Source organism: Vibrio sp. OPT41, from assembly GCF_015163595.1.
In the GTDB taxonomy this organism is placed as follows: Bacteria; Pseudomonadota; Gammaproteobacteria; order Enterobacterales; family Vibrionaceae; genus Vibrio; species Vibrio alginolyticus.
Genome location: NZ_JADDYH010000010.1, coordinates 60,645 through 118,315 on the forward strand (window position 1 = coordinate 60,645; position 57,671 = coordinate 118,315).

Genomic DNA, 57,671 nt, shown 5'->3' on the forward strand with positions numbered 1-57,671 from the left:
ATCGAAAGGGTTTTCTCGAACGTCTCAATATGAATATCCGACGCACCTTCTTTGATCGCTTCGCCCAACATGGCGTTGATCAATTTGATGATTGGCGCATCGTCTTCCGATTCTAATAAGTCTTCATCGTGCGGCAGTTCTTCAGCCAAAGAGAAGAAATCATCGCTATCAGCACCAATATCTTCCATCAACTGACGCGCTTCAGACGAGTCGCGTTGATATGCTTCGGTCAGCTTTTTATCAAAGGCTTCTTTATCGATAGGTTGCGGTACGAAGCTTTTCTTTAATACACGACGGACTTCAACCAGAGCCGCAGGGTTAAGCGGCTCGACATAGTAAAGAATAGGTGGACGCTCAGGATGCTCTGTCTCCAGCACCAGTTTAAAGCGGTTGGCAAAACTGAATGGCAGACGACGCATACTTGGCGCTGTGTCTAACATATCAACCATTAGTTGTTTTCCATTTGATCAATAAACGCTTGAATCTCTGTTGGGTGCTGACGCTCCTGGCCAAAGGCAGGCATAACCGGGATCTTCTCGTCTGCCATCAACTTCAACCCTTGATCCGCTTTGTAAAGCTGTTCTGCGCGAATAAAGTTGTATTTACGCTGCGTAATACCGTCGGCCGTCACACCATCGCGAATAATCGTCGGCTTGATGAACACCATCAAGTTACGTTTTTCTGTTTGCGTGCTAGTTGACTTGAACAGATGGCCAAGTACCGGAATGTCACCCAATAGCGGCACTTTAGACTCACTTTCAAGTGCGCGTTCATCGACCAAACCACCAAGAACCAACATCTGACCATCTTGGATCATGACAGAGGTGTTTAACTGTCGTTTAGCAAAGCGAACGTCAACCGCACCGTTTGCGCCTAATACGTTGGAAACTTCTTGTTCAATGTTTAACTGTACAGAGTCACCTTCGTTAATTTGTGGCACTACTTTGAGTTTGATACCGACTTCTTTACGGTCAACCGTTTGGAATGGGTTGTCGTTGTTTGAGCCAGCCGTAGAGCCCGTAATAACCGGAACCTCTTCACCCACAATAAATGATGCTTCGCCATTATCCATTACGGTAATACTCGGAGAAGATAGAATGTTTGAGTTGGAGTCAGAAGCAACAGCACTAATTAGCGCTGTCCAGTCACCCATGACAATACTCATTGCCGCACCATTTACTCCGCTAAGTGCTGAAGCTAGCGTAGAGTAGTCACCTGATTCAGTAACATCATATGGCGTTCGTTCGCCATTAGAGTTGGTATAGTATTCAGTTCGGGTTTGATCTTTTGCTTCTTCTAGACCAACCATTACCTGACCAATCGGGGCTCCTGAGTTACCGTACTGAATTACAGCACCCGTTTCTAATGAACCCCACTGAACACCTAGGTTAATACCATCACCTTCAGACATTTCGACAATTAACGCTTCAATAAGAACCTGAGCACGACGAATATCGAGTTGAGAAATGACGTCTTGTAATGCCATCATAATATCTGGTGGCGCTGTTAAAACTAACGAGTTAGTTGCAGCGTGAGCAGCAATGACGACCTCACCACGCGATGCACCTGATGTTTTCTGACCGGCTTGTTTTTCAGCTTGCAGGTTATCGGAAACACCTTTCAATACATCCACCAAATCTTCAGCTTTCGCATTTTTCAGGTACACAACTCGGTTGTTACCTTTTGTCGCCATTTCAACATCAAGTTGACGAATCAAACGTTTCAAGCGGGCTCTTACTTTTGGATCACCAGAAATTAAAATCGCGTTAGTACGTTCATCGGCCACAATTTTAGGTTCAAGGAACTCTGGCGTGCTTTTCTGATTCGCACTTTTATTCAGTGCTTCAACAATGCGTACCATTTCAGCAGCAGATGCATTACGCAGCTCTACCAATTCAATTTCTTTATCACCGGCTTGGTCAACTCGCTTGATGATCTCTGCTAAGCGATTCACTACTGCCGCACGACCTGTGATCAAGATAATATTCGCTGGATCATAATGAACCACGTTACCGGCACCGGCGTTATCAATCAGCTGACGAAGTAGAGGAGACAACTCTCGAACCGACACATTACGCACCGCGACAACTCGAGTGATAACACTATCGCCTTGCGCGCTGCCATCACCTAACACAGGGATTGCTGAGGTTTTTGAGTCTTTTGCTTTGATAACCTTAAGTACCCCATTGTCCATCTCTACGACTGCGTAACCGTATACTTCAAGGACATTAAGGAAAAAGCTGTAGTATTGCTCTTCGTTAAGAACGTCATAGCTGCGGACATCGATTTTACCGCGTACTGAAGGATCAACAATGATGGTCTTTTCGAGGTTACGACCCACTATGTTGATGAATTCTTGAATATCAGTGCCTTTAAAGCTCGCACTAAATTCGTTTGCCATTGCACCTGGTACGCAGAGTAAACTTCCTGCTAGTAGCCAAGCACTTTTGCTGAACCAATGTTTCACGTATGTCTCCCTGAACTTACGCCGGTTGCCTAAGTCTTACAATTGGATATAGATATCGTACTGTTGGCCGTCTCGCTCAACAGTTAAATTTAATTCTTGCGGATCGCTCATCACTTGCATCAGTTGTACTGAAGAAGACGGGTCACTTAAATCGATCCCGTTCAGTTGAACCGCAATATCGCCAGGTTGTAGTCCTACATCATTAAATAATGCGGCATCACGACCAGGTGATACTCGATAACCAACAATGTCTCCGTCTTTTTTGACGGGTGAAATGGTGATGTATTTAAAAACGCTTTGTGGATCTTTCGCAATTTCCTCGCGGATTTGCTCTAATTTCTCTCCAACGTCAGACGTCGCTGCTTCTGCTCGCTGAGCTTGCGCCCTGGCTACCTGCGGCGATTCAGATAGCTTCTTATATTCTATACCTTCCATCATTAAGGTCTCGTCTCGACCTTGGTTATCAATGATGACGCGATCCACCAATACCGCTTTTAGTGTCGCACGTGTCCCTTCGATTTCTTCACCCAAACCGTACGTAGCTTGCTTACCTCGGTTAGCAATAACAGCAAGGCTGGTGTTGGCATCACTACTTGCAACCGCACCGACCAGCGTAAGGTTAAGGCGCGTCTTAGGGGCGTCTTTAACAATGGGCTGTTCTACAACTGCCGCTTTTTGCTCAGTGTATTTACCGAATAGGTTGGCATTCTGAAGGGCATTAAAATCTATCGCGTCGCCTTTATTGCTCGCGACAACGCCACTCGCCGATGGACGCCATTGCGGCACTTCCGACGATTGAGGTATGGCTAACCACACAATTTTGCCAAGTATCCATCCGGTTATCGCAATAAACAGACAGGTAAGCAACAAGCTAAGTTTGGCTTGAATGGTATAATGATTGGACTTGATCTGAGCCAGTAGCGGTCTGCTTGATAATCCTGCACTTAGCTCTAAACGTTTCACTGAATGGATTCCTTTATTCTAACGTCCGTCATTTAAGCTATAACGATAGCTATCGACTTTAAATTGCTAAATTTGCAATAAAATTATTACTCAACAAAGAGCAGTGAACTATATCACAAGTTGTCTTTCATACCTTTTTCTTATGCAGTTTTTGCCAACTCCCTTGAAAAAAATACGCCTTGACTCCATCTGTAGGTGAATAATCCATCACTCATTGCCGTATTCGGGCAGTGATTAGATAGCGTAGTGTTCTATGAGTTCCCTAAATGAAGCCGTTAGGCTAGATAAATGGCTATGGGCCGCAAGATTTTACAAAACCCGCTCCATCGCGCGTAACATGGTCGATGGCGGTAAAGTCCACTATAATGGCCAACGAAGCAAGCCGAGTAAAATCGTTGAAGTGGGCGCTGAAGTCAGACTTCGTCAAGGCAACGAAGAAAAAATCGTGATCATCGAACAAATCTCAGATCAACGCCGAGGCGCTCCCATCGCACAAACCTTATATCGCGAAACCAATGAGAGTATCGCGAAACGTGAGGAACACGCGACTCAACGTAAGCTTAATGCCCACAACCCAAGTCCGGAACGCCGCCCAGATAAAAAGCAGCGCCGAGACATCATTAAGTTCAAACACCAATAAAAGCCGGAATTACCAACGAGGAAAGCACTCCATGGCAAATAATGTTTTAAACCGCTACCTATTCGAAGATCTTTCAGTACGTGGCGAGTTGGTACAATTAGATGAAGCGTACCAACGTGTTATCTCCAGCAAGGAATATCCGGCAGCAATAGAGAAACTGCTGGGTGAGCTACTCGTTTCAACTACTCTTTTAACTGCCACTCTTAAGTTCGAAGGTTCGATCACCATCCAGCTACAAGGCGACGGTCCTGTGTCTCTTGCCGTTATCAACGGTGACCATAACCAACGTGTTCGTGGCGTAGCTCGCTGGGAAGGCGATGTTGCCGATGACGCAAATATTCACGATCTAATGGGTAAGGGCTACCTTGTGATCACCATCGAACCGAAAAACGGCGAGCGTTACCAAGGCGTCGTTGGACTAGAAGGTGACACTTTAGCAGAAGTGCTAGAAGGCTACTTTGCAAACTCAGAGCAGTTAAAAACGCGCCTATGGATCCGCACTGGTGAGCATGAAGGCAAAGCACACGCAGCAGGTATGTTGATTCAAGTGATCCCTGACGGCACTGGCTCTCCAGATGATTTCGAACATCTAGAGCAGCTCACTGACACAGTAAAAGATGAAGAATTGTTTGGTTTAGAAGCGAACGAGTTATTGTATCGACTATATAACCAAGACAAAGTACGTCTGTACGAGCCGCAACCTGTCGAGTTCCATTGTGGCTGTTCTCGTGAGCGTAGCGGTGCAGCAATCATCACCGTTGAGAAAGCTGAAATTTATGACATTTTGGCAGAAGTTGGATCAGTTTCTTTACATTGTGATTACTGTGGCACAACTTATACGTTCGACGAATCTGAAGTCACTGAACTGTATGCACAAGCTTCTACAGACAAGAAAACCCTGCATTAATTTACATAGCTTATCAAGCACGTAATTTACCCTACAAAAGGCCAGCTTAATGCTGGCCTTTTTGTGATCAACCCCTCGTAATAACTAGCCTCAAGCGTAATAAAACAACTGCTTAATTTTAAACAATTAATAATGATTTTGCCCTAGCGCAAAGGATTGCGTGCACGATAGACTATTCCCACCAATATGTGACGGGTTACCTAAAACCTTATTGAAATCATGGGTAAATTTTGAGCTATCTCCCTGTTTTCTCCCCGCCCCGTTGCTAGCATGGTGAGCAGATTAAAATTAAAACATTCTTACAAAATCCCTACAAAATCCTTATAAGGAGCACCTATGACCGTTATGGAACATACTAAGGCTGCAACACTTGATCTAACCAAGCACGGACTGCATAACGTAAAAGAGGTTATTCGCAACCCAAGCTACGAAATGTTGTTTGAGGAAGAAACGCGTGAAGACCTAACCGGTTATGAGCGCGGCGTGGTTACTGAACTAGGTGCGGTTGCCGTTGACACTGGCATCTTTACTGGTCGCTCACCAAAAGATAAATACATCGTCAAAGACGCTACGACAGAAGAACATATGTGGTGGACGTCTGATCAAGTGAAAAATGATAACAAGCCAATCACTCCTGAAGTGTGGGACGAGCTAAAAGAACTGGTCACAAACCAGCTTTCTAACAAACGCTTGTTTGTTGTTGACGGTTACTGTGGTGCAAACCCAGATACACGTTTGAGCATTCGTGTTATCACAGAAGTCGCATGGCAAGCGCACTTCGTTAAAAACATGTTTATTCGCCCGACGGAAGAAGAGTTAGCGACATTTGAACCAGACTTCGTAGTAATGAATGGCGCAAAATGCACTAATCCAAAATGGGAAGAGCAAGGCCTGAACTCAGAAAACTTCACCGTATTTAACCTAACTGAGCGCATGCAACTTATCGGTGGTACTTGGTACGGTGGTGAAATGAAGAAAGGTATGTTCGCGATGATGAACTACTTCCTTCCACTAAAAGACATCGCATCAATGCACTGTAGCGCTAACATGGGCAAAGATGGCGATGTAGCGGTATTCTTCGGTCTATCTGGTACGGGTAAAACGACCCTGTCGACTGATCCTAAACGTGCGCTAATTGGTGATGATGAGCACGGCTGGGATGATGACGGTGTCTTCAACTTCGAAGGTGGTTGTTACGCAAAAACCATCAAACTTTCGAAAGAAGCGGAGCCGGACATCTACAACGCAATTCGTCGTGATGCACTGCTAGAAAACGTAACAGTACGTGGCGATGGTTCTATCGACTTTGATGATGGTTCGAAAACAGAAAACACACGTGTTTCTTACCCTATCTACCATATCGATAATATCGTTAAGCCAGTATCAAAAGGCGGTCACGCGAATAAAGTGATCTTCCTATCAGCCGATGCATTTGGCGTACTGCCTCCAGTATCTAAATTGACACCCGAGCAAACTAAGTACCACTTCCTGTCTGGCTTTACCGCCAAACTAGCGGGAACAGAGCGCGGTATTACTGAGCCAACACCAACTTTCTCTGCTTGTTTCGGCGCGGCGTTCCTAACGCTTCACCCAACTAAATACGCAGAAGTACTGGTTAAACGCATGGAAGCAGCAGGCGCTGAGGCTTACCTAGTGAATACTGGTTGGAACGGCACTGGCAAACGTATCTCTATTCAAGATACACGCGGAATTATTGATGCCATTCTTGATGGTTCGATTGAAGAAGCACCAACTAAGCACATTCCAATCTTCAACCTTGAAGTACCAACGTCACTACCAGGTGTGGATCCTAGCATTCTAGACCCTCGCGACACGTACGTTGACCCACTTCAGTGGGAAAGCAAAGCGAAAGATTTAGCAGCGCGCTTTATCAATAACTTTGATAAGTACACAGACAACGCTGAAGGTAAATCTCTGGTTGCGGCTGGTCCTCAGATTGATTAAATCGAGTAACAGCGACGTCGCGTAAACGCAGTGAAAAGTTGGCATTAACTTATCACCTTTACGTAGGCCAAGTTACAAAAATTGCTTCAAGCCCCTCTTTTGAGGGGCTTTTTATTGAATACCACAGAATATTGATACAAGCTAAAGCCTATCTAGTTTTATTTCATAACACACGTAGGTTCTAGCAAAGATGAAAACAGCGCGTCGAGTTCTACTTCTGTTACTGGTTATCTTAGTTGCCATTCCAGCCGCTACGATTGCGCTGCTAACAACATCTTACGCGGACGCAACCTGGCGCTTGCTGTCAAACACCTTTTCTCTTCCCTTCCGGGCCGGAAGCGTGCGTTATGACTTTCCCTATCACCTAACTTTACAACGCGTGAACACCAGCGGAGACGATGCGTCTTACATCGAGCAAGTCGATTTATGGATGAATCCCGATGTTTATCGCGATGGTAAATGGATCGTTGATAGTTTATTGATTGATGGTATGAGCTTGCAGTATGGCGCACCAAAGCTCCCAGCTTTAGAGAACGTATTATTCCATCAAATCGCGCTCAAAAATATTGATTACGCCGACGAGCATTTCTCTGCCAATGGCATTGATCTTCAAATTCAATCACCACAATGGAGTGATCAATTAATACCATATGGCGAAGTTCAATTTGCGGCCGACCAACTCTATTGGAATGGCGAAGCCTTTAATCAAGTTTTAGTCGATATAGACTACAAACCGCAAGACAGTACGCTTTATGGCACCTCTTTTAACTGGCGTAACAGTCAAATATCTGGGCAAGGGGAGCAGTATCCTCAAGGTTGGTCTTTAGTAAATGTGACCATCAACAAGCTGAAACTGAGTAATACGCAGCGCCAATCACTGCTTGCAAAACCTTGGCACGATCTACCATTTAACATTAATCATATTAATAGCTTAGATTTGCTTAACGCCGATATTGAATGGGGCGACTGGCACTGGCAGAACTTGGATCTTTCTGTGGAAAACGCCACACTGCCACTGTCTCTCTGGAAGACAAAAGCTCAAGTGTCATTGCAGGCGGATAGCGTTCGATTCCAGCAGCAAACCGCAATAGAGCCACGTTTGAGTGCCGCTATCGAGCCAGGAGTAATCCAGCTCAACGAGCTCAGCTTAGATTGGCAGCAAGGTCGAGTGCAAGTTTCTGGATTGTTCACGCCAACACAATGGAAGCTCAAAGAAGCCTCTATTCAAGGTCTCAAGTGGGCAACACAGCCAGAAGACAACCTAAATTGGTGGCACGCCGCCACCAGCGAGTTAGAGCATGTTGCAATCGAACGACTCGACATTGAGCGCAGCCAAATTATCCAGCTATCTCACGAACCTTATTGGCAACTTTCCGGTTTAAATATCGAAGGGCAACAGCTTGATATTAAACAGTCGGCTCAACGTTGGGGCCTTTGGCAAGGCGAATTGGAAGTCAGCGTTGTCAACGCTAGCTATGACCAAATACTCACGTCTCACGCAGCACTTGCCATGCAAAGCAAAGATGGCTTTTGGCAATTGACTCGCCTTTTTGCGCCACTCGAGCAAGGCTACGTAGAAGGCATCGGACAAATAGATTTGAGTACCCCGAGCCAACCTTGGGCGCTCAACGTCAATGCTGATGGTATTCCCTTATCGCTCTTCCACGATTATTTTTTACCCGACACACTGGCTATTGATGGTTTTTCCGATCTCAGCCTCGATCTACAAGGGTTATCAGGTGATCGCAACATGCTGGCCTACAGCTTATCGGGTGAAGTGGAAGCCAATCTCCGAGATACCCGCTTGAAGTCCCAAGCGGATCATTCGCTCAAAGCCATTACCTTAAGTCCACTGCGTTTAAGCGCGCAACGAGGGGAAGTTGCCATAAAGCCGGTCACCATCTCAGGAAAAGCCATAAGTGGTAAGGTTTGGGGAACATTTGATATGGCCAACAACCCGCTAAGTGGCATTACTTATCAATTGGAAGAGTCGTGCGGAAACATTGAAGGCGATCTACTAAGTGGCGAAACCCACCGTAATGAGTGCGTGAACGCATCAAAACTGGCCGAGCCTACTGATATTGAGACTCCACAGAAAAATGAACCTTCCATCGAGCAGCCAATCGTAATTGATAACATCAATTTGGAGACTCAAGAGGAAGAGCTTTACGAAGAAGTTATCTAAGAAGATGAAGTACCCGACACGAATTCCGCAGCAGAACAAACCCTCTCACCGACAGAGCAAGAAGGTGAAACAGATAAGCGCCCAGCAGATCAGTCGGCGCTTACCCCATCAGCAACTGAGTAACTGCGAGTAGTTCGGTATCAGCATATAGGTACCGACAAAATCAACAGCTGGCGTGTCACCACTATAAATCACTACGTGAATAACGATGCGTGCTTTGCGTCCCGACTCCAATCGGTCTAGGTCACCACTGATCCCATCCAACGAAGTACTCGCCACGGGGTTTTGTTCGACTGGTTGACGATAGCGAATCGAGCTGTCGGCCAACACAATATCACCGTGCAACCCACGCTCTTTAAGCAGCAGCCACGTCATCCCCCACCCTGTCAGGGTTGCTAAGGTAAAAGCTGACCCGGCGAACATGGTGTTATGCGGATTAAGGTTAGGATTAAGCTGCGCACAGCATTCAAACTGGTAACCCGTGTACTGGTTAATTTTGATCCCCATTTTGTCGCTAATTGGGATTTGTTGCTCCCAGCGCTGTTGAAGCTCAGTACACCATTCAGGGCGACGTAACACATTGGCCATCGGATCCAGTTGCTTCACCATTTGCTGATGGCGCACAGGGCCACGCTCATCGGTCAGCTCGCCTCGACGCTCAAAGCCATTTTTTTCATAAAAGGCGATGGCATCTTCACGGGCATTACACACCAAGCGTTTCGCTCCTTCTTGGCGCGCTAACGACTCTAGTGCAACCAAAACCAGCGAACCCATCCCTTTGCTACGGCGATTATTTTTAACCGCCATATAGCGGATCTGGCCATCATTGTCCGGCGTAATGTATAAACGGCCAATCGCCATAGGACGACCTCGACCATCAACAATCATGCGGTGATGGCTCATTTCGTCGTATTCATCGCGCTCAGAGCCGATCGGCATACGCCATGGCTCACGAAGCAGTTGCCAGCGAAACTGATAATACTTGTTTATCTGATTATCGGTTTTGGGAGTAATGAGTTTGAACATATCAATCCTTTGAAAGCACAACACTAATCAGTGTCGGAAAAATTACTCCAAGCCAATTCCATGAGCTTGGAGTTAAAGCTTAGACTATGGCGCCTGTGTTACCAGATTAGACCTGCAACCAAAACGTCACTGGACCGTCATTCACCAAAGACACTTTCATATCGGCAGCGAAGCGGCCACGCTGTGTGGGTAAGACTTCTTCACACAAGTCAGAAAAGTAATCATACAAGCGCTCTGCATCAACAGGATGCGCACCGCGAGAAAAGCCAGCTCGCGTGCCTTTTTTTGTATCCGCAGGCAGCGTAAATTGAGAAACCACCAGCACTTTACCTTCCACCTGTTTAACGTTTAGGTTCATCTTGCCTTCGTCATCTTCGAACACACGGTAGGTTGTAACACGCTCCATTAAACGCTTTGCTTTAGCTTCATCGTCGTCCTTCTCTACGCCCAATAAGACCAGCAGACCACGATCAATTTCTCCTACGACTTCACCATCCACACGGACGGCTGCTTCACTGACTCGTTGAATTAGCGCTATCACTACTCTCGCTTCCTTCATCTGTTAACTGAGATTCAGCGGTCGAGTGTATCATGTCTAAATCTTCACTCCAGTGCTCTCGCTCACCAAGCGCAGCCGTAACTTCCGCCCCCAATAACACGATCATCCAGCATAAATACACCCAAACAAATAAGATAGGAATCGCCGCTAACGCGCCGTAGATGAGCTGATAAGACGGAAACTGAGTGATGTAGAGTGCAAAGCCTTTTTTACTCAACTCGAACAGTATCGCGGCGACTGCTGCCCCCATGGCACCATGAGCGAGGTGTACTTTTTTATTCGGCACTAGAATATACAAGCCAAGAAAAGCAAAAAAGGACAGCAACAACGGTAGCCAACGCAGAAATAGATTAAACGCACCAGATAATGTCTCATTCTCTAAAATTTGCAGCGAAGTCACGTACGACGTCGCCGCAATACTCGCACCGACCATGATCGGCCCTAACGTGAGTACCATCCAATACATAGAGAATGAAAAGACTAAACGGCGCTTGTCTTTAACTCGCCAAATGTAGTTTAAGTTCTTATCAATGTTGGAAATCAGCATGACCGCTGCGATGAATAAAAACCCACCGCCAACCGCGCTCATTTTGCCCGTATTCGCCACAAATTCCTGTAATGCCGTATGTACAGCTTCTCCAGAAGCTGGCACAAAATTCTCAATAATGTAGCCTTGCAGCACCTCACCAACGTTCGCAAAAACGGGAAATTTCGACAATATTGATAACAATACCGTCAGCATTGGCACGATGGATAACAAGGTAATGTAGGCAAGATAGCCCGCGTTCACATTCACACGGTCATGCGTTAATCGCTTAAGAAGATACTTAAAAAACGCGACGCAACTTGGCAGTAGATTGATTAATCTCGCCTTGTAACTCTCTGATAACTGGTTCATAGTTCATCCCATAATTAGCGCCGAGGACATAAGAATGCCTTATTTATTAGCAATTGTACTATCAATTTTCACTTTAACAGGGTGTCAATCTGCTTATTACTCAGCAATGGAGCAGGTTGGGTATCATAAACGAGATATTATGGTCGACCGCGTCGAAGATGCCAAAGAATCTCAACAAGATGCACAAGAAGAATTCACCAGTGCACTTGAAGCCTTGTCTGCGATCACCAACTTTGATGGTGGTGAGCTAGAAAATGTCTACAACAACATCAATGACAAATACGAAGATAGCGAAAAAGCGGCTCAAGACGTACGTGACCGTATTGCTGCGATTGAAGACGTATCCGGCGCACTGTTTGATGAGTGGCAAGATGAGCTAGAGCTGTACTCGAGTGCGAAACTGCGTCGTTCAAGCGAGCAAAAACTACGTGAAACCAAAGCCTCGTACAAAACCATGCTTAGCGCTATGAAGCGTGCAGAGAAAAAGATGACACCGGTACTGGATACGCTACGTGACAACACGTTGTACTTAAAACACAACCTTAACGCCAGTGCGATTGGTTCTTTGCAAGGTGAGTTCTCTAGCTTAGAGAAAGACATTCAGTTTGCGATCAAACAAATGAACGAAGCGATTGCAGAGTCCGATAAATTCCTACAAAAGCTCAATCAAAAGTAAATGATTTAGACCTCCTCCTAGTGAGGAGGTTTTAGTCGGCGACCTTACCGAGTAAACCGATGACTCTTCGAACAAAGCCTACTCTCTCTGGCACAGTTCCCCATGGTACTTCTATCACTTCATAACCCAACTCAGTATAGACACTCACTAACGACTGATGAATCTCCAATGCTTCTTCAAAGCTGTGCGGACGCACTTCATCTTGTACGTAAATGGATGCTTCAGGTCGACAAGTAAACACCTGACTATGGTACCCAGCGCTTTCGGTTAAGAAAGCTTGGTCAACCTTACAGCCGCCCACTTGTAGGTATGCAATGATGTCGGGGATGGCGCGATCAACAAACGCAACATCATGACAACGCGCATCACTCTTTTGTTTGTCCATCAACCCAAGGCATAACTTGGCAAACTCAGGTAAATTCGTCCACGGCAAAATACCATTTTCTAACTGGCTTTGCTGCTCAATCAAGTCGCGAGACCCTTCAGGAAACGTGGCGTAACCACACGCGTCTAGCGCATTCAGCAGTGTTGTTTTTCCCGCACCAGGCCCACCGGTGATAATAATCGGGTTCATATTCAACTCCAGAAAACAAAAAGCCCCGAGCATAACTCGAGGCTTCTTCTTAATTGAATCGCTTAACGAAAATTATTTCGCGCCACGAGAAGCACGCTTACGGTCGCTTTCCGTTAGGAACTTCTTACGGATACGGATGCTTTCAGGCGTTACTTCTACTAGCTCGTCGTCATCGATGAATTCTAGTGCTTGCTCAAGAGTCATCTTGATTGGCGGAGTAAGAACCTGTGCGTCATCTGTACCTGATGCACGAACGTTGGTTAGCTGCTTACCTTTCAGTGCGTTTACCGTTAGGTCGTTGTCACGGCTGTGAATACCGATAACCATACCTTCGTAAACTTCAACACCGTGACCGATAAATAGACGACCACGCTCTTGAAGGTTGAACAGTGCGTTAGTTAGCGCTTTACCCATCGCGTTCGCGATTAGTACACCGTTTACACGTTGACCGATGTTACCGCCTTTGTGAGGGCCGTAGTGATCAAACGTATGGTAAAGAAGACCTGAACCTGAAGTCAGTGTCATGAATTCCGTTTGGAAACCGATCAGACCACGTGATGGCATAACGAAGTCCATACGCACACGACCTTTACCGTCTGGAGACATGTCTTTCAGCTCACCTTTACGTAGGCCGATGTTCTCCATGATGCCGCCTTGGTGCTCTTCCATTACGTCGATAGTTACCGTTTCGAACGGTTCCATCAACTGACCATCTTCTTCTTTGATGATTACTTCTGGACGAGATACCGCAAGCTCAAAGCCTTCACGACGCATGTTTTCGATCAGGATAGAAAGGTGAAGTTCACCACGACCTGATACGCGGAATTTATCTGGATCGTCTGTTTGCTCAACGCGTAGTGCAACGTTGTGTACCAATTCCTTCTCAAGACGCTCAAGGATGTTACGTGACGTTACGAACTTACCTTCTTTACCCGCGAATGGAGACGTGTTTACTTGGAACGTCATTGTTACTGTTGGTTCATCAACAGACAATGGTGGTAATGCTTCTACTGCGTTTTGTGCACAGATAGTGTCAGAAATTTTCAGCTCGCCAAGACCAGTGATTGCGATGATATCACCCGCGTTAGCTTGTTCCACTTCGTGACGCTCTAGGCCAAGGTAGCCCATTACTGTACCCACTTTACCGTTGCGAGTTTTACCGTCAGCACCAATAATGGTTACCTGCTGGTTTGGTTTAACGCTACCACGAGTTACGCGAGCCACGCCGATAACACCAACGTAAGAGCTGTAGTCTAGCTGAGAAACTTGCATCTGTAGTGGACCATCAAGGTCAACATTTGGCGCGTCAACAACATCAACGATAGTTTGGAATAATGGTTCCATGTTCTCGCCAGTTTCGCCTTCTTCTAGAGAAGCCCAACCGTTAAGTGCTGATGCGTAAACTACTTTAAAGTCTAGCTGGTCATCAGTTGCACCTAGGTTGTCGAATAGATCGAACACTTGGTCCATAACCCAATCAGGACGTGCACCAGGGCGGTCAATCTTGTTGATTACAACGATTGGTTTTAGACCGTGAGCAAACGCTTTTTGTGTTACGAAACGCGTTTGAGGCATTGGACCATCAACAGCGTCAACGATAAGTAGTACAGAGTCTACCATCGACATGATACGCTCAACTTCACCACCGAAGTCCGCGTGTCCCGGAGTATCTACGATGTTGATACGGTAATCGTTCCAGTCGATTGCTGTGTTTTTAGCAAGAATGGTAATACCGCGCTCTTTCTCGATGTCGTTCGAGTCCATGACTCGCTCTTCAGCTTCACCGCGAGACTCAAGCGTGCCTGATTGTTGTAGCAGCTTGTCAACCAACGTCGTTTTACCGTGGTCAACGTGCGCGATGATCGCGATATTTCTTAATTTATCAATCTGTGGAGTAGCCATGGATATTGATTCACTTAGATAGATGAAATGCCCCCACGCTGAGAACGGGTGCTCTCTGGCGACATTTGCTGATTAAAAAAACGGCCATAATGTACCAGATTTTAGCAAAAAGCCTAGAAATATGTGATCTACTCCCGAGCATTTCTGCGATTTTTACGCTTAATGCCCATTTTCTTCCTCAGAACGAATTGATTAAACGCAACTTTATTCTAATCGATGCATAATTCAAATTGACTCTTGCTCAAAAAATGGGCTGAATACGCAATGTACCTGTCACATTATGGTGCAACAATGATTTTTGGCACCATAATAGTGCAAGCAAAGATCATTTTGGTGCAAGCAAGTGCACCAAACTAGCATTCAAAAACACAATTGCTTGAAATTAATGGAATATTTTTTTTGGCACGGTTTTGGCTTTAGTTAAAACAGCATCGATTAATGAAAAGTCAAATTGATTAATCAATGCCAGGTTTCATGAATAATTCATAAATCGAGCTTTTACCGCTTATTAACACTGGAGGTTATCCAAGATGTCAGTAGAAAACGTTCTATCGCTGATCCAAGAAAACGAAGTTAAGTTTGTTGACCTACGCTTCACTGATACAAAAGGTAAAGAGCAGCACATTTCGATCCCTGCTCACCAAATCGACGCAGACTTCTTCGAAGAAGGTAAAATGTTCGATGGTTCATCAGTTGCTGGCTGGAAAGGTATCAACGAATCAGACATGGTAATGATGCCTGACGCATCTTCTGCTGTGCTTGACCCATTCACGGAAGACGCAACACTAAATATCCGTTGTGACATCTTAGAGCCTGCAACAATGCAAGGCTACGACCGTGACCCACGCTCTATCGCAAAACGCGCTGAAGACTTCATGCGTTCTACAGGTGTTGCAGATACTGTACTTATCGGTCCTGAGCCAGAATTCTTCCTATTTGATGACGTGAAGTTCTCGACAGACATGTCAGGCTCTTTCTTCAAGATCGACGATGTAGAAGCAGCATGGAACACAGGTTCTGACTACGAAGAAGGTAACAAAGGTCACCGTCCAGGCGTTAAAGGTGGTTACTTCCCAGTAGCTCCAGTAGATTCATCTCAAGACATCCGTTCTGCTATGTGTCTAGTAATGGAAGAGATGGGTCTTGTTGTTGAAGCGCACCACCACGAAGTGGCAACGGCGGGTCAAAACGAAATCGCAACTCGTTTCAACACGCTAACAACCAAAGCTGACGAAATCCAAATCTACAAGTACGTTGTACACAACGTTGCTCACGCGTTTGGTAAAACAGCGACGTTTATGCCTAAACCACTTGTTGGCGACAACGGCAGCGGTATGCACGTTCACCAGTCTCTAGCAAAAGATGGCGTAAACCTATTTGCTGGTGACAAGTACGGCGGTCTATCTGAAATGGCGCTTTACTACATCGGTGGTATCATCAAACACGCTCGTGCAATCAACGCATTCGCTAACCCATCAACAAACTCGTACAAACGTCTTGTACCAGGCTTCGAAGCACCAGTAATGCTAGCTTACTCAGCGCGTAACCGCTCTGCTTCAATCCGTATCCCAGTGGTACCAAGCCCGAAAGCACGTCGTATCGAAGTTCGTTTCGGTGACCCAGCGGCGAACCCATACCTATGTTTCGCAGCAATGCTTATGGCTGGTCTTGACGGTATCAAGAATAAGATCCACCCAGGCGAAGCGATGGATAAAGACCTTTACGATCTTCCAGCTGAAGAAGCAGCAGAAATCCCAACTGTTGCATACTCACTAAAAGACGCGCTAGCAGAGCTAGATGCTGATCGTGAGTTCTTAACAGCGGGCGGCGTATTCTCTGACGACTTCATCGATTCATACATCGACCTTAAGTCTCAGGACGTAGAGCGTGTAAACATGACAACTCACCCTGTTGAGTTCGAACTTTACTACTCTGTGTAAGGTCGACACTGTGTAAAATGTAAACACAGCAATAAAATATTAGGCTCGCCTCGCAGGCGGGCCTTTTTTGTATTCGCCACTCAAGCTTCGACGTTTAACATGAGGGGATAATAAAAATACGCTTAGAATTTTTCCTTACAGGTCAAAGAGCTAAGCCATTGAAACGTGAAATCATCGAACAAGAGAAGGTGAGCAATGAAAGTTCAGCTTATTCCATCACTGTGTGCACTCAGCGGATTGTTAATCGCCTCTATCGCCTTCGCGCAGGTCGCGTATACGTGGGTAGATGAAAATGGCGTGGTTCACTTTAGTGATACGCCAAACAAAGGAGCAAAAGCGATCGCACTGCCAAACCTTGAAGCCAGCGCACCAGCTCCTGAGGTAGAAAGTACTGAATCGCTCGCACCTCAGACTACGCCATCTACTGCATCACAAAACAAGCCAGAGAAAACAACCGAGAAGCCTCTTCCATTAGAACTTTCAATGCAGACCCCCAAGCACAACGAGACCATCCGCAGCAATCGAGGCATCATCAATATTCAATTAGAAACCAATCGCAAGCTTGGTATCGGTGAGCAATTGCAATTGTTACTCGATGGAAAACCTTATGGTGCACCACAAAACCATATAGTGTGGCAGTTAAACAATATTGACCGAGGCACTCACACACTTGCTGTGCACGCGAAAAGAAGCGGCAAGCTTATTGCATCTACTAGCCCTATAACGGTGCATTTACATAGAGCAAGTGTTAAGCCGACCGTAAAAGGGGCAAAATAGAATATCTGGTGAAAAAAATCACATCACAGCGATGCTTTTCACTTTTTCTTCTAAGATTTATTCGCCATACTTAACGTTCAATTGCACCATTATTGTGCATCGCACAATCTTAAAGCAAAACAAGGACGTAATGTGGATACCAGTCTTCCTAGTGCCATTCTCAACAATATGGTGACAGCAACGCTGATTCTTGATGATGGATTGGCCATCCGTTATGCCAATCCGGCTGCCGAATTGCTGTTTTCTCAAAGCGCCAAACGAATTATTGAACAATCACTTTCTCAATTGATTCAGCATGCGTCGCTGGATCTCGCGCTGCTCACTCAACCGTTGCAAAGTGGCCAAAGCATCACCGACAGTGACGTCACTTTCGTTGTTGATGGCCGCCCTTTAATGCTAGAGGTGACGGTTAGCCCTATCACTTGGCAAAAGCAGTTGATGCTTCTGGTCGAGATGCGCAAAATTGATCAGCAGCGCCGACTCTCTCAAGAACTGAACCAACACGCCCAACAACAAGCAGCGAAGCTGTTAGTCCGAGGGCTTGCACATGAGATTAAAAATCCGCTTGGCGGCTTACGCGGTGCGGCGCAATTGCTAGAAAAAATGCTGCCAGAGCCCTCTCTCACCGAATATACACACATCATCATTGAGCAAGCAGACCGTTTAAGGGCGCTCGTGGATCGATTACTAGGACCGCAGAAGCCAGGTAAGAAGACACAAGAGAATCTGCACCAAATTCTTGAAAAGGTTCGCCAGCTGGTTGAATTAGAGTCACAACGCTCAATCATCATTGAACGAGATTATGACCCAAGCTTGCCAGAGATTTTGATGGATACAGACCAAATCGAACAGGCAATGCTTAATATCGTCAGCAACGCCGCACAAATTCTTAGCCATCAAGAACACGGGAAAATAACCATTCGCACCAGAACGGTGCATCAAGCCAATATTCACGGCAAACGCTGTAAACTCGCTGCTCGTGTCGAAATCACAGACAACGGCCCAGGTATTCCACCGGAACTACAAGACACGCTGTTCTATCCCATGGTCAGTGGCCGCGAGGGAGGAACTGGATTAGGGCTATCTATTTCGCAAAATTTGATCGACCAGCACAATGGAAAAATAGACGTAGAAAGCTGGCCTGGTCACACAACATTTACTATTTATCTGCCGATCTGATTGCGCTAATGGACTTCAAGTCGCGTCAGTTTTTCGGTTTGCTGCAAGGATTACTACATGAGTAAAGGATATGTTTGGGTCGTTGATGACGACAGTTCAATTCGCTGGGTAATGGAGAAAACGCTCTCCTCTGCCAACATCAAATGTGAAACCTATGCCGATGGAGAAAGCGTGTTAATGGCGCTCGAACGCGAAGTGCCGGATGTTCTAGTATCAGACATTCGCATGCCAGGTATTGATGGGTTGGAGCTACTAAAGCAAGTACAGCGCGATTACCCAGACCTTCCCGTGATTATCATGACCGCGCATTCAGATTTAGATGCGGCAGTGAATGCGTACCAAAAAGGTGCTTTTGAATATTTACCAAAACCTTTTGATATTGATGAAACTTTAACTCTGGTTGAACGAGCCATTGCACACAGCCACGAAAACAAACGCGAGCAGCTCTCTCCAGAAGACATTCCAGCAGAAACGCCTGAAATTATCGGTGAAGCACCAGCGATGCAAGAGGTGTTTCGCGCCATTGGTCGTCTTTCTCGCTCCTCTATTTCAGTCTTGATTAACGGTGAATCGGGCACGGGTAAAGAACTCGTTGCTCATGCACTGCACCGTCACAGTCCACGTGCTAACAAACCTTTCATTGCGCTCAATATGGCGGCGATTCCCAAAGACTTGATTGAATCAGAACTGTTTGGCCACGAAAAAGGCGCGTTTACGGGAGCAAACAATGTTCGTCAAGGACGATTCGAACAAGCCAATGGCGGCACTCTATTTTTAGACGAAATCGGCGACATGCCATTAGACATTCAAACTCGTTTACTACGCGTTCTAGCTGACGGGCAGTTTTATCGAGTGGGCGGTCACTCTCCGATCAGTGTCGATGTACGAATTGTCGCGGCAACACACCAGAACTTAGAAAAGCTGGTGCACGAAGGTGACTTTCGTGAGGACCTATTTCATCGCTTAAACGTGATTCGCGTTCAGATCCCGGCACTGCGTGAGCGTAAGCAAGACATTGAAAAGCTTACACAGCATTTTCTTATCCGTGCAGCTGATGAGCTTGGTGTGGAAACAAAAACTCTCCACCCGTCAACCGTAGAGATTCTTAACCGCCTTGATTGGCCTGGCAACGTGCGTCAATTAGAGAATATTTGCCGTTGGTTAACCGTTATGGCCAGTGGTAGCGAGGTGTTACCAAATGACTTGCCAAGCGAACTACTCGAAGAGAAAAAATCCATTTCAGACTCTGCACATGGTAGTTGGCAAGAACAATTGGCGGATTGGGCACGGCATTCACTCGCAGCAGGAGATAAAGAACTACTTTCTTACGCTTTACCAGAATTTGAACGCATTTTATTAGAAGCAGCCTTAGAGCACACTAAAGGTCATAAGCAAGATGCCGCTAAAGTATTAGGCTGGGGGCGAAATACACTCACCAGAAAATTAAAAGAATTGTACTGACAATCACTTACGTGGTGCGTTAACAACGAGCGTCGTTTGTCACTCGATATTAATAAAAACATCAGTACAATTGTGGCGCACCACCATCTATGTGATTAGGCGATGTCTACTGCTACGACTCAAATTACACTGCGTACTGCTGTTCTGATTCCATTTGTCATGATCTTCTTACTGGCGATCGGTGTCATTGTCTACGTCCAAAAACAAAGTTACGAAGAAGTGGTCACGGATATCAGTGACAAGCAACTTTCCGTGTTAACCGAAAGTGTCCACGACCACCTCAATAGCTATCTACGTAAGCCTTTTACTGCGGTTATGGCTCTCGCGCACAACGTCAGCTATCACAACCTTTATCGCCCTCACGATACCTCAGACATTCAAAACTACCTGCTGAGTGCATTCAAAAATCTTTACCAATCGATACCGCAGTTGGATGTAATCGCATTTGGTTCAGAAAACGGCGACTTTGCAGGCTTTCGCCGCGAGCTTTCCGACGATTACACCTTAATGGTGCAAGATCGCTACACCGATGGTGATCTGGTTATTTATGGAACCAACCATGTGAGTAACAACATTCGAACGGTTATCTCCCAATACGATCCTCGCACTCGCCCATGGTATAAGCCCGTTGCAGAGAGCCAAAACGCCACTTGGTCTGAAATTTATACCAACGCTGATGAACGCCAGGATATTACGCTATCAGCCATGACGCCGGTGTACAAACACGACCAATTTGCTGGTGTTTTGGTGACAGACATTCGTATCAATACATTCAACGAGTTCCTGCGCGAGTTAAAATACAACACTAAAGCGTCGGTCTACATCATGGACCCAGATCATCGTTTAATCGCTCACTCAGGCCCGGGAAGCGTCATCTCATGGGGCACAAAATTTTCGGATAAAGGGCAGCGTTTGCTTGCCGCTGAAAACGCAGACCCGATCATCAAAATCAGTGCGAGCCGAGTCCGGTCTTTCGATCTCAACAACACGAAGCAACCTTATACTTTTTCATTTGAACATGATGGCCAACGTATTTTCAGTCGGCTAACCCCGTATCGAGACCAAGACGGCTTAACATGGTTTATCGGCACCTCCATTTCGGAGTCTGAGCTTCTCGGCCTGTTACCGAAAAGCCAGCAAGAGAGCTGGCTCGTTGGCATTATTGTAAGCCTATTTGGGATCGTCATCAGTTGGATCATTTTCAACCGAGTTACCAGACCAATTAACGCGACGGCCGCCGCCGCTCAGCACCTGGCAAATGGGGATTGGGATAGCGGCATGCCAAAGCCTGGTTATGTGTATGAGACAACCGTACTGGTTCATGCTTTTAATGAAATGGCGAACAATCTAAGAGCGTCATTCAAAGCATTGCGTGAACAGTTGGTTTATGACTCTCTGACACGCTTATATAGTCGTCAGGGTTTGGTCGAAATCTGTGAAAATCAGTCTCATCTTTGTCACGGCAGTTTATTTTTACTTGGTATCAACAAATTTAGAGATATCAACGACAGTGTGGGTCATCACAACGGCGACCAGTTGTTGGTCAGCATCGCTGAAAGGCTAAAACAGCAGTTTCGTGACAACGCATTATTGGCTCGGATTGGTGGTGATGAGTTCGCGGTGTTTCTCTCAAATGTCGACACTGAAACCAAAATTAAACAAACCGAACGTCGATTACAGCAACTCTTTTCCACCCCATTTATGGTGGAAGGCGAGAATGTAGTGATGAAGATTTCACTTGGTATTGTACAAACCCAGCCAAACGAAACCATGCCTTTATGGTTACGCAACGCCAGCATCGCATTAAGTTACGCTAAACAAGACTCACTGACTGGTGTTTGTCACTACAGCCCAGAACTAGCGAGCGCTTCAAAGTTTCGTACGCAAATGCTGACCAAGATCCAAACTGGCATTGAAAACCGAGAGTTTATTCCTCATTACCAACCGATTGTGGATCTCGTCAGTGGCACAGTGTGTGGCGCCGAAGCACTGGCGCGTTGGCATAGCGACTCAGGTATGGTGTCACCATTAGATTTTATTCCAATCGCGGAAGAAAGCGGCATGATCAAAGCCATCGGCCAACAGATTCTGTTACAAGCTTGTCGCGACACTTACCAAGCGATCGAAAGCAAACAGTGGCCGTCGGACTTCCAACTGCATGTGAATATCTCCGTTAATCAACTATCTTGCCCAAGTTTTGTCGATACGGTGATAAGCGTATTGGATATCACGAAATTACCAGCAAGTAACCTCACACTAGAGATCACAGAATCACGCATCATTGATAGCGCACCGACAACACTAGAAAATATGACTAAACTGCGTGAAATGGGTATTGGTATCGCGATAGATGACTTTGGCACCGGCTACTCATCACTGGGTTACCTCCACTCTCTGCCGTTTACCTGCTTGAAGATTGATCGCACCTTCATCAATCAACTCACACAAGAAAACTTAAACAGTTCAGTCGTCGCTGCCGTCATCAATATCACAGCAGGTCTCAAAACTAATGTCGTCGCGGAAGGTGTCGAGGATAGCAATCAAGCACAATTACTGCGCTCTTTAGGCTGTAATCAGGTGCAAGGCTTCTATTACAGCCACCCTATGCCACTAGAAGAATGGCCAACACATTTGGTGAACATGAAGTAGAAAAGAGCGAGAATCGTTGATTTCCTAGTCATCCTCTACTGACAATCTACCCAACTGTTATTTATACTTAACTGCAAATCTTACCCATGTATTGTCACAGATGATGTTTGGGCCCTGTTCCAGTTCATAACTATCCGGATCGACAAAATGATAACAAAGAACCTTCCTCTTACTGATTTGCACCGTCACCTCGACGGTAACATTCGTACTAAAACGATTCTTGAGCTAGGCCAAAAGTTTGGCATTGCCCTACCAGCGTACGATATTGAGTCTCTCACTCCTCACGTTCAAATTGTCGAAGCGGAACCCTCTCTTGTTGCTTTCCTTTCTAAGCTCGACTGGGGTGTTGCTGTACTGGGCGATCTAGATGCATGTCGTCGTGTCGCGTACGAAAACGTAGAAGACGCGCTAAACGCACAAATCGATTACGCAGAGCTGCGTTTCTCTCCTTACTACATGGCGATGAAACACAAACTACCAGTAGCGGGGGTTGTTGAAGCCGTCGTGGACGGTGTGCAAGCGGGTATGCGCGATTTTGGCGTGAAAGCCAACCTGATCGGTATCATGAGTCGCACATTTGGCACTGACGCATGTCAACAAGAACTGGACGGCATTCTGAGCCAGAAAGATCACATCGTTGCCGTCGACCTTGCGGGTGACGAGCTAGGCCAACCGGGTGATCGCTTTGTGTCTCACTTCAAGCAAGTACGCGATGCTGGCCTTGGGGTAACGGTCCATGCTGGTGAAGCAGCAGGTGCAGAGAGCATGTGGCAAGCAATCAATGAGCTGGGCGCAACTCGTATCGGTCACGGCGTAAAAGCGATTCACGATCCAAAACTGATGGATTACCTAGCAGAAAACCGCATTGGTATTGAATCTTGCCTGACGTCAAACTACCAAACAAGTACGGTAGAAACGCTAGAAAACCACCCTCTCAAGCAGTTCCTAGAGCATGGCGTTCTTGCGTGTCTGAACACTGACGATCCAGCGGTTGAAGGTATCGAACTGCCATACGAATACGAAGTAGCGGCACCAGCCGCTGGTCTGAGCCAAGACCAGATTCGCCAAGCGCAAATCAATGGCCTTGAGATTGCATTCCTTTCAGAAGCAGAAAAAGCGGAACTGAGAGAAAAAGTAAAAGATCGCGCTTAAATCCAGCAAAAACATAAAAAAATGCCAGCATCTGCTGGCATTTTTTATATCTTGAATCTGTATCTCGGATTAAATAACACGAGAGAACTGTTGCTGACGTGCCTTTGCTCGTAGGTATTTATCGAAGCTCATACAAATATTACGGATCAATAAACGACCTCGCAGCGTCACACGAATTTCATTATCATCCACTTCTACTAGCTCATCGTTAATAAAGGTCTGAAGTAGCTGCAAATCTTCTTTAAAGTACTGTTCAAACCTCACTTTAAACTCAGACTCAATGGCTTTCTTGTCTAATTTGAAGTTACAAATCAGCTGCTTAATCACTTCGCGACGGAGCAAATCATCAGAGTCCAGCGAGACCCCTTTCCACAGAGCGTGACGAAGTTCGTTGACTTGAGCGTAGTATTTCTTCAGCTCTTTCTGGTTTTGCGCGTACGTATCGCCGATCATCGAGATTGCAGAAACACCAAAGCCAACCAAGTCACATTCACCTTGTGTGGTGTAGCCTTGGAAATTGCGATGCAAAATACCTTCGCGCTGGGCAACAGCAAGTTCATCGTCCGGCAAAGCAAAGTGGTCCATACCGATAAATTGGTAGCCAGCACCAGTCAGTGTCGCGATGGTGTCTTGCAGAATTGCCATCTTCTCTTCTGCCTTTGGCAGATCTTCGTCTTTAATCTTACGCTGCGCTGCAAATAGCTGTGGCATGTGCGCGTAGTTAAACACGGATAGACGGCCCGGCTGCATCTCTAGTACTTGTTCTAGAGTCTTGGCAAAAGATTCTTTGGTCTGCTTCGGTAAACCGTAAATCAAATCTAGGTTCGTCGAACGAAAGCCTAACTCTTTTGCGCGCGCAACCATCGCAACGATGAACTCTTCATCTTGCTCACGATTCACTAGCTTTTGCACTTCTTTGTTGAAGTCCTGAACACCGATGCTCAAGCGATTGAAGCCTTCACTACGCAGATGATCCAGCATGGTCAGCTCGATTTCACGCGGGTCAACCTCGATACTGATTTCAGCATCGCTGCTAAAAGTAAACTCTTGGCGTAGCAGGCTCATTACACGCGTGATTTGCTTTTCAGAGAGAAACGTCGGTGTACCACCACCAAAATGCAATTGCGTCACGGTGCGACCAACAAGTAATGCAGCACGTTGACGAATTTCGTGTTCAAGCACGTCGAGGTATTCATCCGCTTTGTGCGAATGGCGTGTAATGACTTTATTACATCCACAGTAGTAACAAAGCTTGTGACAGAACGGAATGTGTACGTACAGCGATAATGGGCGTTCTGGGTATTGAGTGCATGCCATATCATAATCAGAAATGGTGAACGCTTCATGAAACTCCAGCGCCGTTGGGTACGACGTATAACGAGGCCCGGAATAGTTGTACTTATCCAATACCGCTTGATCCCAGACGATTTGCTGTTTCGATTCAGTGTGTTGATTCGACATGGTGGTACTTTCCGTTAAATGCTAGGGCAACGAAAGCCGTCACCCGATATTCAGAGCCGCTATTTTGCCATACGACGATGACAAGCGTGGCAACGCCGACTGGCTTTTTAAGTATAAAACTAAAGAAGTGCTAGCGTGATCACGATACCCCCATTAGTCATAAGGAGACTATTGGGGGTCGCGCTTAAATCATCTGAATATTGATTTGATTATTCAGTGGCTGGACGTTTTTCTGCAACACTTTGAGCTCCTCAATAATCGCATCAGTGAGGCGGCTTTCCGCTTTATGACGCGTCAAGTTCTGTTGCATACGCTCTTTCTTGGCAAGTTGTTGGCGTTCTTCGCCACGCGCCATATCTTTCACTATGTGGTAAAGCTCAGAAATCGCAGGGTACGTTTTATCGAAATCAACGCGGTCTTCACCTTGTACATAATCCATGATGTTATACACACGGATACTGATTTCAGATAAATCGCACTGCCCTTGAATGCCCGCCTGACACAAGGTATGCACATTCTCAAAAATGTTGGCGTTACGTTTGTCTATCGCCAATTTTTGATGCTTCAGCTGCAATTCCTTTTGCTTTTTCAATTGAAGCAGAAGGTAACCTGCATAAGAAGCGAGTGCGATGATAATCACAACACCAGCAATAGCTAATAAGGTTACATTCATAGCTTAATTATCCTTTATAGTCGTCGAAATTAATGTCGTCGAAATCTGCCAGCAAGTCATCATCGTTGCGCGTGCTTTTCTCAGCAGGTGCAGTGAAGTCTTCCTCTTCTTCAGGTTCCAACAAACCTAGTTGGTCCATTAGCTTCTCAATGCGATCGAGTTTCTCATCGACGAATTTCTGTAGACCTGTGCCCAGGTTTTCACCCGCTTCAATACGGTCTAGCAACACGTTCAATTGCGCGTCATTTTCTAGCATCTCTAGTTCTTGCTCTGCCGACAAACGACGCTCTTGCTTCGTCATTTTCTTCGCAGGTTCAACAATCAGAGGTATTTTCTTTTTGCTGCCTAAGCGCGGGTCGCGATTTTGTGCAGCAGCTTGCTTTTTCTGCTCGTTAACTTCTGAGTTACGGTTACCCGTTTTCAGACCTTTACGCTTTTTAGCACGCTTGCGTAAGCGGCCTTCCACATCAGATTCTGTACGGTTACGAGTTACAACAAACTCAGGTGCACCAGCGGCACCCGGTTTTCTAGATTTTTTACTACGGCTCATTACTGGGGTTTCCTCAGTAAAATTACATCATTACCAATAAATTCGAGTTCGAGCTTATCCCGCTCTGCTAGGAACTGGAACGTGTCACGACTAAAGAACACTACGTGAGTGAGATCGTTCTTATAATGCCATGATTTGAAAGCCTCCACGTCGATGACCATTTTCGTCATCAGGCCTATCCAGCCCCCTGGCTTAACTAAATTCAACCATTGCTTCCACACCAAATCTGGGTGGTAGAGGTGCTCTATCACCTCTGTTGCTGTCATGAAGTCGTACGTTTTTTCTAAAACCGACGTATCAGGGTGGTAGTAGAGATCGTACAACGCCATGTTGTGCCCCGCCTCTTCCAGCATCAAGGAGAGCGTTGGGCCAGGACCACAACCAAAGTCGATACCATTTGATTGTGGAGAAATTCGCTCTGTGATCGGGTCAGTAATACGCGACAAAAAGCGTCGGTAACCCAAATCATCGGGGTTGTTCTCATGCAAATCATAGTGAGCTTTTTCGCTTTCCGCATCCAAACGTTGGTCTGGATTTACGAATACCAAGCTGCACTGCTCACATTGAAGATATTCACGACGCTTATCTTCAAAATAATGGTGAGTGCGCTGATTTTGGCATAAAGGACAGGTATGCATGCTGACTTCCTCAAACAGGGATGCGAAACATACCAGAAAGTGAACTCGGATTGGAGTGTTGTTGAGTATTTTTTCAGCAATTTTTGTTAAAAAACTTTGTTTACAACCTATAAAGCTAAATAAGTGCAGTAATATCAATTCAAGTTACGACTGAGCAAGTCAACGGATATAAAAAAAGCGACAGTCAGACTGTCGCTTTCTAAGTGCCATCAATTGGCGAAACTGTGTTGCACACATTTGGTGCACCAATGATCCCTTTGTTTTTAGAGCTTTCCCTGCCAAAAAGAGTTGTTTTTCATCTTCCTGATGAATTTTGGCTATCCGTTTACTTCCTGTCTACTGAGCAACTTCCTGTGCCTGATCCGTTTCACTGTCTTAACCGTCAGACGAGATGACCATCCTTATCTGATAGGCTCCCTACCTATCTAAATCCCTTTCTAAATCACCAAGCATCCGAGCTACATCCTTGGAGACCTAAACCGTGGTCTTAAATCCTTACATTCACTCCCTGTGAACGACTTCTACTTTACGCCATCCCGTTATGCTCACAAGTAATGGGTTGAAAAAATAATCCGCCTATTTTTCTAAAAAATCAAAATTATCATTTAATCAAAAACTTAAAAACACTAACAAGAAAAAGCCAACATCAAGTATGGCAAATGTCTCACAAACTGCCGAGCCAACTATCGCTTTCGCATCCAAACTCGACTGTGATATCTGTCACGAACAAAAATGCCCTAGTGGATTCACTAGGGCATTTTTGTACAAGTTGCTCGAACGATGTAGGGACATCTACCCAACCAGCTCAAGATGCAGGTTCTTGAGCGATTTAGGTATATTAGTGCAGACCGCCAACGTATTTAGACAGCACTTCGATATCTTCGTCTGTCATTTTCTTCGCGATGTCGCGCATCATGGCATTCATATCATTACCACGGTCGCCATCACGGAATTTTTCTAGCTGAGCTTTGATGTAGTCAGCATGCTGACCAGAAATTTTCGGGAAACCTGAAAGCTCAGTACCATTGCCACGAGGACCATGACATGCAATACATGCGGTTAGGCCACGCTCGGCATCACCAGCGGTATAAAGCGTTTTGCCTTTTGCTACTACATCTTCAGGTGTTGAGTTTTCTGAAACTGGTAGCGAAGCGTAGTAAGCAGATAGGTCTGCGATATCTTCATCGCTCAGTGGCATTGCCATACCACTCATTACAGGATCGTAACGACCTTGTTTACCACCACTTGTCATGCCTAGCTTAAGTTCTTTTAACTGCTTCTCAAGATACTTAGCGTGTTGGCCTGCGAGTTTCGGGTACGTTGTTATTGCACTGTTGCCATCTGCTCCGTGACAGGCGACACAGGTTTGTGATTTTGCTTTACCAGCCTCAATATTACCTTGGGCCCATACTGAGCAACTGGCTAAAAGACTCAAAATTAGCGCTAATTTCTTCATGACATTCCATTATAATTATCAAGCTTCCAGTACCACGGAATGTGAACATACCGCGTACACTCATGGTACAATAGGCGACCTTATGCCGAGCACGGTTATTTTACACATTTTCACAAAAAAGTAATCAATCGACTACACAAAGTCGAGATGGAGTTAACAGTGAGCGTAAAAATTCATTACCAAAATACGCATTTCATCACCAGCGCACCCGATATTCGTCACCTGCCGGAAGACGAAGGTGTCGAAATTGCGTTTGCAGGACGCTCAAACGCTGGTAAATCGAGTGCACTTAACCGTCTAACTAATCAAAAAAGCTTAGCCAAGACATCAAAGACACCTGGTCGTACGCAATTAATCAACCTTTTCAAAGTAGAAGAAGGTTGTCACATTGTCGATCTACCTGGATACGGTTTTGCTCAAGTACCGGTAGAGATGAAAAACAAATGGCAGAAATCTTTGGGTGAATACCTACAGAAACGCGAGTGCCTAAAAGGCTTAGTGGTTCTAATGGACATTCGTCATCCAATGAAAGATCTCGACCAACAAATGATTTTCTGGGCCATCGATAGCCACATTCCTGTGCAAGTTTTGCTAACCAAAGCAGATAAACTAAAAAGTGGTGCACGCAAACAAACTCTACTGAAAGTTCGTAAGCAAGTAGAAACTTTCGGTGGTGACGTTTCTGTTGATGTGTTCTCTTCACTGAAAGGATTAGGTGTCGATCAGCTACGTGCAAAACTGGATACCTGGTTTGCACCAGCACTAGCACACCTGATAGAAGAAGACGAACAAGAGATACCAGCGAGCGATGAAGAATAATTAACAATATTTGTTAAATTTCTTCGACACGGCCCTGCCATTTGGTGGGGCTTTTGTTTATCTGAACTAAATAACAGGCAATAAAAATCCCCGCCTTCCTGGCAGGGATAACGGGAGAGAAAAATTGGTAATTATTGTTATGTGACGAAGCATTGCTGAACTGAGATTCGATTTCAATAGGTTAAAAAGCGCTCTTGTTTCCTGTGTATCACCAAACATTCACTCCAAAAACACCCAATAGCGTTACAATTCAGACAGTTAAGCCAAGCAAATCTTCAAAAAGATGTAACTTAGTTTCTTTCAAGAAAAAATAATAGTGTGACTGGCGTAAATTTACAGGATGAATAACGCAATAAATTTGAAGGAAAAATCGAGATTTTGCAGTGACTTAGAAAGGTCAAAAAAGAAGGTTTTTGAAGGCTAACTTTAAGCTTCTGATCCAAAAGAATAATTTTCTTTCGCCCAATAAAAAACGCCCCAGTCAAAAACTGACTGGGGCGGCTGAATCAGCCTAATCCAATAACGTGAAACAAAAGGTCTGAAAGATAGAACATCTTACCTCTGTACCCTACGAGTATTAATGTACAACAATTGGTCAGAATTGCAAAGAATTTTTGTAGTTTTTTTTCATGAAATTTTTATTAAGCAACATCAAAGTTAACTTTGCGCTAGCTTTTTTAATCTCAAAAAAAAGCCAGCGTTTGTGCGCTGGCTCATAATTAATTGGTTATTTTGGTCTAAAAGTGACTAATGAGCTTGATCCCAGTTATCACCGTGACCTGCTTCTGCAACCAACGGTACTTTTAGCTCTGCTGCAGATTCCATCAATTTCTGTACTTTACTTTCAATTTCGGACAATGATAACTCTTCAACTTCAAAGACCAATTCATCGTGTACTTGCATTAATAACTTCACACGACCATTGCCTTCTTCCTGAATCCACTGATCAACCAACAGCATCGCTTTCTTAATGATGTCCGCTGCCGTACCTTGCATTGGTGCGTTGATTGCCGCACGTTCAGCAGCTTTACGACGCATCCCGTTGCGCGATTTGATTTCTGGCAAATGCAAACGTCGACCAAAAATCGTTTCAACATACCCTTTATCTGCTGCTGTGCTGCGTGTGTCTTCCATGTACTGCATCACGCCTGGGTAACGTTCAAAGTATGTATCCATGTACGCTTGAGCCTCACCACGAGGAATGCCTAATTGCTTCGCCAAACCAAACGCACTCATGCCGTAAATAAGACCGAAATTAACCGCTTTCGCACGACGACGTTGCTCACTTGAAACGTCCTCAATAGAAACACCCATGATTTCTGCTGCGGTTGCCGCGTGGATATCTTTGCCATCACGGAATGCATTCAATAAAGCTTGGTCGCCAGAAAGGTGCGCCATGATGCGCAGTTCGATTTGCGAGTAGTCGACCGCTAAGATTTTATGCCCTGATGGCGCGACAAACGCTTGACGAATACGACGGCCAGCTTCGTTACGAATTGGAATGTTCTGTAAGTTCGGATCAGTAGAAGATAGACGACCCGTTGCAGTCACTGCTTGGTGGTAAGAAGTATGCACGCGCCCCGTTGATGGGTTGATCATCTTCGGCAGTTTGTCGGTGTAAGTTGATTTTAGCTTCGCCAAACCACGGTATTCCAAAATCAGTTTTGGTAGTGGGTAGTCTAGCGCGAGTTCTTGCAGAACTTCTTCATTCGTCGATGGTGTGCCTGATGGCGTTTTCTTCACAACCGGTAAACCCATTTTTTCAAATAGGATGGCTTGTAATTGCTTTGGCGAGTTCATGTTAAACTCTTGCTCTGCAATTTCGTACGCTTTCTTTTCAAGCTCATCAAGGCGAGCGGTAATCTCGACCGACTGCGCACTCAGCTTCATTTCATCGATAAAGACCCCAGTGCGTTCAATGCGCGAAAGAACTGGCACCAACGGCATTTCAATCTCTTCGTAAACTGTCTTCAGGCTTTCATCCTGCTCGATATTAGCAAACAAGCGATTGTGCAGACGAAGGGTCACATCCGCATCTTCTGCCGCGTATGGCGATGCTTGTTCCAGTTCGATTTGGTTAAACGTAAGCTGATTTTTGCCTTTACCTGCAATTTGCTCAAAAGAAATGCAGCTGTGCTGTAGGAAGCGAAGCGCCAAGCTGTCCATATCGTGTTTACCGCCGACACTGTTGTAGATATACGATTCCAACATCGTGTCGTGCTTAATACCTTTTAGCTCAATGTCGTAACGAGCGAGTACAGACGCATCATACTTTAAGTTTTGACCGACTTTTGCTTTCGCTGCATCTTCAAGAATTGGCTTCAGCTGTTCTAGTACCCAATCACGATCAAGCTGTTCAGGCGCATCTAAATAGTCATGTGCAACTGGCACATAAGCCGCAATACCTTCATCGACAGCGAATGACAAACCAACTAGATTCGCTAGCATGTAATCTAGGTTATCGGTCTCCGTATCAAATGCAAACAGCTCAGCCGTTTGAAGTTTATCTAGCCAAGCATTGAAGGTTTCTTTATCCAGAATTGTTTCATATTGGCTGCGATCGATTGTTACCGCAGAAGTTTCCATCTCGGCTTGAGAAGAAGAAGCTTGTGAAGATCCTGCAAGCTCTACGGCCTCCACAGATCCAGAACCGCCTTCAAGTAGTTCATTCAACCAAGATTTAAACGTCAGTTGGCCATACAGCTTCACTAATTCGTCTTTATTTGGTTCCGCTTTCAGCAATGATTCTGGCGTTTCCTCAAGCTCAACATCCAATTTGATGGTCGCGAGCTCATACGAAAGCATGGCATTTTCTTTGTTGTCGATGAGCTTTTTCGCCATGGTTTTAGAACCACGGAAACCAAGCCCTGCAATATCATCGAGGTTTTCATACAACTTCGTCAGACCACCAATACCTTGCAGTAGTGCGGTCGCTGTTTTATCACCGACACCCGGTACACCAGGAATGTTATCTACTTTATCGCCCATCAGTGCTAAGTAGTCGATGATCAATTCAGGTGGAATGCCAAACTTTTCAACCACACCTTCACGATCCATTACGACGTTCGTCATGGTGTTGATCAAGGTAATGTTATCATCCACTAGCTGCGCCATGTCTTTATCACCAGTACTGATCAATACAGGCATGCCCTTTTGTGATGCTTGGTATGCTAACGTACCGATGACGTCGTCCGCCTCGACGCCAGGAACACAGATCAGCGGCAAACCCATTGCACGAATAACATTGTGTAATGGTTCAATTTGACAACGCAGGTCATCCGGCATTGGCGGACGATTCGCTTTGTATTCTGCATACATATCATCACGAAAGGTTTTTCCCTTTGCATCGAAAACCACCGCGATGCGCTCAGACGCAAACTGACGCATCATGCTGCGTAACATGTTCACGACGCCGTAAACGGCATTAGTTGGAATTTCACCATTGCTCATGGTGCCCGGGTAGGCGTGAAAAGCGCGATATAGGTAAGAAGAGCCGTCGATAAGGATCAACGGATTTTCAGGAATACTTGCCATAATTGTCTGTATCCAATTCAGTACTTGAGAGATCTGCCTAGGATGCCATGACTGCTGATCTGAATCTATCTTGTTCGCTCGATCTAGGTCGCGTAAATTTTTCCGACTTTATTCACGAAAACACCACCTCCTGTGGATAACTCTGTTTATAGAAATTATCCACTGGTTATCCAATAACAAAAAACACAAGAAAACACCAACCCAAACCATTGATTAATAACAACAAATTCGCATAACGGCGAGAAGATCAACGATCCTAAAATGATCATCGCATGTGGAAAAGATATTAATAGTGACGTCAAATAGAAATCGTAGAAAAGAAAAAAGCGACCCGAATGGGGTCGCCTAGCAGAAGTGGTAAAGCAAATTCTGTAAATAGAGCAGCTTAACCAAGAAGCTATAAATTACACTGGAAGCAATGTGAGCAATGTCGTGTCAAAAAGAATTCGTGCAAGTTCTCGGAAAAATGTTTCATCACTTCTCAACTTTCAGTTAATTAACTTCTGTTAATAAGTCACTCAACGTCCTTGTGAACTTTCCTCATTCCCTAAGACAGGTTTAATAATAATGATTCTCATTTCGTAGTCAACAGTTAAATGAGAAAAAATCTCATTTATTTTCACATTGCTTTAATGAAATGCACTCGAGATTCTCGAAGATTTACTTTTTCTTCAAACTTTTCAATTATATAGCCATTTCTCAATAACAAGCGAAGCATAGCCGGAAACTGGTTTCGAGATTTCACTTTTAATGTGTTGTAGCCTTGTTCTGCCACCCAATCCTCTTGAGCTTCCAAAAGCAGTTGTGCCACGCCTTCATTTCGAGCTTCAGGGACAACACCACCTAACCAGCTATAGAAAACACCATCCTCTAATTCGTAACCTATTTTGAAGCCGACAAACGTGCCATTTTTTTCTGCAACGAGGATTAAACTGTTTTTCTCTTCTAAACGTTGAGTCATGGAGTCTACCGTTTCTCCTTTCGAAAACTCGGTAACACGCGCCACAACTTGAAGTGCTTCTTCCAATGTGCCTTCACGAATCAGCATTGTCATTGTTCTCTTCTCCAAAATAAAAATACCCAAGCACCTTGGATTGTTACTGTTGTAATCCGCCTGAGGTTACTTGGGTATATACAGACGAACAACTCTTGTTGGTCTGGTATTTCTCACTGAGCGATAATTACTCTTCTGTCGCTTCCGGAGTACGATTTAGGTGTTGAGCAGTTTGTGCATTCTCTTCTGCCAACCACTCAGCAACGTCTTTCGCAAAGTACGTTAAGATGCCATCTGCACCTGCACGTTTGAAGCACAATAGTGATTCCATCACAATTTCACGCTCTTTGAGCCAGCCATTCATGATCGCCGCTTTATGCATCGCGTACTCGCCAGAGACTTGATAAGCAAATGTCGGTACTTGAAGTTCAGTTTTTACTCGGCGAACTACATCTAAGTATGGCATACCAGGTTTAACCATCACCATGTCCGCACCTTCATTGATGTCTAGCGCCACTTCGTGAATCGCTTCATCAATGTTTGCTGGGTCCATTTGGTAGTTTTTCTTGTTGCCGCCTTTTAGATTTGAAGAAGAGCCAACCGCATCACGGAATGGTCCGTAGTAGTTCGATGCGTACTTAGCCGAGTAAGCCATGATTTGAGTATGAATGTAGCCCGCGTTTTCTAATGCTTCGCGGATCTTACCAATTCGGCCATCCATCATGTCTGAAGGCGCGACTACGTCAGCACCCGCTTCTGCATGAGACAAAGCCTGCTTAACCAATACTTCTGTGGTTTCATCATTCATTACGTAGCCATCTTCATCGATGATGCCGTCTTGGCCATGTGTCGTGAATGGGTCGAGTGCCACGTCGGTGATTACACCAATTTGAGGAATGTGTTCTTTAAGCGCTCGTACTGCTCGCTGAACCAAACCTTCTGGGTTGTAGGCTTCAGTAGCACATAAGCTTTTAGCGTCTTGGTTTACGACAGGGAAAAGCGCGATTGCTGGAACGCCTAGATTTGCAAGGTATTGTGCTTCTTCTAGCATTAAATCAATCGACAAACGCTCTACACCCGGCATGGACTCCACGCTCTCACGACGATCTTTACCCATAAGAATGAACATTGGGTAAATCAGATCATTAACAGAAAGTTGGTTCTCAGCCATCAAACGACGACTAAAATCGTGCTTACGTAAACGACGCATACGGCGTGCAGGGAATGGACCTTGAATTGATACAGACACCATTTTCTCCTTGTCTGGACGGTTATGATGATCAAATCATCTGGTGAACAAAATCATATCACTCTTGATGCATGTTGCGAGTGACAATCTGGAAAAAGGTAATGAAAAAAACTGAAAATGACCCAGCACTCACACTCAAGTATACTTCGAATACGAAACCAACCATGAAGCACAGAGAGTAACGATGATCGATACCCACGCGCACATCTATGCTAGCGAATTTGATAACGACCGCGATGAAGTAGTACAACGCGCCTTAACGCAAGGCATTAATAAAATCCTGTTGCCAAACATCGATCTGGACTCAATTGAGCCCATGCTAAAAACCGAAGCGGCATATCCTGACGTATGCCACTCAATGATGGGGCTGCACCCTTGCTATGTGGATAACAACGTTGAACAAACGTTGGAGATCATCCGCGGTTGGTTTGAGAAACACAAGTTTATTGCGGTGGGCGAAATCGGTATCGACCTATATTGGGATAAAACCTATCGTGCTGAGCAAGAAATGGCGTTCGTAGCTCAACTTAACTGGGCAAAAGAGATGGATTTACCGGTCGTTATCCACACTCGTGATTCGATTGGAGAAACACTCACTTTGCTGCAACAAGAGCAAGATGGTCGTCTGCGTGGTGTATTCCACTGTTTTGGAGGCGGCTTAGAAGAAGCACAAGCAATCAATGAGCTAGGCTTCCACTTAGGCTTAGGTGGCGTATCAACCTTTAAGAATGGCGGGATGGATAAAGTCATTCCACATTTGGATATGCAGTGGGTCATTTTAGAAACCGACTGTCCATATTTAGCGCCGGTGCCACACCGTGGTAAACGTAATGAACCAGCCTACACTTCTCTCGTTGCACAACGTGTTGCCGACTTGCGTGATGTCGACATCGCAACCATCGATGCCATAACGACTGAGAATGCCAAAAAGCTGTTTAATATTTAGTTCACGAGAATTGAAAAAAGCGACGAAATCAACGTCGCTTTTTTATCACCTAAACTATTGAATGAACGATTCAACCCGTTGAAATAGTAGAACAATCCATACAAAATTATTGATAAACATAATAATTAACTAGCAACTCTACTTACTTCTCATATCGTCACTTTACTTCGTCCGCTTTGCAAAACTGTCGACAACTCGACACATTATTTTTCTATACTGATTTACGCCCATTAATTAGCGCAAATGTAAAACAGCATGAATATGGAAATTGAAGTGTGTACACATGGTGCTTACTTACAACGCGTACCGCGCAGTTTTTTTCAAAAGCTGCTGGGCATCAAGGAAGTATACGTATGCACAAAATGTGGTTACGTCATGAAAGTTAAGTAATTAGCCCAAGAAAAAACCAACCGCAAAAAAAAGCGGCTCAATTGAGCCGCTTTTCACATCTAGATTAGCCTTATTCTTCGGTTTCCGCTTCTACTTCTTCGCTTCGACGAGTATAAAAACGCGCGAAGAACAAACCGACTTCAAACAGTAAACACATCGGAATAGCGAGTAAGGTTTGCGAGATCATGTCTGGTGGCGTTAACACCATACCTACGACAAACGCAGCCACTATAATATAAGGACGTTTCTGTCTTAAATCTTCTGGTGTAGTGGCCCCAGTCCAACACAACAAAATAATCGCAACAGGCACCTCGAATGCGATACCAAACGCCATAAATAGCGCCAGCACAAAGTCGAGATAACTCGAGATATCAGTTGCAAACTCTACTCCACCAAGAGAGATGGCGGTAAAGAAGCCAAACACCAATGGAAATACCACGAAGTAGGCAAATGCCACTCCACAGTAGAACAATAGCGAACTAGAGAACAGCAGTGGCATGATCAATCGACGTTCATGCTTGTACAAACCTGGCGCTACAAATGCCCACACTTGATACAAGATAAACGGCACCGCAATAAATACCGAAGCGATTAACGTCAACTTCAGTGGCGTGAAAAAGGGTGAAGCCACATCCGTAGCAATCATGGTTGCGCCTTCAGGTAGACGCTCTACTAAAGGTGCGGAAACAAACTCGTAAATGTGGTTAGAGAAATAAATTAGTCCGACAAACACCACCAACACTGCCAAAATTGAGCGCAGTAGTCGGTTGCGAAGCTCCAACAAATGACTAATTAAAGGTTGTGTCTGCTCGACGGTAGACATGGCAAACCTCTTATTAAAAACCAGATCAAAAAGGAGCTACCAATCACTAGTAGCTCCTCCTAATGAGACTATTCGGCTTTCTTATCTGCCGCTGTAACCTTGCTCTCTTGCGCTTTCTCTACCTTTTCTGCTGCTGGCTCTGTTTTTACAGGCTCAGCCTCTGAATCGGTGTTCTTTGCGTAAGGACGATTTACAGATTGCGCTGCCTTCTTCAACTCTTCAACTGAAGATTTCAACTCAGGGGACAAATCATCCATCCCCATTTGTTCTGCTTTGCGCAAGTTTTCTTGCAGCTCTTGGACTTTCAGCTCGTGTGACAATTCGTCTTTGACGCTATTTGCCATACTCTTAGCGGCACCGATAAAGCGAGACACGCTGCGAATAGCATGAGGCAAACGCTCCGGCCCAAGAACGACCAGACCAACAACAGATATTAATACCAGTTCCCAAAAACCGATATCAAACACGTTTTACGCCTGCTCTTTGTCTTTTTTCGTTTCAGGAGCAGCTTCTTTTTTCTGCTGCTCTTCTAGACTTTTTGGTTCGAAGTCTGCGTCTTTGTCATTTTTCGCAGGTTCATCTTCGCTCATCGCTTTTTTGAAGCCCTTAACGGCACCACCCAGATCGCCACCGATACCGCGTAGTTTCTTTGTTCCGAATAGCAATACAACAATTACAGCAATGATTAGAAGTTGCCAAACACTGATACCACCCATTCTCTTTACCTCGGGTCTTTAAACAAACAAAAATATTTCAAGAGTTTAACGTCTATTGACGATAAGCTCGCCAACTAAGCAGCCAAAATGTGACACCTGCGATACCGCAGGCCAACGAAAGCTGCTCAAAAGCATCGTTCACCAATATTGCCGAGCATACGACTAAAGTCGCGCCAACGCCAAAAAAAAACTTTCCTGTCGCCTGCTGGCGCTTGCTCTGGCGATACCCTTGATAAAGCTGATCCATACGTTGATTCATCGCTTTACCTTGTTTCAGGCTATCGTAAAGTAGCTCTGGCAGTTCAGGTAATTTCTCTGCCCAAAATGGTGCGCGGTCTTTAATCGCATTCACTAGAGCTTGCGGCCCAACTTGATTCATCATCCATTCTTCCAGGAATGGTTTTGCGGTCTCCCACAAATCAAGTTGAGGATATAGCTGCCTACCAAGCCCTTCCACGTACAACAGCGTTTTTTGCAACAGTACAAGTTGTGGCTGAACCTCCATATTGAATCGACGTGCCGTGTTGAACAAATTCAACAACACATAACCAAAGGAGATTTCGCACAATGGCTTAGCAAAAATAGGCTCACACACAATGCGAATCGCGAACTCAAACTCATCGACATTGGTATCCGCAGGCACCCAACCTGAATCCACATGTAACTCCGCCACTCGGCGGTAGTCACGATTGAAAAACGCCAGGAAGTTTTCCGCCAGATAACGCTTGTCTTCGCTATTAAGTGTACCAACGATTCCGCAATCTAGCCCTATCCACATTGGGTTCTCTGGATGTTCGGGTTTGACGAACACATTACCCGGATGCATATCGGCATGAAAAAAGCTGTCTCGGAACACCTGAGTGAAGAACACACTCACACCGCGTTCCGCGAGCAATTTCATATTGGTGCCATTTGCTTTCAAGCCTTCAATATCAGAGACTTGAATGCCATATATTCGCTCAGAAACCATGACAGTTTCATTACTGAAGTCGGGAAAAACTTCAGGAACATACAATTCTTCGCTGCCCTCAAAGTTGCGGCGCAACTGAATGGCATTCGCCGCCTCACGTCGCAAGTCGAGTTCATCAAGCAGGGTTTTCTCGTACTCACGCACGACTTCAACTGGTTTTAAACGACGTGCTTCAGGCATCGCTCCGGCGACTATACGCGCCATTCGGTGCATCAGTTTTAGATCTGAATCAATGACTGGGCGAATATCTGGGCGGATAACCTTTAATACCACTTCTTGGTTAGTGTCTTTTATGCGCGCAGTATGTACCTGAGCAATCGACGCAGACGCCAGTGGTTTGATATCAAACTCGGTAAACCATTTTTCTAACGGACCACCTAATGCTTGCTCCATCTGCTTTTTTGCCAACTCGCCATCAAAAGGAGCGACTTGGTCTTGAAGTAAAGCTAGGGGATCAGCGATATGCGGAGGAAATAAGTCACGGCGCGTCGACATCATCTGACCGAACTTAATCCAAACCGGCCCCAGCTCTTGCAGTGCTAAACGCAGACGTTCACCGAGTGGTTTTTCTGGGTGCTTGTTCTTAATCCAAAACAAGCTTTTGCGCAGTAAAAGCGGCGCTTTGGTCAGTTGGTGATCGGGAAGCAGCTCATCTAAGCCGTATTCCAGTTGTACTTTGGCGATGTGGTATAAGCGCTTTAGTTCTGCTGGCGTCATGGTTTCTCCAATGCAGGCTTATCTGCATCCAGCTTATTCAGCAAAGCCGTTAAACGAGCTTCAATGCGAGAAGCCTGGCTGCGAACCTCATCAACTTGGTCGCAAAAATAGGCCACTTCTAACGGAGCGGGAGCCAGTTTCCATTCTTCAGTCACTACTTGCGCAAGATGACGCTGGTGTTTTTCTGCTTGAGACGCAAGAAAGTTGCCGATGTTTTTTGAACCTTGCACAAAGGTATGTGCGGCGACATCGCCAGTCACGCGAGACAACCACTCTTCAACATCTGGTTTGCAATCCACCATCAACTGAGAGAATTTCTGCGCCAATTGAATATCGCCTTCGAGTTCAAGTTTATCTTGTTTAATAAGACGAGTGATGTTGGCCTGATCGCGCAGCTCTGGTAACACACTCAAGTTGAGCGATAGATAGCAGTTAGGCTGCCCTTCGTAATGACCGAGCACATCAATTTGCTGACTAAAAACGAATGTCAGTGTTTTATTGATCTCTTTCAGGTGAACTTGAATAACTTGACCTTTTAGACGCGCTAAACGACGGCCCAATGCAGGGTCGTCTTTGATCAGTGTATTCAGTGACGTTTCAATCACAGCGGTGATAAGTGGTTCAAATGGCATGCCGTTAACCCTTAGAATTTATAACCGCGATGCAAAGCCACAATACCACCAGTTAAGTTGTAGTATTTGGTGTTTTCAAAACCTGCTTCTTGCATCATGCCTTCCAGCGTTTCTTGGTCTGGATGCATACGGATTGACTCCGCTAGGTAGCGGTAACTCTCTGAGTCATTCGCAACTAGCTCACCGATTCTCGGCAACAAGTGGAATGAATATGCGTCGTATACTTTCGATAACGGCTCTAGCACTGGTTTTGAAAATTCCAACACCAATAGACGGCCGCCTGGCTTCAGTACGCGGAACATTGAACGAAGCGCTTTGTCTTTGTCAGTCACATTACGCAAACAAAAACTGATGGTGATGACATCAAAATAATCATCTGGGAACGGCAGTTCTTCTGCGTTGGCTTGAACGTAATGCACGTTACCCACAATACCGTTATCACGCAGTTTATCGCGACCAACGTTAAGCATTGAGTTATTGATATCGGCAAGGATGACATGGCCTTCATCGCCAACAATGCGCGAGAATTTCGCCGTCAAATCCCCCGTACCACCACCTAGGTCAAGAATACGTTGGCCAGGGCGAGCGCCACTACAATCGATAGTGAAGCGCTTCCAAAGGCGGTGAATACCACCTGACATCAGGTCATTCATGATGTCGTATTTTGTTGCCACGGAGTGGAATACTTCGGCAACCTTAGTCACTTTTTCGTCTTTTGCCACTGTAGAGAAACCAAAGTGAGTGGTTTCATTCTCTAACGCTGTATTGGATTGCAAACTTGTGTCCGTCATTCTAATTCCTCTTAGGCAGCGCTTTCCTCTACGGGGCGTTTGTTGACAAATAAAATCGCCCACTGCACTGCGGGCGATTAGTTTACTTTATCCTCAGCCGGATGTCTTTCTACTAACGGGTCATTTTCTGAAAATGCATCACTCTGCGCTAACTGCGCGAGGTCGGAAGAAATCGGTCGTTTAATTTCAACTCCCAAGTGTTTAAAGCTTTCGGCTTGGCGAATCACATTTCCGCGCCCTGTGGCAAGCTTGTTCATCGCACCTTGATAGCTTTGATTCGCCTTATCCAGCGCACCGCCGAGCCCCTCCATGTCGTCTACAAACAATCGTAATTTGTCGTAGAGTTTTGTCGCACGCTGCGCAATCATTTTGGCGTTTTCATTTTGGCGTTCATTGCGCCATAGATTATCAATGGTGCGCAGTGCCACCAGCAACGTTGTTGGGCTCACCAAAATGATGTTTTGCTCCATCGCGTCTTTGATCAAACTTGGATCGGCTTGAATCGCGACTTGGAACGCCGGCTCAACCGGGATAAACATCAGAACATAGTCCAAACTCTGAATACCTTTGAGTTTGTGGTAGTCCTTCATACTTAACCCTTTGATATGTGCACGTAGAGCAGCTAAGTGCGCATTCAAAGCCTGATCGCGCTCAGCATCAGTTTCGGCGTTGAAGTAGCGCTCATAGGCAACCAGCGCCATTTTAGAATCCACAACCACTTGTTTGTTTTGTGGGAGATGCACAATGACATCAGGTTGGTAACGCTTGCCTGCTTCATTTTGTAAGTTCACCTGAGTCTGATATTCGTGCCCTTCACGCAAGCCAGATTCGGCAAGTACCCTAGCGAGCACCACTTCGCCCCAGTTACCTTGCTGTTTGTTGTCCCCTTTCAACGCTTGGGTCAAATTAACCGCTTCGCGCGTCATTTGCTCGTTCAAACGTTGCAGGTTTTTCAGCTCATGCACTAGGGTATGGCGCTCTTTAGCTTCTTGGCTAAAGCTGTCATTAACGTGCTTTTTGAACCCTTCTAACTGTTCTCTAAGCGGTGACAACAAGCCTTCTAAACTCTGACGGTTTTGCAAATCGACCTTCGCGGTTTTTTCTTCAAACAATTGGTTGGCCAAGTGCTCAAATTGTTGTTTCAAGCGTGCTTCCGCTTGTTCTAAAATTTGCAGTTTTTCGGCATTAGCTTGGTTAATTTGCTCATGGCGAGCTTGCTGTTCACGCAGCTGCGTTTCTAGACGTGATTTGTGTTCACGCATTTGACCAAGCTCATCAAAGTATTGCTGGCGCTCTTGCTTTACAGCCTCGAAGTAACGCAGTTTTTCCATTGCTGCCATCAGCTTTCCATGTGTTTGGCGTACTTCAAACGCGGCTTTATCGCGCTCATCATCTAATTCATCCAACTCTTGCTGGGCATCGGCAAGGCTTTGCTTGACCTGTTCAAGTTGCTGTTGATGAAGCTGTTTTTCTGAAAAAAGTTGTTGCTCGAGAAGCTGAGTTTGGGTGATAAAACGCTGTTTCACCCACCAACCGGCAGCGACACCACTAAGCGTGGCAGCACAAAGAGAAGAGAGAATGAGAGATTGGTACTCAAGAATCCATTGCATAATAGCGAGTTAGCCTGTGTTTTGTATCTATAACAATGGTATTTAGACACTGGATAAATGTCCAGTTTGTTGGATGAAAAATCCTCGCATACACTAGGCCTTCCTATAATATTCTTTCTTCCGCTCAAATTATCCAAACCGAGCGGCACATCATCACGCAGAGGCATCATGAACGAGCGTCGCGCCCTAGGATTTGGGCTCTCAGCAGTATTACTTTGGTCTACCGTTGCAACCGCATTTAAACTCACGCTGGCAGAATTTACGCCGATTCAAATGCTATGCATTGCCAGCATCGTCTCTGCGATTGCACTAACAGTAATCTGTGGTGTGCAAGGTAAACTGGGCCAGTTAAGCGCTACATTTTTCTCAAACCCTTGGTATTACCTACTGCTTGGGTTGATTAACCCTTTGGCGTATTACGTTATTCTGTTCAAAGCATATGACTTGCTGCCCGCATCTCAGGCTCAAGCGATCAACTACAGCTGGGCCATCACCTTAACGCTAATGGCCGCTGTTTTCTTAGGACAAAAGATCCGTGGTAAGGACTGGCTGGCTTGCGGTTTTAGTTATGTCGGCGTGATAGTGATTGCCACACAAGGCAATCTTTTAGGCATGGAATTTGAGAGCCCGTTGGGTGTTGGCCTTGCGCTGCTATCAACACTGCTGTGGGCCGGTTACTGGATTTTAAATACCAAAAATAAGGCCGACCCTGTGGTTGGCGTTCTGCTCGGCTTTTTGGTCGCTATTCCATTCGCCATTGGTTTAAGTCTTTATGAAGGTGCGAACTGGCAGATGATCTCAGCTAAAGGCTGGGCAGCGGTGACGTATGTCGGACTGTTTGAAATGGGGATCACTTTCGTTTTGTGGCTGAGCGCACTCAAATCAACGCAAAACACCGCGCGTATCAGTAATCTGATCTTTGCTTCTCCATTTATCTCACTCATGTTGTTAGCTACCATCATCGGCGAAGAAATTCATCCTTCAACCTTGATTGGCCTGGTATTGATCATCAGTGGCTTAGTCATTCAGCAAGTCTCATGGGGCAAGAAAACCAAAGCGGTAAACGCTTCTTAATCACCTATCAAAAGCCCTAAAAAACGATGCAATAAGTTGGATAAAAAAGAGATATAGATAACATTTTAATGATAGAAAGCACTTTACGCTGCTAGGATTTAGCTACGCGTTGGATACGATACTCACAAAGCCCAATAGCTTACGCTAGATTCTAATATAATTACCTTTGGGCGATTTAGGACTCGTTATTAATTATGTTTCGCTTCGCTATTCCTTCGCCTTTGATGGCAGACTGGCAACACGTTCTGCGACAATGCTGTGATGTAACTCAAGCTCAGGGACAGCTTTATACTCTGAGCGATACTCAGCAGTGGCTATCGACTGAGGTGTCCACCTCAACCCAAAATCATCGTGCTATCATCGATGTGATAACGCAAGTTGTCGATCACTTTACGCCGACAGATTTTACAGTTAGCCATACCCCCTTTGAAGAGCAAACCTTGAGCATTGGACCGATTTGGCTACCTAATGGCGAATTGCTTGCCGTACTGACACTGACTCACCCTAATGATCAATCAACGGTTGTTTCGGCATGGCTAAGCGCAATGGCGGGGCGGATCAGCTTTGATATCAACTTGCACTGTCAGCAAGAACAAACGCGACATCAAAGCGCGGAAATAAAGCCAACACCAACACTACAAGAGTTTATCGACTGCCTTGAAGACCACGTATGGATAAAAGGCATGGATGGTCTTTATTCGATGACCAACCGAAGCGTAGAAAATGCGTGGCAAAAAACCAACAGTGAAATCATTGGAAAAGACGATTTTGCTCTGTTTAGCCATGAACGTGCGGAAAAATTCATTGATGCCGATAAATTGGTGGTAGCCACGGGCACGCAAAATATTGTTGAAGAATGCCGTCAAATTGATGAAAACAATAACCCCACTTGGCTAGAAACCATTAAGTCTCCTGTCCGTGATCATGCGGGAAACTTAATCGGCATTCTGGGGATGACACGTAACATCACCCGCCGAAAAATGGTAGAAACGCAGCTCTCCTTAGCGTCCCAAATTTTCAACAATTCGCAAGAAGGCATGGTCATTACAGACCGCAATGCCAACATCATTGATGTAAACACGGCTTTTACCCAAATTACAGGCTACCGCTCTGAAGAGGTGATAGGAAAAAACCCACGAATTCTGCGCTCAGGCCATCATGATCAAGGTTTCTATAAACAGTTGTGGCATCAACTCGAAAACAAAGGCCAATGGAAAGGCGAATTCATCAACAGAAAGAAAGATGGCAGCATTTATCCGCAATTAGCGACCATTAGCGCCGTAATGGACGATAAAAACCACCTTATTAACTACATTTGTGTGTTTGAAGATATCTCTGTGCGTAAGGCACACGAAGAAAAGCTGCAACGCATGGCTTTTTACGATCCATTAACCAATCTACCCAATCGCACCCATTTACTCAGCTTACTCGAACAACACATCGAAACCGGACACAAAAACCAGCAGACGTTTGCCACCCTATTCTTAGATATCGACCATTTCAAACACATCAACGATAGCATGGGCCACTTCTGTGGTGACCAATTGCTGTCTAAGTTAGCGATTCGTCTGCAAGATGTTCTTCACCTCAATGCGCATGTGGCTCGCATTGGCGGCGATGAATTTGTGATTATTTTGCCAGACATCCATAGTGATGTTGCCTTATTGGAAACCGTCGGCGATATTCTAAGCGTATTCCAGCAACCATTCGACTTGGCAAATCACGACTCACTTCGTGTCTCGACCAGTATTGGTATTGCCTTGTACCCAAGAGACGGTCAAGACAGTGAAACCTTACTGAAAAACGCAGACACTGCGATGTACTTAGCGAAGAAAAATGGACGCAACGGCTACGCGTTTTACTCACCGGATTTGACCGATAAATCCGTATCCCATGTACGCATTCAATCCGCTTTACATCAAGCAATAGAAAAACAACAACTCCGGTTAGAATTCCAACCGCAATACAACTTGGAACAAAATACGATTGTCGGCGTGGAAGCTTTATTACGCTGGCAGCATCCAGAGTTTGGCCTTGTACCACCAGCAGACTTTATTCCAATTGCAGAAAAAACAGGGCTGATTCAAAGCATTGGTGAGTGGGTGTTACAACAAGCTTGTTTGCAAGGTAATGCTTGGCTAGACCAGGGCATCGAGTTTGGCAAAATCGCCGTCAATGTTTCTGCGTTGCAGCTTCAGCAGTCAAATTTCATTCAGCGATTAAGTACTATCCTCGATAACACCGGATACCCTGCCCAACGGTTAGATTTGGAGATCACAGAGAGCTTTTTACTGATCGACCCTCAACAAGCCATTGCATCGTTAAATCAATTACGAGAGCTGGGTATTGAGATTTCTCTGGATGACTTTGGAACTGGCTATTCGTCTTTGTCTTACTTGAAAGGTTTGCCAATCAACAAACTGAAAATTGACCGCTCATTTGTCAGTGATGTCCCAAGTAATAGCGACAGCAACGCGATTGTGAATGCCATTATTGCCATGGGAAAAACGCTGTCGTTGAAAGTCGTCGCGGAAGGGATAGAAACTCGGGAACAAGCCGATTATTTATTCGAAAAAGGCTGTATTTATGGTCAGGGATATTTATTTAGTCAGCCAGTGAGCGCTGAAAAACTGTTTCGTTGAACCAGCTTGCTCCTCAAGTCACTCTCGCGGTGCCACGTCCGCGGAAATGATTTGTTTTGCTTGATTTTGGGTTGATTGGCATAGCTCTAGACGATCAACCAAAATATTGATACAAACCAGCAACGGCACACCGATCAATAGTCCCATTCCGCCCCAAAGCCAGCCCCAAAAAACAAGCCAAACAAAAATCACTAACGGGTTTAAGTTAAACCTTTTCCCCAATAGTGTTGGTGTAACAAACTGACTTTCAATCAAATTGAGCAGTAAATAGATAGACACCACCGTCAGCATAAAACTGACCGACTCCAACTGAAGATAAGCAACAAAGCCAAAGCTCACCATGGATATGACAGGGCCGAGGTACGGCGCAAAATTCATCACGCCTGCAAATGCGCCCCATAGAAATGGATCTTCAAGGCCTAGAACAAAAAACACGGCCCCGACACTCAACCCCAACCCCGCATTCACTAAAGTGATGGTGCCAATGTATCGAGATAGGTCTTTCTGTAGCGCTTTGACCAACTCAATCGCTTGGCGCTGTTTGGCGAACCCATGTAAGTAAGACACTGACTTTCGAAATAAGCTTCGTCCATGATTGAGCATAAAGTAAACCATAAACAGCACGATCATCGCTTGTGTCAAAATCGTCGGCGTAGTGGTCGCGAGCGTTTTTACCAAAGAAAAGACGGTGTTGTTCCCGACCTCATCCATACTCATATCATTGGCGATATTCAATGGAGTATTAAGGTGATCAGCCGAAGCTTTAGTAACTTCGCTTACTTCTTGCGACACATTTTTCACGATACTGGGCAGCTCAGACCACCATTGCTTGGCGGGCTCCGACATGGCGGCAAGACCAATAATTGAGGCGCCAACGAGGAATGACAGCGTCAACACGACGGTAATAGCACGTGGTAAACCTTTGTCTTCAAGATAATTAATGAAAGGACTGCACAGCAGAGAAATAAAGGTGCTAAGCACAATAGGTAACAATATTGGCTTGGCAAAATACAGCCCTGGGACGAGTAACAGGACGAGAAGCGTTGCACCAATCGCAGTGTTGGCAGGAATGTTCAATTTCGCTGTCATAATAAGCTCAGAATCGGTAAGAAAATTTTGCGGTGAAATCCGCTATTAGAGTGGTTCGCCCTCTGTCGTAGCAGCGTTGCTTACTTGTGTTGCTGCATTTCCATTTTGCTCCGCATCTGACTCATCCAGAGAAGCTGCCGCGACCGGCTTTGTGAGCGAATCGGTAATATCAGACACGCTGCTAACCAATAGCCCCATTGACGAAATAGAAGAAGTCAGTCGAGACAATCGACCTGCTTTTGCTGCGGTAACGGCAACGACAGCACTAATGCCTAATGTCGTCCAAGGGTTTTCTCTCACAAACTTCTTGGTGGTAAACGTGAACATTTCCATCGACAAACAGCATTGCTCTAGAGACGCTTTACCTTCCATCCGCTTGATCCGCATGGCTCGATTGAGCTTTTGTAGCGAGCGCATCCCACCCCTCCTGTAATTGTTCTGTCGTATTTTTGAATCCAAGAAATCCAACTAAACGCTTCTGCCACCAGGCTAAAGCAAATAATGCCAAGCCTAATGATGTGATAAATACACCCACGGCAACATATACGTTGGCAGTTAACTGATAAGCCACCACCCCAGAGGCAAGGCACAAACTGAATACGAACAATACCGACAATAGGGTAAAAACAACGGTACACAGCAAAATCTGACGCACTGCGGACACGTTAACTTTCATCTCCAAGAGGAACAAATCCAACGTTGAACCTGACCATGCTTTTAGCGATTTCGTCAGTTGGTCCAATTGCGCAAGAATGCTGCTCAAACCATTAATGGTTTGTTGGATATCCTGTTCTTCTGCCCCATCAGGGGCTCGGCCGCTGTCTGAAGCCGCCGAGCCTGATTGCTGATTGGTAACTTGCCCTGAGTTATTCATGTGAAGCCTCGCCTTTCTGTTGTGTGGCTTAATCCTTGGTGACCACTATTATTTGATCAGCTTCGAAACCGCCCAACCAGCAAGGAAGGCACAGCCTATGCTCAGCAATGGGCGCTCCTTGATTACATTTTCTGCCGACTTAGTCGCCTGCTGAACTTGCTGTGCACCTACATCCAGCTTCTCTTTGGCTTGGTCTTTCATCGCGCCAACGGCTTCCGTCGTGGCTTGTTCCGCTAAGTGATATGCTTCTTCTAACTGCTCTTGAGGTTTTACTGTGCTTTCTTTTGTAGTAGCCATAACTAGCCTCCATTAATGAGTTGAATAGTGAATCAAGTGAAACAATGTTTGACCTCACTTACTCCCTACAAAGCCATATCCATGCCAGAATTTTAAGTTATTGTTTTTTATTGATTTTATTTTTATTTTGATAAAAAGCCGTATCTGTACGTGTAATTCTTTCCAGGCTTTCCCCGCCATTCTTGTAATTTTTTCTTAGCGCCTTACCGACTGTTAGCAAGTTATTGCAAAACAAGATATTAAGTCACTGATTAATAAGACTTAAAGTTCATTGGCATACAACCTGCAACTGAAGACGAAACATCGTGTTTGTATTCCATACGCTCAAACACCCCTATCACCAGTAAATAAGGAGTGGCATATGAAAAATGAAAACATCGCCTCAATCATTGAGCTTATCGAAAGCGGAAATGAAATTTACAACAAGGCCATCGAGAACATCGACAACACTTCTTTGAATAATGTGTTGGTAGAACTGCTCAGAGTACGTGAGCGTGCAGTCATTGAGCTCACTCCCTACTCTCTAGCAAGTAACAATGAAGAATCTGCCGACGACACTCCGGTTTCCTACACCATCAAGGCGCGTGAGGTCTACAGCGACGTGATGAAGGAAGTGTCCTCTGACAAAGAGTCTATGTATTTAGAACAGCTTGAAGGTGTCGAAAGCAAGGTACTCAAAGAGATTGAGAATTTGATTACTTCCCACCCAGAGCAGGCGGATAACTCGGTTCTGCTGAAAGTTCGTAGCGATATAAAAAGCTGCAAAGAAAAACTCAGCAGCATCAGCCTTATTAGCTAAAACTTGGTGGTCGCCTTTGCAATAAAGCTCAGTATTGAGCAAAGAAATGGCCAACTTGCTTTGGCCATTTCTGACAAGCCCACAGGCGCATTAACATAACCATCACGAGAAATGTCCCACGACAATAGTCATAAATAAAGAGGTCACTATGACATTGGATAACAATCGAGTAAGGGAGCTACTCGTAAAAATGACACACCATCGCCAAACGTGTTTGCCTCTCGTTAACCCGCAATCACATATGACACTCGCAAGAGCGGCATATCGATTCGTGAAAATAGAAAAAGTGATGATCAAAAAGATGGCGAAGCTGTTCTTCGATCAAGATGGTGAACAATTCATTGCAGAAAATGCCACCGAATACGGCGTTGCCGAGTTAGGCAATTACAAAGAAATGCATTTTATGAATAAACTACTGTTAGATGATTTAAAAGCCCTGCTTAGAGCCATTGACGACACCAACTTAACCGCACTTGTTTCTTATTGGTTAGCTGCTTTACAAGTTGAAAACGATGAAATTGAAAAGCACTTACCTCAGGGTGAGTAATTGTACTCGCCCTTCTTTCTTTCACTTTGTTTAAACCACATCCCCAATCAACCTAGTAAAAGGTGCAGATAGAAAAAAGCCGCTGCATCTACGCAGCGACCTTGATAGCCTTTTTACGACGCACACCAAATCATCAAACAACACAGAAAAAGCGCCATGTAGAATACGAAGCAAATGGCGCGTTATCCGCGGATTATCTGTGTTAAAGCGAAGCTGATTTACGTCTCTGGCTTGGAACAAATACGTTCAATGACTTTGGACGCAGCTTGATTGCCAGTTGCTCATCAGAATACAGTTCACCATCAATCACATACTCAATCGGTTTATTCGCAGAAATAGTGACGCTCTGAGCCGTCGCGTATTGAAAATGTGTCGATTCTTCCTGTGCGCCTACGCTCGTTAATGTCAGATCCGACAATGCGATAAGACGTCCGCCTAAAGACTCGGTGTTATCTAAATATGTGATATGCAGCTTGCCATCATCAGGCTGCGGCGCATCACCACCTTGGGCAAGCAACGTACTAAATGGAGCGATATTCGCAACGACAAAACTATGGACTTCAAGCGTTTGTGTATTATTGTCGTGGTTTCCATCTCCAGTTGGAGCATCTAACGAAACGGTTAAAGCTTGCGTTTCTTCCGCCACTACAGCATTAAAAAAGCCGGTGAGGTAAGCGAGTTGTCCAAAAACATTTTTCTCTTCTCGCTGAGCGTGCTCGATCATTTTCTGTTCTAGCCCAATGCCTAAGACCAATAAAATAAGCCGCTGATTACATTCCGCAGTATCAATACGTTGGCAGTGTCCGCCAAGCAACGCTTCACACGCTTTTTCGACCGGTGAGAATTTTGCGCCAACGCCATAGAGCACATGACATAACGCATTGGCAGTTCCGAGCGGAACAATACCGAGTTTGAGGTCGGTATCCACCAATTGGCTCGCCACCTCTGTTACTGTGCCATCGCCACCAGCTACGATGATTTGCTTAGCTCCACTTTCTTTTGCCTGTTGTGTTAGCTGCTCGGCGCTGAGGTTTGTGGTGGTTTGATGAATACTCAAGCGATATTTTTTGGTTAGTTCACGAATCAAGTGCTGTTCGTTTTCCTCCCATTTGCCGCCACCTGCAACAGGGTTAACCACCATCCAAGTGGATTGATCCAGCCCCAGTACGCCTTTTTCACTGATCGCTCGTAACGTCCTAATCTGTAATTTATTCAATCTCGCGGTACTGCGTACGTCATTGATTTTTTTCATCACGGATTCAACCGTCAGTGACGGGTCTTTGCTCAGTAAATACGCCGCCACAACAAACACTGAACGACCACGCCCTAACGCACAATGCACAACCACTGCCCGCGAGCACGAGATTTGAGTATCAATCCAGTTAATCGCATGGCGAAGGCGCTCTAGCGTCGGGGCTTTGTGGTCGAGTACCGGAATCGAAAGGTAATGAAACTGCTTGTCGGTCATCGCACTTTCAAGGCCTGCAAATTCTGCGGTGACATCGACAATACAAGAGATTTCATTGGATTCGAGAAAATCTAAGTCACTCTGAAACAAACGGCGAGATAGGTATAAATTGTCGCTGACTTTTTGGATTGGAGGCACTGTATCACGCCGTCTTTCCCAGGCGTTATACGCTCTAGCCCCCAATAGAAATGGGATGAATGCCCAGCGAATCCACCTGACAATCTTGCCATCTTGGTTTTTTCTAAAAATAGAGGGAATGTCGAATACGTAGGCTACGCTGACCAACGCTAAAGAAAGAGATATCCACAAGAACAGCAGACTAACGATAATTTGAGGCGTATATATAGCGGCCAATAAACTGATCAGAGCGCCAAGAATATAATATTTGATGATAAACATTCGCTCTCCTTGCCTTCAGCGAGTGCACTTTTTAGTGGAAGTTAGAATACGCGGGGGATTGAGCTTGGATACATGAACTTGAGTAAACGCCTTGATTGAGTGCCTTCCCGTGCCGAAATGGCACGAAAAGGTCCAACACTCTACCTAGCTTGCCATCTCTTCAACATAACCATCCGCTAGTTTCATTTTCTGCTTATCGGTCATTACCTTACCGGCTAACTGGAAGAAACGCTGCTCTTCTTCCTCAAGATGGTGCAACACTTTGTGACGCAAGGTTTTCATTAGGTTGAGCCACGCTGGCGAGCTCATATCGGTTGCATCAAGCTGTGCAATCACTTTATCAATTTCATGATGCTCTGCGATGCCATGGCGAGTGAGATCAATGGTCTTATCGCTATCTATTAAAGGCGCGTAGAAAAATCGCTCTTCTGCCGCTGCGTGCTGTTCGAGTTCCTCTTTAAGGTTGTGGTAAAACTCTTCACGAGCGGGGGAATCTCCAGACGTTTCCATCAGAGCATCGAGTAAAAGGCGCTGCTTTTCATGACTCTCTTTCAGTACATCAAATATGTTTTTCATCTTTGACTCCTTATCTGATTGTAAACAATTGGGACAAAAGGAAGGGCGGTGATTGACCGCCCCTCTCTTACATAGCTATGCGTAAAAACCTAACCTGATTCGGCTAACAATCTTGGTCTTCAGCGTTTAGGTTTTCTTTAATGTTTTCACATTCATCTTCAATCGCATTTTGGGTTTCTTCGGCGGCTTCATCTATCTTTTTGCCGGCCTGTTCCATTGGCCCTTCTTCACTACAAGCTGCCAACGCAAACACCAAACCGAATACTGCGGCGATACGGTAAATAAATGACGTAAGTCGCATGGAATCTCCTATCTATTTACGTTTTTTCTTCCCAGCAGAACAATCACTATTGATACAATTAATGACAATAGGAATAGGTAAAATATCACTTGCGCGATAGAGGCAGCAGCTCCTGCAATACCGGTAAAGCCTAATAGTGCAGAAATTAGTGCCAGTGCCAGAAAAATAAACATCCAACGAACCATAGTGTTACCTCCTAATAAAAGTGGGTTAAATCACTCGGCTCGCTATTATTGAACCACTTCTAGCTTATCAATCACCTTATTTACGTCATTGGTGTTATTTGCAATTGAAATTGCAAGATCATGCTCCGCATCTGAATTAACTTTACCTGCCAACGTTACCGTTTTGCGTTCTGTCGTTACATCAATATCCGTACCACTCACATTGGTATCCATTAGTAGGCGCGTTTTAACTATAGTCGTGATTTTAGAATCGGTCAGTGTAGCTAAAGCTTCTGAATCAGTTTCTTTCTTGCCTTCATTCACTACTGACAATTCGTTGTTTACTTTTTTCACACCATCAAGACCAGTAACAAGCTCTTCGGCAAGTGATTTTTCAAGATCATTGTTTACCGAACCAGAAAGGGTAACGACCTGATTCTCTACATCGGTATTGATATCAAAAGAGTTGAGATTGCTGTTTAGCAGTAGTGTGGTTTCAGCTTTACCATCTAGCCAAGCGTCCATGGATTCTTTTTCCCATTTATCACTCGCTAAGACTGCTGTAGATGAAGTAGCAAGAACTGACGTAAGTACAATTTTAGCTGCGATGTTATTCATGGTAATTCTCCTTTATTGACGTTGCACTTCCCTAGGAGCAAACCATGTGCCAACTTTATAACTCATTGTTTTTAATTGACTAATAAAGGAAAGAGGTAAAAATGAGATGAGCAATAAAGTATAAGCATGAATTATTTACACGTAAAAAATGTAATTTTTAATCGGTGATAAAGCCTCCGTCACTTGTGCCTAAATAACCTGATAAAACAGAAAGGCTATTTCCCCAGAATCAATTAATAGCAAACTTATTATTTTAAAAATAAAAATCTGAACAAAAGGAAATATCTACTGATGGCTCTCACCGATATATATCAAAAAGGGGCTAACAACATAAAAATACCGAACAAATCCTTAAATCTATGCTGACAATATTTTGTCTTGTGAAGTGAGAATAATCCACGTACATTGTTTCTGTCATAGTAAAGAGGACATTTCTATGTCGATGCCAAGCCTGTTTCTAAGAATACAAGATCCATCACTTAAAAATGCCATCGCTTCTTGCCAGGAACTGAACAAATTTCGTCTGCATGACATCGATGCCGCAGACCAATGGATTGAAGATTTCCTACAACTCAAACCGGAAGTTGCGATTGTTGAAGTCGCCCACTTTACTAGTGCAGATTATCAACGTCTTTCTAATATCGAAGACATCTACGATATGGACTTGATCATCATTAGCTCAGGCGCTCCAAACGAGAACTTGGATAAGCTGATGAACTTGGGTGCTATTTTTCACTACAGAAAGCCCGTTGATATTGCCATTCTGACGGACACCCTGAGCGAAGTCAGCCAGTACTATCAACACAAACAAGATCAAGGGCGTAAAGTGTCCACCAGCGATCTTGACCAATTTGGTCTTTTGGTCGGCTCTTCCTCTCCGATGCATCAGCTCTATCGTATGATCAGGCGCGTTGCTAAAACAGAAGCCAACGTCCTTATTGTCGGTGAGAGTGGATCAGGCAAAGAACTGGTGGCGCAGACCATCCACTTAGCGAGTGAGCGTAAACAACAGCCCTTTATAGCGATTAACTGTGGTGCCATTAGCCCTGAATTGGTTGATAGTGAACTGTTTGGCCATGAGAAAGGCGCTTTTACCGGAGCAAATAAAACTCACCAAGGTGTATTTAAGCAGGCAGAGGGCGGCACGCTATTTTTAGATGAAATCACCGAGATGCCTATCGAGCATCAAGTGAAGCTATTGCGGGTGCTAGAAACCGGAGAGTATCGCCCAGTTGGCAGTAATACGGTTCATATCGCTAATACTCGCATCATTGCTGCTACAAACCGTGATCCTAAAATCGCCATTGAGGAGCAGTTCCTGCGTGAAGATCTGTTTTTCCGGTTATCGCATTTCCCATTAACGATACCGCCACTGCGAGAACGAGGCGGTGATATCGTCGGTCTGGCCAAGCACTTTATTGCACACCGCAACGCCAATGAGGCAAAAACCAAAACGATTCTTGACTCTGCGATCCAAAAAATCGCTGCACACGACTGGCCAGGTAATGTCCGTGAGCTCAAACACACGATCGAGCGTGCATTTATTTTGGCTGATGACACCATCCGAGATGAACACCTGATCTTCGACACACCACCATTGGAAACAGGCACCAGCATCGAAGACCTTGTTCCGGCGGGCGTTTCGCTAGAAGAGCTAGAAAAAGCCGCCATTCTCAATACCCTTGAAGAGAATCAAGGCAATAAAACGGAATCAGCGCAGGAGTTAGGCATTAGCGTGAAAACGCTCTATAACAAACTCGAAAAGTATCAAGACGAGTAACTCGCTATGGGAATACAAAAAGAGTACTGAATAAAACTCAGTGCTCTTTTTGTATCTTATCTTTTATGCAGTTAGGCTGCGTTTGGTGTTTGATTAATGTGCAGTGACAATAAAGTTTGCCCGTAAGAGCATTCTGAGACAATAAAGTTTGCCCACAAAAAATGTATGCTCTTGATAGCGGATCAGTCTTTGTTGCCCTTACTCAGATTATTAAACATTGAATCACCTATAATTATCGGACTCCAAAGATACTTACCTGTAGATTGAAGAATATTTTGTTGAAACCCCAACCTCTTCAGAGGAGTGGAAGTTTCAGCTAAATAGTCAGCATCTAAATGTTTAATATAATGAGATTTTTGTATCCTCTTTTTGCAAAAAAGGTCTGAACATGAATCGCAAGCCTTCTTTTTGGGAACTAATACTATCTCTGCCAACTGATTACGCGCTCCTCCCAACATTTTTACATAAGAACAATTATGATTGAGATAGTCAGCTAGCGGTTTAAAGTTTTGCAACAAAACCATTATCTGTCCGAGGAGTTTACAACCATGTTTGTACTCTCGGCTGTCAATAGGAGAACTAATTAATGTATGCGTCAAATTAATCATGTCTTTGACGTCAAGAGGTAGCCATTTACTTGAAAGAAGCTCTCCCATATGACGCGCTAAACATATTCCAAGCTCTTTTCCTACACAAGCGACTGTTTTAATAGGGTAAAGCAGATTTAATCTTTCGCTTTCAGTAAAATTTCGAATACCTACTCTGACTATTTCATCACTTGGAACATTCTTACCAGTTAAAAGCCTTTTAACCGCTTTTACTGTAGATTTATAGTCAGTCGTTGTTAAACAACTCAAAGGAGTGTTATGGAACTCACACTTTCCATCATATTCCCAGCTTTTTCTAAAATATGCATACCCTCTACCTCTAATCATACCTTTAATGCATAATGGGCAGAAAGTAATAGGTAGCCCCCCCTTGGACTTACCCTTCGTCCTATTTTCTTTGAAAAAAGTAGACTCTAACGAACGACAGTAAGCATGTGGTACATCAAAAAATTGATGATGAGTACCACTCAATAATGTACCTACATCTATAGCCTCTAGTAAGAAAAGATCATCGAACTTATAAAAAATGTGCGTATCTTGGTGCGCAAATGGCTCATTCCTCCAACGCCCATCAATACTTATTACACCTTTTGGGTCAAATTTATGCATATAAGCTAGTTGGTGACGAATAAGAAAGCTATGTAATGACTCGTCTAAAGGAGTGTTCAATTTGAGTATTCCTGTTAATTTACCTATGCCGCATTGCGCTTAAAGTTCTCAGCCTGCTCAAAAATCTCTTTATACACTTCATCACGATCAATCGGTGGGTAGCCCCACTCATCGAGCAAAATGATCAGGTCAAAGTGCAATTCAGCTTTGATATCGTCTCGCTTGTTCCAATCAGTGTATTTGGCTTTATCATCAATGACCTTCTTCACCTCTTTAGATAGGTCAATCAGCTTCTCTTCTGGGTAAGTAAAGTCGTACTTATGAGCCAATGAAATGAGAATGTCGTAAAAGGCTTTTTCTTCAAAATCTATCCCCATTTCACCAAACGAGGCCATCTCAGCACGTAGTTCATTGTAAAGGTTGATAATTTCTTCTGAGAAGTCATTAATTACTTCCGAGCGAAGTACATCCTTTTCGTCCCGCTCATTGTACTTTTCAACCAACATGTTCATTTTCTTACTGAAATCGACACCTTTCACTTTGTTGGTCTTTTTAAACTCGCCAATCGCTTTGGCAAGCATCTGCTGAAGCAGTTGAAGTTTAGTGTTTGGCTGTTTCACCATTTCTAACTTGGCAAGGTAATCATCATCAAAAATATCAATCTCGCCACCGTCTTTCTCACCCAGCTTAAAGATCTCTTCAACACCATCACTCAGCAATGCGTCTTTTACCAAATCACGCACCTTACGGTTCATTTGGTCAACATCTGGCGCACCACCCGTAGTGATCTTAAACACGATGGTTCGAACGGCTAGATAGTAATGAATCTTGTCCTTATGCTCTTTGGTCAGTTCACTACTTCCCACACAGATGTCATAGGCCGACTTAAGACGCTTAGTCAGATCCATAAACGTCTTTTCAAATTTCTTGGTTCGAA

The 57,671-nt window shown here is 44.9% G+C and carries 50 protein-coding genes and 2 pseudogenes (1 of these 52 only partly in view); 18 read left to right on the forward strand and 34 right to left on the reverse strand.

What is annotated here, in order from left to right:
• The 3 genes and pseudogenes from IQP38_RS26145 to gspC all read right to left on the reverse strand — a co-directional run.
• A pseudogene (locus IQP38_RS26145) lies at window positions 1–449 on the reverse strand (type II secretion system protein GspE); the annotation flags it as partial.
• A complete protein-coding gene (gspD, locus tag IQP38_RS01915) occupies window positions 449–2,467 on the reverse strand; it encodes a type II secretion system secretin GspD (protein ID WP_005379295.1) in 2,019 nt (672 codons plus the stop codon). The gene gspD and the pseudogene IQP38_RS26145, both read right to left, overlap by 1 nt.
• 36 nt (window positions 2,468–2,503) lie before the next feature.
• Window positions 2,504–3,430, reverse strand: coding sequence for a type II secretion system protein GspC (gene gspC, locus IQP38_RS01920; RefSeq protein WP_064353520.1), 927 nt, complete (start codon window positions 3,428–3,430; stop codon window positions 2,504–2,506).
• Window positions 3,431–3,683: 253 nt separating this feature from the next.
• On the opposite strand from gspC, the gene hslR reads away from it, so the two are divergent.
• From hslR to IQP38_RS01940, 4 genes and pseudogenes are all read left to right on the forward strand, one after another.
• Window positions 3,684–4,070, forward strand: coding sequence for a ribosome-associated heat shock protein Hsp15 (hslR, locus tag IQP38_RS01925; RefSeq protein WP_005379292.1), 387 nt, complete (start codon window positions 3,684–3,686; stop codon window positions 4,068–4,070).
• A 31-nt stretch (window positions 4,071–4,101) separates the two neighbouring features.
• Window positions 4,102–4,977: an Hsp33 family molecular chaperone HslO gene (hslO, locus tag IQP38_RS01930; RefSeq protein ID WP_005379290.1), complete on the forward strand. Its 876-nt coding sequence runs from the start codon at window positions 4,102–4,104 to the stop codon at window positions 4,975–4,977.
• A 336-nt stretch (window positions 4,978–5,313) separates the two neighbouring features.
• Window positions 5,314–6,942, forward strand: a complete 1,629-nt coding sequence (gene pckA / locus IQP38_RS01935; protein ID WP_005379288.1) for a phosphoenolpyruvate carboxykinase (ATP) — start codon at window positions 5,314–5,316, stop codon at window positions 6,940–6,942.
• A gap of 190 nt (window positions 6,943–7,132) precedes the next feature.
• A pseudogene (locus tag IQP38_RS01940) lies at window positions 7,133–9,250 on the forward strand (AsmA family protein).
• Here IQP38_RS01940 and IQP38_RS01945 read toward each other — a convergent pair.
• From IQP38_RS01945 to IQP38_RS01955, 3 genes are all read right to left on the reverse strand, one after another.
• Window positions 9,236–10,153, reverse strand: coding sequence for a bifunctional GNAT family N-acetyltransferase/hotdog fold thioesterase (locus tag IQP38_RS01945; RefSeq protein ID WP_005379283.1), 918 nt, complete (start codon window positions 10,151–10,153; stop codon window positions 9,236–9,238). The pseudogene IQP38_RS01940 and the gene IQP38_RS01945 overlap by 15 nt on opposite strands.
• Before the next feature lie 106 nt (window positions 10,154–10,259).
• Window positions 10,260–10,694 (reverse strand): D-aminoacyl-tRNA deacylase, encoded by a 435-nt coding sequence (gene dtd / locus IQP38_RS01950; protein WP_005379282.1) that lies wholly within the window; start codon window positions 10,692–10,694, stop codon window positions 10,260–10,262.
• Window positions 10,666–11,610, reverse strand: a complete 945-nt coding sequence (locus IQP38_RS01955; RefSeq protein WP_005379281.1) for a virulence factor BrkB family protein — start codon at window positions 11,608–11,610, stop codon at window positions 10,666–10,668. The genes dtd and IQP38_RS01955 overlap by 29 nt, the downstream gene beginning before the upstream one ends.
• A 34-nt stretch (window positions 11,611–11,644) precedes the next feature.
• Here IQP38_RS01955 and IQP38_RS01960 point away from each other — a divergent pair, with 34 nt between their 5' ends.
• The gene (locus tag IQP38_RS01960) at window positions 11,645–12,286 is read left to right on the forward strand and encodes a DUF2959 domain-containing protein (protein WP_005382972.1); all 642 of its coding nucleotides are present in this window, start codon (window positions 11,645–11,647) and stop codon (window positions 12,284–12,286) included.
• 31 nt (window positions 12,287–12,317) lie between these two features.
• Here IQP38_RS01960 and IQP38_RS01965 read toward each other — a convergent pair whose 3' ends face one another.
• The gene (locus IQP38_RS01965) at window positions 12,318–12,860 is read right to left on the reverse strand and encodes an AAA family ATPase (RefSeq protein WP_005382971.1); all 543 of its coding nucleotides are present in this window, start codon (window positions 12,858–12,860) and stop codon (window positions 12,318–12,320) included.
• A 72-nt stretch (window positions 12,861–12,932) separates the two neighbouring features.
• Complete coding sequence (typA, locus tag IQP38_RS01970; protein WP_005379276.1) at window positions 12,933–14,762, reverse strand: translational GTPase TypA; 1,830 nt, start codon at window positions 14,760–14,762, stop codon at window positions 12,933–12,935.
• Window positions 14,763–15,292: 530 nt separating this feature from the next.
• Here typA and glnA point away from each other — a divergent pair.
• The 6 genes from glnA to add all read left to right on the forward strand — a co-directional run bounded on the left by glnA (window position 15,293) and on the right by add (window position 23,920).
• Window positions 15,293–16,702: a glutamate--ammonia ligase gene (glnA, locus tag IQP38_RS01975; protein WP_005379275.1), complete on the forward strand. Its 1,410-nt coding sequence runs from the start codon at window positions 15,293–15,295 to the stop codon at window positions 16,700–16,702.
• A gap of 195 nt (window positions 16,703–16,897) precedes the next feature.
• The gene (locus IQP38_RS01980; protein WP_136976535.1) at window positions 16,898–17,479 is read left to right on the forward strand and encodes a DUF4124 domain-containing protein; all 582 of its coding nucleotides are present in this window, start codon (window positions 16,898–16,900) and stop codon (window positions 17,477–17,479) included.
• A 132-nt stretch (window positions 17,480–17,611) separates the two neighbouring features.
• Window positions 17,612–18,658: a nitrogen regulation protein NR(II) gene (glnL, locus tag IQP38_RS01985; protein WP_017821940.1), complete on the forward strand. Its 1,047-nt coding sequence runs from the start codon at window positions 17,612–17,614 to the stop codon at window positions 18,656–18,658.
• Window positions 18,659–18,715: 57 nt separating this feature from the next.
• Window positions 18,716–20,119, forward strand: a complete 1,404-nt coding sequence (glnG, locus tag IQP38_RS01990; RefSeq protein ID WP_005379267.1) for a nitrogen regulation protein NR(I) — start codon at window positions 18,716–18,718, stop codon at window positions 20,117–20,119.
• A 102-nt stretch (window positions 20,120–20,221) separates the two neighbouring features.
• Window positions 20,222–22,768, forward strand: a complete 2,547-nt coding sequence (locus IQP38_RS01995) for an EAL domain-containing protein (protein WP_193837243.1) — start codon at window positions 20,222–20,224, stop codon at window positions 22,766–22,768.
• 147 nt (window positions 22,769–22,915) lie between these two features.
• A complete protein-coding gene (gene add, locus IQP38_RS02000; protein ID WP_005379257.1) occupies window positions 22,916–23,920 on the forward strand; it encodes an adenosine deaminase in 1,005 nt (334 codons plus the stop codon).
• 69 nt (window positions 23,921–23,989) lie between these two features.
• Here add and hemN read toward each other — a convergent pair whose 3' ends face one another.
• The 5 genes from hemN to IQP38_RS02025 all read right to left on the reverse strand — a co-directional run bounded on the left by hemN (window position 23,990) and on the right by IQP38_RS02025 (window position 28,698).
• The gene (gene hemN / locus IQP38_RS02005) at window positions 23,990–25,381 is read right to left on the reverse strand and encodes an oxygen-independent coproporphyrinogen III oxidase (protein WP_193837244.1); all 1,392 of its coding nucleotides are present in this window, start codon (window positions 25,379–25,381) and stop codon (window positions 23,990–23,992) included.
• Between the two features lie 184 nt (window positions 25,382–25,565).
• Window positions 25,566–26,054, reverse strand: a complete 489-nt coding sequence (locus IQP38_RS02010) for a DUF2489 domain-containing protein (protein WP_005379254.1) — start codon at window positions 26,052–26,054, stop codon at window positions 25,566–25,568.
• 7 nt (window positions 26,055–26,061) lie between these two features.
• Complete coding sequence (yihI, locus tag IQP38_RS02015) at window positions 26,062–26,604, reverse strand: Der GTPase-activating protein YihI (protein WP_005379252.1); 543 nt, start codon at window positions 26,602–26,604, stop codon at window positions 26,062–26,064.
• Window positions 26,604–27,242 (reverse strand): class I SAM-dependent methyltransferase, encoded by a 639-nt coding sequence (locus IQP38_RS02020; protein WP_017821951.1) that lies wholly within the window; start codon window positions 27,240–27,242, stop codon window positions 26,604–26,606. The genes yihI and IQP38_RS02020 overlap by 1 nt, the downstream gene beginning before the upstream one ends.
• A gap of 838 nt (window positions 27,243–28,080) precedes the next feature.
• Window positions 28,081–28,698 carry a c-type cytochrome gene (locus IQP38_RS02025; protein ID WP_005379248.1) on the reverse strand — a complete coding sequence of 206 codons (618 nt, stop codon included), beginning with the start codon at window positions 28,696–28,698 and terminating at the stop codon, window positions 28,081–28,083.
• A 159-nt stretch (window positions 28,699–28,857) separates the two neighbouring features.
• Between IQP38_RS02025 and yihA the strand changes: the two genes are divergently transcribed.
• Window positions 28,858–29,517 carry a ribosome biogenesis GTP-binding protein YihA/YsxC gene (yihA, locus tag IQP38_RS02030; RefSeq protein ID WP_017635019.1) on the forward strand — a complete coding sequence of 220 codons (660 nt, stop codon included), beginning with the start codon at window positions 28,858–28,860 and terminating at the stop codon, window positions 29,515–29,517.
• A gap of 747 nt (window positions 29,518–30,264) precedes the next feature.
• Here the strand turns inward: yihA and polA are convergent.
• The 3 genes from polA to hemB form a co-directional block, all read right to left on the reverse strand.
• Complete coding sequence (gene polA, locus IQP38_RS02035; protein WP_193837245.1) at window positions 30,265–33,051, reverse strand: DNA polymerase I; 2,787 nt, start codon at window positions 33,049–33,051, stop codon at window positions 30,265–30,267.
• 619 nt (window positions 33,052–33,670) lie between these two features.
• The gene (locus IQP38_RS02040) at window positions 33,671–34,105 is read right to left on the reverse strand and encodes a GNAT family N-acetyltransferase (protein WP_193837246.1); all 435 of its coding nucleotides are present in this window, start codon (window positions 34,103–34,105) and stop codon (window positions 33,671–33,673) included.
• A 127-nt stretch (window positions 34,106–34,232) separates the two neighbouring features.
• Entirely contained in the window at window positions 34,233–35,294 is a 1,062-nt protein-coding gene (hemB, locus tag IQP38_RS02045) for a porphobilinogen synthase (protein WP_031777176.1), read from the reverse strand.
• Between the two features lie 184 nt (window positions 35,295–35,478).
• Between hemB and IQP38_RS02050 the strand changes: the two genes are divergently transcribed.
• Window positions 35,479–36,240 (forward strand): TatD family hydrolase, encoded by a 762-nt coding sequence (locus IQP38_RS02050; protein ID WP_053349758.1) that lies wholly within the window; start codon window positions 35,479–35,481, stop codon window positions 36,238–36,240.
• 460 nt (window positions 36,241–36,700) lie between these two features.
• Here IQP38_RS02050 and tatC read toward each other — a convergent pair whose 3' ends face one another.
• The 7 genes from tatC to rmuC all read right to left on the reverse strand — a co-directional run bounded on the left by tatC (window position 36,701) and on the right by rmuC (window position 42,889).
• On the reverse strand, window positions 36,701–37,453 hold the full coding sequence (gene tatC, locus IQP38_RS02055; protein ID WP_005379234.1) for a twin-arginine translocase subunit TatC: 753 nt from the start codon (window positions 37,451–37,453) through the stop codon (window positions 36,701–36,703).
• 68 nt (window positions 37,454–37,521) lie between these two features.
• Window positions 37,522–37,920 carry a Sec-independent protein translocase protein TatB gene (tatB, locus tag IQP38_RS02060; RefSeq protein WP_033905892.1) on the reverse strand — a complete coding sequence of 133 codons (399 nt, stop codon included), beginning with the start codon at window positions 37,918–37,920 and terminating at the stop codon, window positions 37,522–37,524.
• A 3-nt stretch (window positions 37,921–37,923) separates the two neighbouring features.
• Window positions 37,924–38,169: a Sec-independent protein translocase subunit TatA gene (gene tatA, locus IQP38_RS02065; RefSeq protein ID WP_005382958.1), complete on the reverse strand. Its 246-nt coding sequence runs from the start codon at window positions 38,167–38,169 to the stop codon at window positions 37,924–37,926.
• A gap of 52 nt (window positions 38,170–38,221) precedes the next feature.
• Entirely contained in the window at window positions 38,222–39,856 is a 1,635-nt protein-coding gene (ubiB, locus tag IQP38_RS02070; RefSeq protein ID WP_193837247.1) for a ubiquinone biosynthesis regulatory protein kinase UbiB, read from the reverse strand.
• Window positions 39,853–40,488, reverse strand: coding sequence for a ubiquinone biosynthesis accessory factor UbiJ (locus IQP38_RS02075; RefSeq protein WP_005379213.1), 636 nt, complete (start codon window positions 40,486–40,488; stop codon window positions 39,853–39,855). The genes ubiB and IQP38_RS02075 overlap by 4 nt, the downstream gene beginning before the upstream one ends.
• Window positions 40,489–40,499: 11 nt before the next feature.
• Window positions 40,500–41,279 (reverse strand): bifunctional demethylmenaquinone methyltransferase/2-methoxy-6-polyprenyl-1,4-benzoquinol methylase UbiE, encoded by a 780-nt coding sequence (ubiE, locus tag IQP38_RS02080; RefSeq protein ID WP_017635022.1) that lies wholly within the window; start codon window positions 41,277–41,279, stop codon window positions 40,500–40,502.
• 77 nt (window positions 41,280–41,356) lie between these two features.
• Window positions 41,357–42,889: a DNA recombination protein RmuC gene (rmuC, locus tag IQP38_RS02085; RefSeq protein ID WP_033905890.1), complete on the reverse strand. Its 1,533-nt coding sequence runs from the start codon at window positions 42,887–42,889 to the stop codon at window positions 41,357–41,359.
• Between the two features lie 168 nt (window positions 42,890–43,057).
• Here rmuC and IQP38_RS02090 point away from each other — a divergent pair, with 168 nt between their 5' ends.
• Window positions 43,058–43,963, forward strand: a complete 906-nt coding sequence (locus tag IQP38_RS02090; protein WP_017635023.1) for a DMT family transporter — start codon at window positions 43,058–43,060, stop codon at window positions 43,961–43,963.
• Window positions 43,964–44,157: 194 nt separating this feature from the next.
• Window positions 44,158–46,605, forward strand: a complete 2,448-nt coding sequence (locus IQP38_RS02095; protein WP_193837248.1) for an EAL domain-containing protein — start codon at window positions 44,158–44,160, stop codon at window positions 46,603–46,605.
• 18 nt (window positions 46,606–46,623) lie between these two features.
• Here IQP38_RS02095 and IQP38_RS02100 read toward each other — a convergent pair whose 3' ends face one another.
• From IQP38_RS02100 to IQP38_RS02115, 4 genes are read right to left on the reverse strand one after another with little or no spacing between them, the layout of a single operon-like run.
• Window positions 46,624–47,694: an AI-2E family transporter gene (locus IQP38_RS02100; protein WP_182039623.1), complete on the reverse strand. Its 1,071-nt coding sequence runs from the start codon at window positions 47,692–47,694 to the stop codon at window positions 46,624–46,626.
• A 45-nt stretch (window positions 47,695–47,739) separates the two neighbouring features.
• The gene (locus tag IQP38_RS02105) at window positions 47,740–48,066 is read right to left on the reverse strand and encodes a hypothetical protein (protein ID WP_005379200.1); all 327 of its coding nucleotides are present in this window, start codon (window positions 48,064–48,066) and stop codon (window positions 47,740–47,742) included.
• Window positions 48,056–48,568: a phage holin family protein gene (locus IQP38_RS02110; RefSeq protein WP_005379198.1), complete on the reverse strand. Its 513-nt coding sequence runs from the start codon at window positions 48,566–48,568 to the stop codon at window positions 48,056–48,058. The genes IQP38_RS02105 and IQP38_RS02110 overlap by 11 nt, the downstream gene beginning before the upstream one ends.
• A gap of 48 nt (window positions 48,569–48,616) precedes the next feature.
• Complete coding sequence (locus tag IQP38_RS02115; RefSeq protein WP_005379196.1) at window positions 48,617–48,865, reverse strand: hypothetical protein; 249 nt, start codon at window positions 48,863–48,865, stop codon at window positions 48,617–48,619.
• A gap of 361 nt (window positions 48,866–49,226) precedes the next feature.
• On the opposite strand from IQP38_RS02115, the gene IQP38_RS02120 reads away from it, so the two are divergent.
• Both IQP38_RS02120 and IQP38_RS02125 read left to right on the forward strand, forming a co-directional pair.
• A complete protein-coding gene (locus tag IQP38_RS02120) occupies window positions 49,227–49,664 on the forward strand; it encodes a DUF2383 domain-containing protein (RefSeq protein ID WP_005379194.1) in 438 nt (145 codons plus the stop codon).
• 148 nt (window positions 49,665–49,812) lie between these two features.
• Entirely contained in the window at window positions 49,813–50,211 is a 399-nt protein-coding gene (locus tag IQP38_RS02125) for a hypothetical protein (RefSeq protein ID WP_005379193.1), read from the forward strand.
• 202 nt (window positions 50,212–50,413) lie between these two features.
• On the opposite strand, the gene IQP38_RS02130 is transcribed toward IQP38_RS02125, so the two are convergent.
• The 5 genes from IQP38_RS02130 to IQP38_RS02150 form a co-directional block, all read right to left on the reverse strand.
• Window positions 50,414–52,078, reverse strand: a complete 1,665-nt coding sequence (locus IQP38_RS02130) for a diacylglycerol kinase family protein (RefSeq protein WP_047103710.1) — start codon at window positions 52,076–52,078, stop codon at window positions 50,414–50,416.
• 144 nt (window positions 52,079–52,222) lie between these two features.
• On the reverse strand, window positions 52,223–52,654 hold the full coding sequence (locus IQP38_RS02135) for a hemerythrin domain-containing protein (protein WP_005379185.1): 432 nt from the start codon (window positions 52,652–52,654) through the stop codon (window positions 52,223–52,225).
• 103 nt (window positions 52,655–52,757) lie between these two features.
• Window positions 52,758–52,955, reverse strand: a complete 198-nt coding sequence (locus tag IQP38_RS02140) for a hypothetical protein (protein ID WP_005379178.1) — start codon at window positions 52,953–52,955, stop codon at window positions 52,758–52,760.
• Window positions 52,956–52,963: 8 nt separating this feature from the next.
• Window positions 52,964–53,140: a DUF1328 family protein gene (locus IQP38_RS02145; RefSeq protein ID WP_005379177.1), complete on the reverse strand. Its 177-nt coding sequence runs from the start codon at window positions 53,138–53,140 to the stop codon at window positions 52,964–52,966.
• 45 nt (window positions 53,141–53,185) lie between these two features.
• Window positions 53,186–53,737 (reverse strand): BON domain-containing protein, encoded by a 552-nt coding sequence (locus tag IQP38_RS02150; protein ID WP_005379174.1) that lies wholly within the window; start codon window positions 53,735–53,737, stop codon window positions 53,186–53,188.
• A 436-nt stretch (window positions 53,738–54,173) separates the two neighbouring features.
• On the opposite strand from IQP38_RS02150, the gene IQP38_RS02155 reads away from it, so the two are divergent.
• Complete coding sequence (locus IQP38_RS02155) at window positions 54,174–55,517, forward strand: sigma-54 interaction domain-containing protein (protein ID WP_005382945.1); 1,344 nt, start codon at window positions 54,174–54,176, stop codon at window positions 55,515–55,517.
• A gap of 182 nt (window positions 55,518–55,699) precedes the next feature.
• On the opposite strand, the gene IQP38_RS02160 is transcribed toward IQP38_RS02155, so the two are convergent.
• A complete protein-coding gene (locus tag IQP38_RS02160; protein WP_193837249.1) occupies window positions 55,700–56,794 on the reverse strand; it encodes a hypothetical protein in 1,095 nt (364 codons plus the stop codon).
• A 23-nt stretch (window positions 56,795–56,817) separates the two neighbouring features.
• Window positions 56,818–57,671: the 3' end of a type I restriction endonuclease subunit R gene (locus IQP38_RS02165; protein ID WP_193837250.1), read on the reverse strand. The gene runs 2,314 nt beyond the window's last position; the window shows 854 of its 3,168 coding nt (coding positions 2,315–3,168); its start codon lies beyond the right edge, outside the window; the stop codon is at window positions 56,818–56,820.

Coding starts and splice junctions, on each gene's coding strand:
- hemN (WP_193837244.1), bottom strand. CDS start 25,381: ATGTCGAATCAACACACTGAATCGAAACAGCAAATCGTCTGGGATCAA.
- IQP38_RS02025 (WP_005379248.1), bottom strand. CDS start 28,698: ATGAAGAAATTAGCGCTAATTTTGAGTCTTTTAGCCAGTTGCTCAGTA.
- glnG (WP_005379267.1), top strand. CDS start 18,716: ATGAGTAAAGGATATGTTTGGGTCGTTGATGACGACAGTTCAATTCGC.
- IQP38_RS02135 (WP_005379185.1), bottom strand. CDS start 52,654: ATGAAAAACATATTTGATGTACTGAAAGAGAGTCATGAAAAGCAGCGC.
- IQP38_RS02075 (WP_005379213.1), bottom strand. CDS start 40,488: ATGCCATTTGAACCACTTATCACCGCTGTGATTGAAACGTCACTGAAT.
- IQP38_RS02010 (WP_005379254.1), bottom strand. CDS start 26,054: ATGAATGTAACCTTATTAGCTATTGCTGGTGTTGTGATTATCATCGCA.
- ubiE (WP_017635022.1), bottom strand. CDS start 41,279: ATGACGGACACAAGTTTGCAATCCAATACAGCGTTAGAGAATGAAACC.
- IQP38_RS01980 (WP_136976535.1), top strand. CDS start 16,898: ATGAAAGTTCAGCTTATTCCATCACTGTGTGCACTCAGCGGATTGTTA.
- IQP38_RS02140 (WP_005379178.1), bottom strand. CDS start 52,955: ATGCGACTTACGTCATTTATTTACCGTATCGCCGCAGTATTCGGTTTG.
- pckA (WP_005379288.1), top strand. CDS start 5,314: ATGACCGTTATGGAACATACTAAGGCTGCAACACTTGATCTAACCAAG.
- rmuC (WP_033905890.1), bottom strand. CDS start 42,889: ATGCAATGGATTCTTGAGTACCAATCTCTCATTCTCTCTTCTCTTTGT.
- IQP38_RS02040 (WP_193837246.1), bottom strand. CDS start 34,105: ATGACAATGCTGATTCGTGAAGGCACATTGGAAGAAGCACTTCAAGTT.
- IQP38_RS02090 (WP_017635023.1), top strand. CDS start 43,058: ATGAACGAGCGTCGCGCCCTAGGATTTGGGCTCTCAGCAGTATTACTT.
- IQP38_RS02130 (WP_047103710.1), bottom strand. CDS start 52,078: ATGTTTATCATCAAATATTATATTCTTGGCGCTCTGATCAGTTTATTG.
- IQP38_RS02150 (WP_005379174.1), bottom strand. CDS start 53,737: ATGAATAACATCGCAGCTAAAATTGTACTTACGTCAGTTCTTGCTACT.
- IQP38_RS02100 (WP_182039623.1), bottom strand. CDS start 47,694: ATGACAGCGAAATTGAACATTCCTGCCAACACTGCGATTGGTGCAACG.
- hslR (WP_005379292.1), top strand. CDS start 3,684: ATGAGTTCCCTAAATGAAGCCGTTAGGCTAGATAAATGGCTATGGGCC.
- IQP38_RS02115 (WP_005379196.1), bottom strand. CDS start 48,865: ATGGCTACTACAAAAGAAAGCACAGTAAAACCTCAAGAGCAGTTAGAA.
- IQP38_RS02120 (WP_005379194.1), top strand. CDS start 49,227: ATGAAAAATGAAAACATCGCCTCAATCATTGAGCTTATCGAAAGCGGA.
- glnA (WP_005379275.1), top strand. CDS start 15,293: ATGTCAGTAGAAAACGTTCTATCGCTGATCCAAGAAAACGAAGTTAAG.
- tatC (WP_005379234.1), bottom strand. CDS start 37,453: ATGTCTACCGTCGAGCAGACACAACCTTTAATTAGTCATTTGTTGGAG.
- IQP38_RS02020 (WP_017821951.1), bottom strand. CDS start 27,242: ATGCATACCTGTCCTTTATGCCAAAATCAGCGCACTCACCATTATTTT.
- yihI (WP_005379252.1), bottom strand. CDS start 26,604: ATGAGCCGTAGTAAAAAATCTAGAAAACCGGGTGCCGCTGGTGCACCT.
- IQP38_RS01965 (WP_005382971.1), bottom strand. CDS start 12,860: ATGAACCCGATTATTATCACCGGTGGGCCTGGTGCGGGAAAAACAACA.
- IQP38_RS02095 (WP_193837248.1), top strand. CDS start 44,158: ATGTTTCGCTTCGCTATTCCTTCGCCTTTGATGGCAGACTGGCAACAC.
- ubiB (WP_193837247.1), bottom strand. CDS start 39,856: ATGACGCCAGCAGAACTAAAGCGCTTATACCACATCGCCAAAGTACAA.
- IQP38_RS02050 (WP_053349758.1), top strand. CDS start 35,479: ATGATCGATACCCACGCGCACATCTATGCTAGCGAATTTGATAACGAC.
- polA (WP_193837245.1), bottom strand. CDS start 33,051: ATGGCAAGTATTCCTGAAAATCCGTTGATCCTTATCGACGGCTCTTCT.
- IQP38_RS02125 (WP_005379193.1), top strand. CDS start 49,813: ATGACATTGGATAACAATCGAGTAAGGGAGCTACTCGTAAAAATGACA.
- IQP38_RS01960 (WP_005382972.1), top strand. CDS start 11,645: ATGCCTTATTTATTAGCAATTGTACTATCAATTTTCACTTTAACAGGG.
- add (WP_005379257.1), top strand. CDS start 22,916: ATGATAACAAAGAACCTTCCTCTTACTGATTTGCACCGTCACCTCGAC.
- IQP38_RS01955 (WP_005379281.1), bottom strand. CDS start 11,610: ATGAACCAGTTATCAGAGAGTTACAAGGCGAGATTAATCAATCTACTG.
- tatA (WP_005382958.1), bottom strand. CDS start 38,169: ATGGGTGGTATCAGTGTTTGGCAACTTCTAATCATTGCTGTAATTGTT.
- hslO (WP_005379290.1), top strand. CDS start 4,102: ATGGCAAATAATGTTTTAAACCGCTACCTATTCGAAGATCTTTCAGTA.
- typA (WP_005379276.1), bottom strand. CDS start 14,762: ATGGCTACTCCACAGATTGATAAATTAAGAAATATCGCGATCATCGCG.
- IQP38_RS01995 (WP_193837243.1), top strand. CDS start 20,222: ATGTCTACTGCTACGACTCAAATTACACTGCGTACTGCTGTTCTGATT.
- IQP38_RS02110 (WP_005379198.1), bottom strand. CDS start 48,568: ATGAATAACTCAGGGCAAGTTACCAATCAGCAATCAGGCTCGGCGGCT.
- IQP38_RS02155 (WP_005382945.1), top strand. CDS start 54,174: ATGTCGATGCCAAGCCTGTTTCTAAGAATACAAGATCCATCACTTAAA.
- IQP38_RS01945 (WP_005379283.1), bottom strand. CDS start 10,153: ATGTTCAAACTCATTACTCCCAAAACCGATAATCAGATAAACAAGTAT.
- IQP38_RS02145 (WP_005379177.1), bottom strand. CDS start 53,140: ATGGTTCGTTGGATGTTTATTTTTCTGGCACTGGCACTAATTTCTGCA.
- IQP38_RS02105 (WP_005379200.1), bottom strand. CDS start 48,066: ATGGAAGGTAAAGCGTCTCTAGAGCAATGCTGTTTGTCGATGGAAATG.